Raw genomic sequence first — 57671 nt, 5'->3', positions numbered from 1 at the left:
CAAATTTTAAATCCAACCATATTTTTGGCGGCTTGCGTTATTATTTGTGCAATTATATCTGTTGCTACAGGTAGTTCTTGGACAACTTCAGCAACGGTAGGTATTGCATTAATTGGTATTGGTGAAACCTTGGGAGTATCTTTAGGGATGACTGCTGGAGCAGTACTTTCAGGAGCCTATTTTGGAGATAAAATGTCGCCACTTTCAGATACTACAAATTTAGCACCTGCTATGGCTGGTGCAGAACTATTCGATCATATCAAATATATGGCGTATACAACCATTCCATCTATTGTAGTTACGTTGGTAGTTTTTATTATTATTGGTTTAAATATTACAACCACAGGATCTGCTGATATTTCTGATAAATTAATGGCAATTGATGCGGCTTTTAATATAAGTCCTTGGTTGTTTATAGTTCCTTTAGCTGTTATTTTTTTAATTGTAAAAAAAACACCTCCATTAATTGCATTACTAATTGGTACCCTATTAGGAGCTGTTGCGGCTTTAATTGCGCAGCCTTCAATTGTTGCTAAAGTAGCTGGAGCAGATTCATTAACGTTTATTTCAGGTTATAAGGGGGTAATGAATGCAATAACTGTGGATTCAGCTGTGGAAACTACAAGTGCTGAATTAAATGATTTATTTAGTGCAGGTGGTATGCGAGGAATGTTAAATACTATTTGGCTAATTATTTGTGCTATGGTCTTTGGCGGTATTATGGATGCCATTGGAGCTTTGGCTAGAATTAGTAGTGCTATTTTAAATATGTTTGACTCCATATTTGGTTTATTTGCAAGTACTGTTTTTAGCTGTGTTACGTTAAATGCAACAGCTTCAGATCAATATTTAGCAATAGTAGTACCTGGTAAAATGTATGCAAAAGCTTATAAAGATAAAGGTTTGGCTCCTGAAAATTTAAGTAGAACCTTAGAAGATTCAGGAACTGTTACTTCAGTTCTAGTTCCTTGGAATACTTGTGGAGCTTATCAAAGTGGAGTTTTAGGTGTTCCAGTGATTGATTACGCTTTTTATGCAGTATTTAATTGGTTAAGCCCAATAACAACCTTAATTTTTGCTGCTTTCAGAATAAAAATTAAGCAATTAATTACTAAATAAAGAAGTTCCAAACCAAGCCAAATCGAACTGTTAAATCTCTATACGGATAATTAGGAGCTGAATAATAATTTCTTCCAGTAAAACTAGCATTTAAGTTTTCAACCTTTAAAAAGATTCTTGTTCTTTGCACTTGAGCATTTACAAAGAAATCTAATATAGGATAATTACCTATCTCTGTTTCGTTTTGTAAAACAAATTCGCTAATTAACGGATTGTAGGCATTTGATTTAAATGCTGTGAAATATTTAAAAGTAACTCCTGTTTGCAGGTATAAAGGTTTCTTTTTAAATAAGTAATTTGAGTAATATAAGGTGTTTCTAGTTACCAATTCTGGAACTCTAAAAAACGAATCTCCTTTTGAAACTTTTTGGTACATTACTGTATTATCTATGGTAAATTTTCTAAATGTAAAATATTGATTGACCTTTACTTTAAGATAATTTAGGGTTTCTGATGCTTGTGTCGGTTTTGAATTTTCATCAAAATAAGTGTAGTTATCAATTAAGTTGTAACTTGCAAAAACGCTTCCGTATTTATTAATTTTAAATTCGGCTCCAACATTTTTAATTTCTTCATTTTTAAAATTATTTTGCCAGTTATAATTTTTATAATCACTTTGATATAACAGTGTATTAAGCTGAGGAGTTTTTGAAGTGATTTCAGCAAATCCTTTAAAATTATAAACACTATCTTTTTTAAACATTACCGCTGCTTTTATAGAATTTCCGTTTAAATCTCCCGAAATTATTGAGGTAGCATCTGCATTTAAATGAAACTTGCCATAATGTGTTTTCCATTCCGCCCCAACAGCAACACTATTACCTTTTAATTTATCTGAAATAGTATAATCATTAAAATATAAAATACTATTATAGTGGTAGTTATAATTAAAGTAGTTTGCCTTGGCTTTTAGTTTACCTACAGCGCTTGTATTTAATTCTAAATACAATTCATTATTCATTTTTTGATAAGAGGTATGGTCTATAATAGCGTTTGTGTAGGAATCTCCAAAATAATCAGTAGAGGTTTCTTGTTTAAACCTATAATGTGTAGTTTCATACAGTAGGCTATGTCCAATTTTTACGTTAAAAAGAGGTTTTTTTATTTTTTTAACAATTTTTATTGAATCTTGTATGGTTTCAGTTTTTGTTAGCGAATCAGTTTGAGCTATAATAATATTTGTTAACGTATCTTTTTTAACTAAAGCTTCTGTTTTTAAAATTTCTTTACTTGCAATAATTGAATCTTTTTCAATTGATGGTTTAGCTACTAAAGTAGAATCTATGGTTGCTAATGAATCAATTTTTAAACCTTCTATTTCAGATTTTTCGCCTTTCTTTTTTCTTTTCTTTTTCTTGGGTTTTTCTTGATTTGAAACGATGATCAAAGATTGATCAATAAAATAGCGTTTACCTTCAAATAAATTTTCACCTTCGGTAAAGTTAACTTCAAGCCTTCCTCTATCAATATAATTTGGATCGTTATTTTCAAAATAATCAATAGATTCTTCTGTTAATCCTCCATTTTCATTGTTTAATAAGTCATGAGACGAAAAATGACCTTTTAAATAATAGTTTTTATGGATAGAATGGTAATTAAATGTAGCTCTAAAATTTCCATGACTTGCTAGAGTGTTTCTATATTTTCCTAAAGATCTTAAACCTTTGTAAGCTAAAGAAAAATTCAATTGCCGAGAAGTATTCATGGTAATTAAAGCGTCTAAAACTTGTCCTTGTTCTAAACCCGTACGGTACATTAATTCAGTAGTTGGTGTAGGTACATAATAGTATTTAATATCTTCAGCCTTATAATAATTAAATTGTTTGGCATTCATTCCAATTTGAGGAAAAATAGAATTGTTTTGAAAATTATAACCCAATTTATTATAGGTTTGTCCTTGATTGTGAAATGGTAATAATTCAAAATTATCTTTACGTAAGTAATTAAATTTAAAATCTTTATTTAAGGTTAATGTAGTATCAACAACAGTTGTATCATTGTTAATGTTAAAAATCTTATAATCTTTATAAGACGTTTCTCCACTCAATTTAATTTTAACTTCATCTTTAAATTTAGTGCTGTCACTTTTAAATAAACCATTGTTCTTGTCAGGTCTAACTATTTGTGCTGAAACACTCAAAAAAGAAAGCCCTAATAATAGTATTAAAAATAATTTTTTCATATCATACATAAAGTAGCAAAGGTAAATTATTTGAACGAAAATAATAATAGTAAATTGCAAGGATAACTTTTATTAATTTTGGTTTTTTATTTTAAGGTATGGGATTGAAAAAATATTACTTAAAAAATTCTATTGAGGTTGGTACCGATGAAGCTGGTAGAGGTTGTTTGGCTGGTCCTGTTGTTGCAGCAGCAGTTATTTTACCAACTAATTTTAAACATCCATTGTTAAACGACTCAAAACAGCTAACAGAAAAACAACGCGAATTGTTAAGACCTTTTATTGAGCAACATGCTTTAGATTTTGGCGTAGCATTTATAAATGAAAAAAAGATAGATGAAATAAATATCCTTCAGGCTTCAATTTTAGCAATGCATAAATCCATTGAAAAATTAACAACTTTACCACAACATATTATTGTTGATGGAAATAAATTTAAGCCTTATAAAAATATACCTCATCAAACGGTAGTTAAAGGTGATGCCAAATATATGAGTATTGCAGCAGCTTCTGTTTTGGCAAAAACGTATAGAGATGAGTTTATGCAAAAAATAAATCTCGAATTTCCTCAATATAGTTGGGGTAAAAATAAAGGCTATCCAACCAAAGAACATCGTAACGCAATTAGAGAGTTTGGGGTTTCAAAATACCATAGAAAATCATTCAGATTATTGCCAGAGCAGCTAAAATTAGCATTGTAATTTCTTTAAAAGTGCTATTAAAATTTTACATTTGCCTACTTTAAAAATGCAAAAATGATAAAACGAACTAGAACTTCAATAACAAAATTTATAATTCATAAAGTTGGTAACAAATTTAACAGTGCTACCAATGTTTTTTCAGAAGATGTTATCACATTTGATGAAGAAAGTTACGAATTAATGAAACCTTTTTTATTAAAACCTTTTGGAAATATTGCAGAAAGTTATCGTTTTAATCATCATGCTAATATTGAGCTGAATGAAATCAATAACTATTCTACTGAAATTTTTAAAGATGAAAGTTCTTTTGTAGAAATTTCAAAGCATATTGTAAACCATTTATTTGAACAATCTAACTCTGCACAAATTAAAACAGGAGATGTAATTATTGCTCTTTTTGAAGATGTTGAGTATAAAGATGTTGTTACACAAGCTTTAGGTATTTTTAAAATTGAAAATAAGATAGATTTTTTTCAAACATTTATGGAAAAGGGAAGTTTGGATGTTTTTGTTCAAAAAGGAATTAGTACTAAAAGACTAGATAAAGGGTGTTTAATTATCAATTCTTCAGATACTGAAGGAAGAGTTGTTTTAAGTGTAGATAATAATAATTACGATGCACAATATTGGATTAAAAATTTTTTGAATGTAAAATATGCCGATGATAACAATCAACATACACAAAATTACATTGAAATGTGTAAAGATTTCTCAGATGAAGTTATCAAAGAAGATTTTGGAGTGCACGAAAAAAGTAAGTTCTTAGCTAAAACAGTCGACTTTTTTAAAGAAAATGAAGATGTAAATATTCATGATTTTAAAGAGGAGGTTTTTGAAGAAGATGACAACCAAAAAGCATTGTTTGATGACTACAAGAAAAAGTTTGAAGAGATAAATGATGTTTTGGTAAGAAATCAATTTGCAATTTCTGATATTGTTTTAAAAAAACAAAAGCAAAAAATAAAAACGGAAATAAAATTAGATACCAATATTCAAATAAAACTAGACATTGATGCACCAGATGCTTCTAGCGAATATTTAGAAAAAGGGTATGATGAAGAGAAAAAAATGAAATTTTATAAAGTTTATTTTAATGAAGAAGATTAAATAAATTCTACCTCAAATAATTCTTTAAAGTTTTTTAAAATTTTTGTTTTCACTTCTTCTAAAGGTAATTTTTTATTCAATTCTGCCTCAATAGAAGTAACAGCTTTTCCTTTAATTCCACATGGAATTATATTGTCAAAATACCCCAAATTAGTGTTTACATTTAATGCAAAACCGTGCATTGTAACCCAACGACTAGTTCTAACTCCCATTGCACAAATTTTACGAGCAAATGGCGTTCCAACATCTAGCCAAACCCCAGTTTCTCCTTCACTTCGCTCACTTTGAATACCGTATTCAGCTAAGGTTTTAATAATAACTTCTTCTAAAAAACGCAGGTATTTATGGATATCAGTAAAAAAATTATCTAAATCTAAAATAGGGTAGCCCACAATTTGTCCAGGGCCATGATAAGTAATGTCTCCACCACGATTAATTTTATAAAATGTAGCTCCTTTTTTACTAAGTTGCTCTTCGTTTAATAACAAGTTACTCATATCGCCGCTCTTACCTAGCGTGTACACATGTGGGTGTTCCACAAATAAAAAGTAATTAGGAGTTTTATGGTTGGTATCGTTTCTCCTATTGTCAATTTTTAAATCAATTATACCTTGAAAAAGCTTTTCTTGATAGTCCCAAGTTTCTTTATAATCTTTTAAACCTAAATCTTGTAATATAACTTTTTGCATTAATTATTTGGATTGTTATTAATAATTAGGGCGGCAATAACGCCAGGGATCCATCCTAAACATGTTAAAATAAAAACAATAACAACAGAGCCACAACCTTTGTCAACTACTGCTAGAGGAGGGAAAATAATACAAAGTAATACTCTTAAACAACCCATAATTATTTTTTTTCAAAGTTCTTAAAATTATATGACGCATACAACGTTAATTTGTAACAACTAATTGTAATTAAAATGTATTTTTGTTAAATGTCTATCGAAGTTAAAAATATAACCAAGTTTTATAAAGATCAAAAAGCATTAAATAATGTTAGTTTTTCTATTAAAAGAGGTGAAATAATTGGTTTTTTAGGTCCAAATGGAGCTGGTAAATCTACTTTAATGAAAATAATAACTGGTTATATCAATTCTTTTGAAGGAGAAGTTTTAGTAAATGGATTCAATATTGTTTCGGATAAGATTAAAGCGCAAAAAAGTATTGGATATTTGCCTGAACACAATCCTCTTTATTTGGATATGTTTGTAAAAGAATACTTATTTTTTAATGCAGAAATTCATCAGGTTTCTAAAAATGAAGTGTCTAAAATTATTGAAAAAGTAGGTTTGTTTCCTGAAGCACATAAAAAAATAAATCAACTTTCTAAAGGATACAAACAGCGTGTTGGTTTAGCGGCAGCTTTATTACATAATCCAGAGGTTTTAATTTTAGATGAACCCACAACAGGTTTAGATCCTAATCAATTAATTGAAATTAGAAATTTAATTAAAGAAGTAGGTAAAAATAAAACAGTGTTGTTTTCAACTCACATTATGCAAGAAGTTGAAGCTATTTGTGATCGGGTAGTTTTATTAAATAAAGGGGAAATAGTAGCCGATAAAAAGCTTAATGAATTAAAAGAAAGTAGTCATCAAATAGTGGAAGTTTCTTTTGATTTTAAAATTGAAAAACAATTTATTGAAAAAATACCTTTTATAATAGAAGTTAACAATTTACATGATACTACTTGGCAACTAATTTTTGATACTAAAAAAGATATGGGAGCCACCATATTTGATTTTGCTCAAGAACATGGATTGAAAATTGTACAATTAAATACTCGAAATAGAAATTTAGAAAGTTTATTTAGAGAATTAACCTCTTAACTAACTCAATTTAAAAAGAACTTCCTTTTCCTCTAATTCTTTTAAAAATTGATTGGTAATTTTTACTTTGGCTGATCGGCTTCGCAAATTAACTTTAATTTTTTCTTTAAGGTCAAAGACTAAAAAATCAAGTGGAACGGTTCCTTCATTTTTTTTAATGATTTGTTGTAACCCTTCAATTCTTGTATTGTTCAACTCTTGAATATTAAGCTGTAGTAATAATTTTTTAGATTGTTTTTCCAATACATCTTGAAGAATTTTAATATCGGTAAATTTTATTCTTGGTTCTCCAATTTTGCCCTCTTTGTTTCTCCATCCTGGAGAGATATTTACTTTAATTTGTCTAAATGAATTTTCAGTTAAAAAGGGTTTAAAATTTAAATAGTCTTCTTTAAAAATTCTAAATTCAAAACTGTCATCAAAGTCTTGTACCACAAAAGAAGCCCATTCGTTGCCGTTTTGAGAAATTCGGTGTTGTACATCTGTTAAAATACCTGAAAATGTTAAATTTGATCCAACGTATTTTGATAAATCTTCTTTAAAAATACTTACTGAGCAATTGCAGAAATATTTAATTTCATTTTTAAAATCATCTAAAGGATGACCAGAAATATAAATACCAACGAGTTCTTTTTCTTTAGAAAGTTCTTCCATGACTCCCCATTTTTCTGCTTGTGGAATTTCTGGTTCTGGAAATTGAATTTCTGAAGCCTCACCAAATAGAGATACTTGTGCAGAATTTTTATTTTCTTGATATTTATTGCCATATCTAATTGCACGTTCAATAAAAGTTACGCCTTTTTCATCCAATTGATAATATTGAGCACGATGAACATTTTTAAAAGAATCAAATCCACCAGCCATAGCTAATCCATCAAATGCTTTTTTATTTGCGGCTCTTAAATCTACTCGTTTTGTTAAGTCAAAAATTGAAGTATATGAACCATTCTTTTTGCGTTCTTCAACAATAGCATCTACGGCTGCTGCACCAACTCCTTTTATGGCTCCCATACCAAAGCGTATTGCACCTTCTTTATTGACACCAAATTTGTAAAATGATTCGTTTACATCAGGTCCTAAAACAGGAATTCCAGCACGTTTACACTCTTCCATAAAGAAAGTAACTTGTTTAATGTCGTTCATATTATTAGATAATACTGACGCCATGTATTCTGCTGGGTAATGTGCTTTTAAATAAGCTGTTTGGTAAGCTATATAGGCATAGCAAGTAGAATGCGATTTATTAAAAGCATAAGCAGCAAAGGCTTCCCAATCTTTCCAAATCTTTTCTAAAACTTCTTCAGGATGGTTGTTTTTTTTACCACCTTCAATAAATTTAGGTTTTAGTTTTTCAAGCAGCGCAAATATTTTTTTACCCATAGCCTTACGCAGCATGTCTGCTTCACCTTTGGTAAAGTTTGCCAACTTTTGAGAAAGTAACATAACCTGTTCTTGATAAACGGTAATCCCATAAGTTTCCTTGAGATATTCTTCCATGTCAGGCAAATCGTAGGTAATTTCTTCTCTACCATGTTTTCTATCAATAAAGGAAGGAATATATTCCATTGGTCCAGGTCTGTACAAAGCGTTCATAGCAATTAAATCGGCAAACTCGGTTGGTTTTAACGATTTCATGTGTTTTTGCATTCCAACAGATTCGTATTGAAAAACACCAATGGTTTCACCTTTTTGAAACAGCTCGTAGGTTTTTTGATCGTCTAAAGGAAATTCATCAGGTATCAATTCTACCCCATGAATTGCTTTTACAATTTTAACGGTATCTTTAATTAGGGTTAATGTTTTTAGTCCTAAAAAATCCATTTTAAGTAAACCAGCACTTTCAACAACGTTGTTGTCGAACTGGGTAACATACATGTCTGAATCTTTAGCAGTTGCAATAGGTATTAAGTTGGTAATTTCTTCAGGAGTAATGATAACCCCACAGGCGTGAATTCCAGTATTTCTAACAGAACCTTCTAAGGCACAAGCTTGGGTTAATGTTTGACCTTCTAAATCATCGCCTTCTGCAATTCGTTTAAGTTCTTGAACATTTTCAAACTCTTCAGAGCGCAATCCTTTAATTTTGTTCTTACTTTTTTCATCTTCGCCAAAAATGTTTTGTAGTTTTACACCTGGGATTAGTTTTGCAATTCTATCGGCTTCGTGTAAAGGTAAATCTAAGGCCCTTGCGGTATCTCTTACCGAAGATTTTGCTGCCATAGTACCATAGGTAATAATTTGAGCAACTTGGCTGGCTCCGTACTTTTCTATCACAAAATCTATCACCTTTTGTCTACCTTCATCATCAAAATCAATATCAATATCGGGAAGTGATACACGATCTGGGTTTAAGAAACGCTCAAAAAGTAGGTCGTATTTAATTGGATCAATATTAGTAATCCAAAGACAGTAAGCAACAGCAGAGCCAGCTGCTGAGCCACGACCAGGTCCCACAGAAACTCCCATTTTTCGAGCTTCTAAAATAAAATCCCAAACGATTAAAAAATAACCAGGGTAACCTGTTTTTTCAATAATGGAAAGTTCAAAATCTAAACGTTCTTTAATGTCTTTATCAAAATTAGCACCATATCTTTTTTTAGCGCCTTCAAAAGTTAGGTGTTTTAAATAGGCATTTTCCCCACGAACACCTCCATCAATTTCATCTTGCGGATCAATAAATTGTTGAGGAATATCAAATTTTGGTAATAATACATCTCTAGCGAGTGTATAGGTTTCAATTTTACTAACAATTTCCTCAATATTGGTAATTGCTTCAGGAACATCAACAAACAAGTCTTTCATTTGTTGTTGATTTTTAAAGTAGTATTCACTATTTGGAAGACCAAATCGGTATCCTCTTCCTTTTCCTTTTGGGGTGGCAATTTTTTCGCCGTCTTTTACACATAATAAAATATCATGTGCTTCAGACTCATCTTTAGAAGTGTAAAAAGTATTATTGGTGGCAATTAATTTTACGTTGTGTTTTTTAGAAAATTCAATTAATACGGTATTAACATGATCTTCATTTTCTTGGTTATGGCGCATAATTTCTAAATAGAAATCATCTCCAAATTGTTCTTTCCACCACAGCAATGCTTCTTCAGCCTGATTTTCACCAACATTTAAAATCTTGCTTGGAATCTCTCCATATAAATTTCCTGAAAGTACTATTAAGTCTTCTTTGTATTGCTCAATAATTTTTTTATCAATTCTAGGTACGTAGTAAAATCCTTGAGTATGAGAAATGGAGGACATTTTAGCTAAATTATGATAGCCGTTTTTATTTTTTGCTAGGATGACTATTTGATATCCATTGTCTTTTCTAGTTTTGTCTAAATGATTTTCACAAACATTGAATTCACATCCTAAAATGGGGGTTAATAATTGTTTAGGATGTTGTCCTTCTTCTAAATCATCATTAAACTTTTTAGCAGAAGAATTGTAAGAAAGAGCTTCTTTAATAAAGTTAAAAGCGCCCATCATATTACCGCTATCAGTTAAAGCAACAGCAGGCATATGGTACTTTACAGCAGAATTTATTAAATTGCTGATGCTGGAAGTAGATTGTAAAACAGAAAATTGTGAATGACAGTGCAAATGTGAAAAGGAAGCCTCTTTAAAATCTTTTATAACATCTTTAGAATGAGATGAAAGGTCAACCTTAGTTTCTGTCTTGGTTTTTAACTTTTTACTTTCTTTTTTTAAGTTTAGATGTTTTAAGCCAATAACATTGATTGTTGTTGGATTTTTAGCATTAAAGTTTTCAAAATAATCTGAAGGAACATCTAATTCTTCTTGGGTATAAACACGCTGTCTAATCAATTCTAAAAAACAACGAGTAGTTGCTTCAACATCAGCTGTAGCATTGTGGGCTTCAGCAAAAGGTTCATTAAAAAGGTGTTCATGCAATTCGGTAAGTGTAGGTAGTTTAAATTTACCTCCTCTACCTCCAGGAATTTGACAAAGAGCAGCGGTTGTTTCTGTACAAGTGTCTAAAATTGGTAATTCTAACAGGGTAGTTTCCAATTCTTTTCTAACATATTCACAGCCCATTACGTTAAGGTCAAAATTTACATTTTGACCAACAACAAATTTTGATTTAGAGAGCGCTTTATTAAAAAGATGTAATACTTTTTCTAAACGTTCACCTTTACTTTCAGCAAGTTCAGTTGAAATTCCATGTATTTGCTCAGCATCATACGGAATATTATAATCTTCAGGTTGAATCAAAAAGTCTTGTTGCTCAATTAATTCACCATATTCATTATGCAATTGCCAAGCAATTTGAACACATCTTGGCCAATTTTCTGTATCAGTAATTGGTGCATTCCAATTTTTTGGTAAACCAGTGGTTTCTGTGTCAAATATTAAAAACATGTGCTAGAATGTTAGGTGAAAAATGAGTTTTTAAAAATAGGAATTTAATAAGATTTTATATTTGTAATCAATGATTATTTATTAACAATCAGGTTTTATTTTTAGATGTTTAACAGAATTTAAGAAAGCTAAATGATATTGAATAAAATTGAAGAATATTTTAAAATTATCGCAATAACCATAGCTTTAAATTTAAACAATAAAATCCTAACATAGGTCATACTTTATAAAAAAAAGATGTCCTAATTTTAGCAATGCAAGTTAATGCAGATAAATGATAATGGAAAAACTTGATTTAAATAGCTATAAAAACCAAGGTCAAAACACGATAAATCACGAGGGAATTATTTCTAAGATTTCTAACGGAGTTTTAACAGTTTCGTTAAAAGGAAATATAAACTGTGAGGCTTGTAATGCAAAAGCAGCCTGTGGAGTTTCAGAATCAAATTCAAAAGAAATTGAAATTGAAACTAACAACTCTTCATTTCAACTAAATGAACAAGTTGAAGTTATTTTAGCGAAGCAATTAGGCTTAAAAGCAGTTTTTTGGGCGTATGTTTTTCCTTTTGTTTTAGTACTTGTTGTGCTATTTGTTTCTTCAAACTTTTTAAAAGAATGGCAAGCAGGTTTGATAGCCCTTTTTGTTTTGGCTCCTTACTATTTTACGCTTTATGTTTTAAAAAATTTATTTAAAAAAACATTTAAAGTTTCAATTTTAAAAAATAACTACTAATGACAGATTCAGTTTTATATAGTGTTTTGTTGTTGGCTTCTTTAGGAATTGTTGCGGCAGTAGTGCTGTATGTAGTTTCTAAAAAGTTTTACGTATATGAAAATCCACTAATTGCAGATGTTGATGAAATATTGCCAGGTGCAAATTGTGCAGGTTGCGGATCACCTGGTTGTAAATCTTTTGCTGAAAAATTGGTAAATACAGAAGATATATCAGATATGTTTTGTCCAGTAGGAGGAAACGAGGTGATGAAACAAGTGGCAACTATATTAGGAAAAGAAGTAGCAGAAAAAGATCCAACAGTAGCAGTGTTACGTTGTCAAGGAAGTTGTGAAGTTCGTCCTAAAACAACCGAGTTTCAAGGGCCTAGAACTTGTGCTATTTCAGCAATGATTTATAGTGGTGAAACAGACTGTCAATATGGGTGTTTAGGAGACGGTGACTGTGTTAAGGTATGTAAGTTTGATGCTATGTATATGGATGAAACTACAGGTTTACCAGTGATCATTACCGACAAATGTACAAGTTGTGGTGCTTGTGTTGAAGAATGTCCACGCGATATTATTGAAATGAGACCACGTAATAAGCGTGATTTAAAAGTGTTTGTAGGTTGTTTGAATGAAGATAAAGGAGGAATTGCAAAAAAATCCTGTGCGGTTGCTTGTATTGGTTGTTCTAAATGTGAAGATATTTGCCCAAAAGATGCCGTAGTTATGGTGAATAATTTAGCCTACATAGATCCTGTTTTGTGTACACTATGTAGAAAATGTGTAGATGTTTGCCCTACTCACTCTATTATTGAAACAAATTTCCCTCCTAAGAAACCAAAAAAAGTGGTAGCGAAAAAAAACCTTATAAAAAAAGAAGCAACTGTTGAACCCTTAAATGTAAAAACTGATGCTTAAAACATTTCCAAAAGGAGGAATTCATCCTCCAGAAAATAAAATTACTGCAGAAAAAAGAATTAGAAGAATGACCGTTCCTAAGGTGGTTTATGTGCCAATAGCGCAACATATTGGAATTCCTTCTGAAATTATCGTAGAGAAAAAAGATAAAGTTGAAATTGGTCAGGTAATTGCAAAATCTGGTGGATTTGTTTCTTCAAATATTCATTCTCCTGTTGCAGGTATAGTGACTAAATTAGATATGATTATTGACACAAGTGGTTATAAAAAACAATGCATAGTGATTAGAACTGATGTTAAAAACGAATCTAATTTTGAAGAAAAAGACTATCCTTTAAAGTCGCAAATTGATATGGCTCCTAAAGCTATTTTACAGCGTATTTCAGATTTTGGAATTGTTGGTTTAGGAGGCGCAACTTTTCCATCTCATGTTAAATTAAATGTAAAAGAAGGTGTAAAGTTAGATTGTTTATTAATTAACGGTGTTGAATGTGAACCTTATTTAACTGCTGATCATAGATTAATGCTCGAAAAGGCAGATGAAATTGTTGTTGGTATTAAAATTTTGTTAGTTGCCTTAAATATAAATAAAGCAATTATTGGCATTGAAAATAATAAGAAAGATGCTATTAAATTATTTAAAGAACTTACCAAAAATGAATCTAATATTCAGGTAGCTGCTTTGCAAGTAAAATACCCTCAAGGTGGAGAAAAACAATTAGTGAAAGCAATTTTAGGAAGAGAAGTTCCAAAAAATGGATTGCCTTTAGATGTGGGTGTTATTGTTCATAATGTTGGAACTATTTTTGCCATTTATGAAGCCGTTCAATACAATAAACCTTTAACTGAACGTGTAGTAACAGTTACAGGTAAAAAATTAGAAAATCCTTCAAATTTTTGGGTGAAAATAGGAACTCCAATTACCGACTTAGTTACAGAGGTTGGAGGTTTGCCTGAAGGTACTCGAAAATTGGTTAATGGAGGGCCAATGATGGGGAAAGCTATTAAAAATACCGATGTACCGGTTACAAAAGGAACTTCAGGTATTTTAGTTATTTCAGAAGAGGAAGCAAGTAGAGGTGAGGCAAAAAATTGTATTCGTTGCGGCGAATGTGTTTTTGTGTGTCCTATGGGGTTGGAACCTCATTTGTTAATGAATCTTACAGAAAAAGGATTTTATGAAAAAGCTTCAAATGAAGATATTATGACCTGTATTGAATGTGGTTCGTGTAGCTATGTATGTCCTTCGCATAGACCCTTGCTAGATTATATTCGCTTTGGAAAAAACATTGTTAAAAAATTACAAACCGCTAAAAATTAAAAATGAGTACACAACCAATTATTATATCGGCTTCACCTCATGTGCATTCAGATAGAACTTCAAAAAAATTAATGTACGATGTTGTGATTGCTTTAATTCCAGCATTTTTAGTTTCGTTATATGTGTTTGGAATTCGTGCTTTTATTGTTACAGCAGTAGCCATAATTTCTTGTTTATTATTTGAGTATTTAATTCAAAAATATTTAATGAAGACTAAAGTTACTATTGGTGATGGTTCAGCTTTGTTAACAGGAATTTTATTGGCTTTTAACTTACCTTCAGGGCTTCCAATTTGGATGATAGTTATAGGTAGTTTAGTGGCAATTGGAATTGCAAAATTGTCTTTTGGAGGGCTAGGGTTTAACATTTTTAATCCAGCTTTGGTTGGGCGCGTATTTTTATTGGTTTCATTTCCAGTACAAATGACAATGTGGCCTACTGCAGTTGAAAATAATACGACTATTGCAGATGCTGTTACAGGGGCAACTCCTTTAGGGGTGATTAAAGAAGGGTTGATGTTTGGAGATACCATGTCAACCATTGCAACAAAAATCCCTTCAACAGTTGAGTTATTTTTAGGGTTAACAGGTGGTTCAATTGGTGAAATGTCTGCATTAGCATTGTTGATAGGAGGAGTGTACTTAATTGTTAGAAAAGTTATTACTTGGCATATTCCAATAACTATGTTGGTGACTATGGCAGTAATGACTGGTATTTTTTGGATGGTAAATCCTGAACAATACGCAAACCCCTTAATTCATATTTTATCAGGTGGAGCATTGCTAGGAGCATTTTTTATGGCAACAGATTTAGTTACTAGTCCTGTGACCAAAAAAGGAATGATAGTTTTTGCTATTGGTATTGCAGTTATAACTGTTGTAATTAGATTGTTTGGTGCTTATCCTGAGGGTGTTTCATTTGCAATTTTAATTATGAATGCTTTTGTGCCTTTAATTAATACCTATTTTAAACCTAGACGATTTGGTTCAAAAATTAAATCTAAAATTGTGTAATCATGAGTAAAAAGAAAGATACATTTTTAAATATGGTAGTATCCTTATTTGTAATTACCATAGTTGCAGGGTTTTCTTTGGGTTTTGTGAACGACTTAACAGTGGGGCCTAAAGCTAAAGCTAAGATTGAAAAAAAGGTGAATGCATTAAAACTAGTACTACCAACATTCGATAACAATCCGGTTGATGATATTCTATTGGTACAATCTGAATTAGCAAAAGATAGCATTGAAATGTATCCTGCATTTTATGAAAATAAATTTGTAGGAGCAGCTGTAATTGGTTCAACTGAAAAAGGGTTTAGTGGATTGATAAAAATTATGGTCGGTTTTAATGAAGGAGGAAACATTAAAAATATTGAAGTTTTAGAGCAAAAGGAAACTCCAGGCTTAGGTACCAAAATGAAAGATGAAAAGTTTTTGGCTCAATTTAGAGAAAAAAATCCTTCAAACTTTAATATAAAAGTAACCAAAGATGGTGGAGAAATTGATGCCTTAACAGGGGCTACAATTACTTCGCGTGCTTTTGGCGAAGCAGTTCAAATGGCTTATGATGAATTTGTTGACAATAAGGATTCATTAAAAAAATCAAAAAAATAAGAGTTATGGCTGAAAAAATGAATCAAACTCAAAATTTCTTAAAAGGAATTGTAAAGGAAAATCCAGTTTTTGTAATGCTCTTAGGAATGTGTCCAACATTAGGGGTTACCTCATCTGCGTTTAATGGTTTAGGAATGGGTGTTGCTACGTTATTTGTATTACTAATGTCTAATATTGTTGTTTCATTAGTAAAATCACAAATACCAAGTAAAGTTCGTATCCCAGCATTTATAATAATTATAGCTTCATTTGTAACTATTGTTGAAATGGTGTTAGAAGCATTTATACCATTTTTATATGAACAATTAGGAATTTTTATTCCATTAATTGTGGTAAACTGCTTAATATTAGGGAGAGCAGAGGCATTTGCTTCAAAAAATAACTTAATGTCTTCCATATTAGATGCATTAGGAATGGGATTAGGTTTTGTAATTGCATTGACAATGTTAGGTGCTGTGCGCGAAATTTTAGGAAGTGGGAGTTTATTTGAACTAAAATTTGTTTCTGAAAACGCCAACACTTTTATTTTGTTTATTCTGCCTCCTGGAGCATTTATAGCCCTGGCATATTTAACAGTTTTATTCAATAAAATTTCAATCAAAACTTCATAAAAATGGATTATATTATTATACTTATTGCAGCTGTTTTTGTAAATAACATTGTATTATCACAGTTTTTAGGAATTTGCCCTTTTCTTGGAGTTTCTAATAAAGTTTCAACATCTGTAGGGATGTCGGGTGCTGTATTGTTTGTAATGACCATAGCAACTATGGCAACTTACTTACTACATCAATATATTTTAGTCCCTGCTGGGTTAGACTATTTAAGAACCATTACATTTATACTAGTAATTGCAGCATTGGTGCAAATGGTTGAAATTATTTTGAAAAAAGTAAGTCCACCTTTATACCAAGCATTAGGTGTGTTTTTACCTTTAATTACCACAAACTGTGCTGTTTTAGGTGTAGCAATTTTAGCTTTAGGGTTAGAAGGTGGAAGTTTATTAAAAGCAGTATTTTTTGCAGTAGCAAATTCAATAGGTTTTGCATTAGCATTAATTGTATTTGCAAGTATTAGAGAGTATTTAGAATTGGCAAACATTCCTAAAGGAATGAAAGGTGTTCCAATAAATTTATTAGTAGCAGGATTATTATCGTTAGCTTTTTTAGGATTTACAGGTTTAGTTTAAAATATACTGAACGATAGCGTGTTATTTAAAAATATCTAACTATATTTGCAAACTCAAAATTAATAACCAAGGTCGAGAACCTTAAAAATTAAAACAAAATGCCAGTAAAAATTAGATTACAAAGACACGGTAAAAAAGGAAAACCATTTTATTGGATTGTAGCTGCAGATGCACGCTCAAAAAGAGATGGTAAATACTTAGAAAAAATTGGGACTTATAATCCTAATACAAATCCAGCTTCTATTGATTTAGATGTAGATGGTGCCGTAAAATGGTTGCAAAATGGTGCACAACCAACTGACACAGCAAAAGCAATTTTATCTTATAAAGGAGCAATGCTTAAAAATCACTTAGCAGGTGGTGTTAGAAAGGGAGCTTTAACAGAAGAGCAAGCAGAAGAAAAATTCCAAGCTTGGTTAGATGAAAAAACTGCTAAAATCAATGCTAAAAAAGAAGGCTTAACTAAAGCTGAAGCTGATGCGAAAGCAAAAGCATTAGCTGCTGAAGCTAAAATTAACGAAGAACGTGCTGCTGCTGCTAAAGAAGTAGAAGAAGCTGCAATTAAAGCTGAGGCAGATGCAAAAGCCGCTGCTAAAGCTGCAGAAGAAGTTGTTGAGGAGCAGGCTCCAGAAACAATTGATGATGCTCAAGCTGCTGCATCTGAAGAAGGAAAAGCAGAGTAACTAGTTATTTATCGATAATGCGTAAAGAAGATTGTTTTTATTTAGGCAAAATCGTAAGAAAACATAGTTTTAAAGGTGAAGTTGTTGTCAAACTAGACACTGACGAACCTGAATTGTATCAAAATTTGGAATCAGTATTTGTTGCTTTAGGCAATAATCTGGTTCCTTTTTTTATAGAAGAAAGTCTACTTCAAAAAGGAAATCAATTACGTATTAGGTTTGAAGATGTTGCTAATGAAGATGATGCGGACGCTATTATAGGTTCAGAATTATATTTGCCTTTAGAATTTCTTCCTAAGTTAAAAGGAAATAAATTCTACTTCCACGAAATTATAGGTTTTGATATAGAAGATGTTAATTATGGTTATGTTGGAGTTGTAAAAGGAGTAAATGATAGTTCTGCACAACCATTGTTTGAAATTAACTCGAATGGAGTAGATGTGTTTATTCCAATGATTGACAACTTTATTAAAAAAGTGGATAGAGAAAACAACAAGATTATTGTTGAAACTCCAGAAGGTTTAATAGATTTGTATTTAAACCAATAAAAAATAGAGAGGTGGCCGAGTGGTCGAAGGCGCACGCCTGGAAAGTGTGTATACTCCAAAAGGGTATCGAGGGTTCGAATCCCTTCCTCTCTGCGAAAATGAACACAAATTGAATCAAAACACAGCAAACCATAGGTTTTACGGGGTTTTGAATTTTAGGAGTTAACAGATATATTGATTTAAATTCATTAAATAAGTCAACAAATCGGTCAACAAATAAAAAAAGTAAATTTGTTGACCGAATTATTGCTGTAGATACTGTAAATACTGATAAAATGTATTTTTAAAAACGGTGAAACAGTACATAATTTAATGAGAATAAGGTAGGATTTGGTCAACAAATCTTATACATTTGTTACTAGGGCCAATATCCATAGTTGATTTGACTTTCGTCTTTAAAAAAAGTTAAACTTAAAAAGACGACAACTATGAAAACCCAAAACACTTTTTCAATCCTAATTTGGATTAATGCTTCACGTGCCAAAAATAACGAAGCGGATTTATTCGCAAGAATTACGGTTAATCAGAAACGAGTTAATATTAGCCTAAAAAGAAAAGTTCTTTTAGAATCTTGGGATAAATCTAAATCCAAAATTAAAGGAAACAGTCAAGAGGCTAGAGTTATCAATAATTATATTGACCAAACACAAGCTTCAATTTTCAAAGCATACCAGGAATTAGTTAATGAAAGAAAATTAATAACAGCTGAAGCTATTAAAGCTCGATTTTTAGGAACCGACCAACAATATTATTCGCTTCAAAATATTATTGATTATCATAATACTAATTTTGCTCACAAGTTAAATAAAGCCACACTTGGCCTTTATAAAACTACCCAGAGTTATTTAATGGAGTTCGTACTGAAAGAATACAAAACTTCAGATATTTACTTGAGAGACCTAAATTATTCATTTGTTGTGCAATTTGACAATTTCTTAAGAGGCTATAAACTTTCAAGAAATAAGAAAAGAATAGGTAATAATACCATCATAAAACACATTCAACGCTTAAGAAAAATGGTAACTATGGCCTTTCATATGGAATGGATAGAAAGAGACCCATTTGTTAAATATAAACCTTCATTTATTAAAAAGGAACGTGAGTTTTTATCAAAAGAAGAACTTGAAAGTATTGAAAACTATAGCACAGATATTGAACGTTTAGATTTAGTAAAGGATCTTTTTATTTTTAGCAGCTACACAGGTATTGCATATGTTGATATTATGAAGCTTAAAAAAGACAATGTGGTTTTTGGGATTGATGGTAATAAATGGATAATTACCAAAAGACAAAAAACAAATACACCAGTGAAAATACCAATACTAGACCAAGCTCAATACTTAATTGATAAATACAGAAATAATGAAAGAGCAGCTCTAAATGGTACCGTTTTTCCTGCGTTATCAAATCAAAAATTAAATAGTTATTTAAAAGAAATAGCAGATGCTTGTAAGATTAAAAAGAACCTAACATTTCATATGGCGCGCCATACATTTGCAACTACAGTAACGCTAACAAATGGCGTTCCAATTGAAACCGTTTCTAAAATTTTAGGACACACAAAAATTGCTACAACTCAAATTTATGCTAGAGTAATTGAAAGAAAAGTAAGTGATGATATGAATGCTTTAAAAGTGTTATTAAATACCAAATCAGAGCAAGGTTCAGAAGTAGTTCAGAAGAAATCTAACAGCTAACTAATTTATAGGTTTTTTTATTATTTTTAAATGCTTAAAAAAATTGAAAAACCTATATGAAAAAAACTACTATTGCCTTTAATCGGTATAAAAAATCTATTGTATTAATTGAAAAATCTAATTTAAAAGATCTAACAATTTTAAAACAAGGTATTGTACTTTCAAGAACGTGTCTAAATGAATTTAGCACACTTGTAAGGACTAAAAAATTCCCTTCAAAAAAAGAAGAAATAACATTTTTTAAATATCAAAAACCGTATGTAGAAGGGAGACTCCAGTACTTTAAATGGTTACATAATTATTTACTTGAAAAACCAATTTCTGGTAACTCAAAACAACAGAAGTACATTAGCAATGAACTTGATAGGTTAGATAGCAGAAAATGGAAACAGTTGGAATTTGTAAAGTATTATAGGTTAAAAGAAGATAAACTAGACCACCTTTATTTTTTAAGAGATATCGAACAATTAGATTTATTTATCGATAGCTCGCATCACTTTAAAGATCCGGAATTTACAACCAGTCACGATTACCTTGTATCAAAAATTATTGCACACGATTTATTAATTGCATTTTTTTCTAACGAGTTGAAAATACTTAAAAACAAGAAATCAAATGATGTAGTTATCGAAGAGGTTAAACCAGCCATTTTAAGAGATCTAAATTGGACAGGAACTAAAACGGATTTAGTTGAATTAATTTTCGCTTTAAAAGAGTCAGGTGTTTTAAGAAATGGAAGAGCAGAACTAAAAAAAATTAAAAATGTAATTGAACTACTTTTTGAAATTGAATTAGGTAATATTTATAAAGTTTTTGAGCAAATTAAAGCTAGAGAGAAAGATCAAACAAAATTTATAGATTCTTTAAAAATTGGACTCATTAATAGAATTGAATCTAATTAAAGTATTGTTGTTAAATTACTGTTTTAGTGTTGGTTATGGTTTTTATATGTTCTATAATAAATAGGACTACCTAACGACTACCTAAAATTGAAAAAAAGAGATGATTTTTTATTAAAAAATCATCTCTTTTTATTTATAAACATACCTTTTTATTGAAATTGAATCCAGTGTGATTATAAATTCTAACTTTTTTTAAAATGCAAAGTTTTTAAACTCTTGTCATTCAGTAAGTTAAAATTTTTAAAATGTTAAATTTTTTAGGTACTACCTAATGACTACCTAAAGATTCTCAATAAAACTTTTAAGCTTTGTAGCACGAAAGTCAAATCGCTATAAACAATTATTAATTTAAAAAATACTTAATCAATGCCAACACAAATTATAACAACTGATGATTTAAGAGAGTTTAAAATTGAACTATTAGATGACATTAAAAGTTTACTTCAAAAAACGACTGCTGCACCTCAAAAAAAATATTTAAAATCAGCAGAATTAATGAAAATATTGAAAGTAAGTCCGGGAACACTTCAAACTTTAAGAATTAACGGAACACTACCGTACACAAAAATTGGAGGGATCATTTTCTACGATGCAGAAGAAATTGAAAACGTAATGAAAGAAAACAGTATTCATAACAAATTTTAAGAATAACGTCATTCTGAACCTGTTCAGAATCTTACTATTTAGAGCCTATGAATTACATAAAACATCTCAACGGTATCTTTCATCAATTTTCAAAAGATACTCGTTTAAATCCAACACATATTAGCCTATATATTGCTTTATTTCAGATTTGGAATTACAATCGATTTCCAGATGAATTTTATATAAATCGAGAAGAAGTTATGAAGTTTTCTAAAATCGGTTCTAACACAACATATCATCGTTGTATTAAAGAGTTAAGTCATTGGAAATACATTATTTATAGTCCTTCTCACAATCCGTTTAAAGGCAGTAAAGTGAAGTTGTTTAATTTCAGTACAAGTGATAAGCAAGATTTGTATTTAGACTCTACCATAAATGAACAAGCGCTAGTATCTAATATAAACATTAATAAACATACTATAAACATAAATAAACCTCTCTCTCTAAAAAAGGTTTTCAATTTTTTTAAAAAAAAGGATTGGTCAGAAAAAGAAGCAGAAAAATTTTTCAATTACTACGAATCTGTAGGATGGAAAAAAGGAAACAATCCAATTGAAAATTGGCAAGCTGCAGCAGAGAGTTGGATGTTAAAAATAGACGAATTTACTATTTCAAAACAAAAAGAATCAAAAACAAATCAAAACACAGATTTACCACTTGACCATTTTCAAGACAACCTCCACACCAACCAAAACAAAAACTATAACGAACCTTTATAAGATTCTGTCATTTCTGCGTAGGCAGGAATCTCATCATTTGGAAAATAAAAACTATGAAACCACAACCACACATAAAAATCGAAGGAATATCAAAATTCCAAATAGGAGAAATAAGAAACAACACAGTCCATTACGATTTTGAAAAAATAAAAACCTACCTCAACATCAAAGGTCACATACTATTCGGTAAAAATTTCAAAATCTACAATGAAGACGAACCTCTACTTTTCAAACTATGCAATTACTTTATCCAGGATCATTATAGTTGTGCACAAATGGGAATAGACACCAATAAAGGATTATTACTATCTGGCCCAGTAGGTTGTGGAAAAACATCACTAATGAAATTACTTTTACATCTAGCGCCACACAAAACTAATTACGAACTCATTCCCTCCAGGAATATTGTTTTCAATTTCAATGCAAAAGGTTATGCTGTTTTTGAAAAATACAATCAAACTCAAAACTATTGTTTCGATGATTTAGGAGTAGAACCAACAGGTAGCCACTACGCAAAAGAGTGCAATGTATTAGGTGAAATCTTGCTCTCTCGTTACGATTTATTTATGCGTAATCCTGAACGCAGTCAGAAGGTGTTAACCCACATAACCACGAACCTCAACGCGCAAGAAATTGAAAAACGTTACGGAAACAGGGTGAGAAGCAGAATGAGAACAATGTTTAATTTAATTAGCTTTGATGAAAACTCAATTGATAAAAGAAAATAACTTTTTATTCGTCACCCTGAACTTGGTTCAGGGTCCCACCAATTATATTAGGTTGTTTGTTGTGGAATGAAAAAACAAAACCCACTTCAAGAGAAGTGGGTTAAAAAAAATTGCTATGAAAAAGATTAGGCCTATGAAAACCTAAGACTCAAATATAGTATTATCTTCCTAAAAATAAAAAAAAACATTTTTCTATTTTGTAGTATTAAACAAAATCAAACTACCTTAAAAAGTAGTTAATATAATGCGTTAACTTATTTGCAATGCCATTGCATTAAATAATTTATATATTTGCTACAATGAAATTCATAGCATTCATATTTTCAATTTATATTCTCGCACTTAATTTTGCACCTTGTGTAGATAATAGTGAAATTGATGATAATGTTAAAACAGAAATTTCACAAACTAATGGTGACGAGCATCAACATCAAGATTCAGATTTATGCTCCCCTTTTTGTATGTGTCATTGTTGTCATATTAATGTAATACAGTTTCAATTCACTTATACAAAACTTGATGTAAATAATTATTATACTCAAAATTTCTTCTACCTAAACGGTTTAGAAACAAATTATTCTACTTCTATTTTACAGCCTCCAAGGGCATAATTCAGTTTTATCTAGGATAATTATATCCAATTTTGAACCTTTAAAGGTTCTTTTCAACTCGAGTAATTCTAATTTTATTAGAAGAATTGAATCAAAAAGTTTAACTGAATTAACACCTTTTCTATGATTAATAAAATCATTGATTTTTCAATCAATAACAAATTTATAATTGGTTTGCTTACGCTTACCATTATTGGAGCAGGTATATGGAGTATGACCCAAGTACCCATCGATGCTGTTCCAGATATTACCAATAACCAAGTACAGGTTATTACACAAGCCCCAAATTTAGGTACAGAAGATATTGAACAAATTGTAACCTACCCAATTGAAGTCGCAATGAGCAACCTTCCAAATGTACAGGAAATTAGATCTATTTCTCGTTTTGGTTTATCGGTTGTTACTATTGTGTTCGACGATGATATGGGAACATATTTACCTCGACAATTAGTAGCAGAAAAACTAAACGAAGTTAAAGAACAAATTCCTGCAGGTTTTGGTGAACCATCAATGGGACCTATTTCAACTGGATTAGGAGAGATTTACCAGTATACATTAAAAGTAGCACCAGAGTTTAAAGACAAATATAGTATTGCAGACCTACGTTCTATGCAAGATTGGATTGTACAGCGACAAATGGCTATGGTAGAAGGTGTGGTTGAAGTAAATGCCATTGGTGGTAAAATTAAACAATACGAAGTGGCTGTTGATCCAAACGATTTAAACGCTATTGGTTTAACTATTACAGATGTATTTAATGCACTTGAAGCTAACAATCAAAATACAGGTGGTGCTTACATTGAAAAAAACCATCAAGCAAATTTTATTCGTGGAGAAGGCTTGGTGCGTAGTTTAGAAGACATTAAAAAAATAACAGTCAAAAACGTTAATAATATTCCAGTAACTATTGGTGATATTGCGACAGTTCAATTTGGTGCTGCAATTCGCTATGGTGCATTAACACAAGATGGAGAAGGTGAAGTTGTTGGTGGTTTAGTAATGATGCTTAAAGGCGCTAATTCCAATAATGTTATCAACAATGTAAAAGAACGAATGGCTCAAATAGAAAAGTCATTACCTGAAGGAATCATCATTCAGCCATTATTAGATCGAAGTAAATTAATTGGCGAAACAACATCTACAGTGTCAAACAACCTTGTTGAAGGAGCTTTAATTGTAATATTTGTACTTATTTTCTTATTAGGTAATTGGCGAGGTGGTTTAATAGTAGCTTCAACAATTCCATTATCATTATTATTTGCATTTATATTGATGAATGTATTTGATGTTTGGGCAAATTTAATGAGTTTGGGAGCTATTGATTTCGGGATTATTGTAGATGGTGCTGTAATTATTGTGGAGAGTACAGTATTCTTAATTACATCCCAAATATTAAAAAAGAAGAGTCTTACAGCAAAAGAACGTGACAAAGTAGCTTCTAATGCTTCTAAAAAGATGATGAATGCTGCATTTTTTGGTCAGCTCATTATTCTTATTGTTTTTCTTCCAATTTTGGCTTTACAAGGTATTGAGGGAAAAATGTTCAAACCAATGGCTATGACTTTCATTTTCGCTATGATTGGAGCGATGGTGCTTTGTCTTACCTATGTGCCAATGATGTCTGCACTAGTGTTAAGAGCTCCGAAAAACAATAAAAAATCTTATGGAGATAAATTTGTACAATGGGTAGAAGACAAATACCAACCTTTATTGGAAAGAGCATTACAAAAAGGAAAGTGGATTATAGGTAGTGCAGTTGTGCTATTCGCAATTGCAGTTTTTATATTTACAAAAATGGGTGGTGAGTTCATTCCGCAGCTTGATGAAGGTGATATTGCATTTCACGCCATATTAAAACCAGGAAGTTCACTTACAGAAACCATTGAAACAACTACAAAAATAGAGCAAATTGTAAAAGCTAAATTTCCGGAAGTTGAAAAAATAGTCAGTCGTATTGGTGTAGCTGAAATTCCAACAGACCCAATGCCAATGGATTTAGCAGATGTTTTTGTAATTCTAAAGCCTAAAAGTGAGTGGACCACAACAACTTCAAAAGATGAATTGATAGAGATGATGAAAGAAGCTGTTGAAATAGTTCCAGGTGTTAATTATGAGTTTACCCAGCCTATTGAAATGCGTTTTAATGAATTACTTGAAGGTGTGCGAGAAGATATTGCCATAAAACTCTATGGTGAAGATATTGACATTCTATCTCAAAAAGCAGAAGAAATATCTAAAATTATTGCAGGTACTGAAGGTATTGGAGATATGAAAGCGGAAGCCACAACAGGTTTACCACAAATGACTATTAATTACAATAGAAATAAATTAGCACAATACGGACTTCATATAAATACCTTAAATCAAACAGTACAATCAGCATTTGCAGGTGGTGTAGCAGGTGTTATTTTTGAAGGTGAAAAACGTTTTGATTTAGTAGTTCGTTTAAATTCTCAAAACCGAAAAGATATTTCAGATGTCCAAAACTTGTACATCAACCTACCTTCGGGAACTCAAATTCCACTGCGTGAAATAGCTGATGTAAGTTATAAAGCAGGACCAATGCAAATTAGTAGAGATAACACAAACAGAAGAACTTATGTGGGTGTAAATGTGAGAGGTCGCGATGTAAAATCATTAGTAAATGAAATAAAATCAAAATTAGATGCACAATTAGAATTACCATCTGGTTATTTCATTCGTTATGGTGGTGCTTTTGAGAATTTGGAACGTGCAAGTAACCGATTACAAACGGTTGTACCTATTGCACTATTACTAATATTTGTGTTAATTTATTTTGCATTGAAATCATTGCCACAAACTTTAATGATTTACATAGCTATTCCTATGGCAACCATTGGTGGTGTAGTAGCTTTATGGTTACGTGATATGCCATTTAGTATTTCAGCAGGTGTTGGTTTCATAGTACTATTTGGGGTTGCAGTTTTAAATGGATTGGTAATGGTTAGTGGTTTGAATGAATTAAAAGAAGAGGGTGTTACCAATCTTAAAGATAGAATTATTGAAGGTACAAAACGAAGAATCAGACCAATTATGCTAACAGCTTTTACAGATGTATTAGGCTTTTTACCTATGGCGATTTCGGCATCTGCCGGAGCAGAAGTTCAACGCCCACTAGCAACTGTTGTTATTGGTGGTTTATTAACTTCTACATTACTAACCTTATTCGTTTTACCAATTTTATACCATTGGGTAGAAAACAAATCGTTTAAATTTATTCCGAATAAAAAGTTGGTTACAGCAACAGCAGTTTTGCTTTTAATGTTTGGTTTTTCTGAACAAAGTAAAGCACAACAGATAAACAATACACTTCCTGAAATAACCTTAATGGATGCGGTAAAACTATCTAAAAGGAATTACCCATTGTTAAAGCAAAAACAGTTAGAAATCACAAAACAGGAACAATTAAAAGCTACTGCTTATGATTTAGGTACAACTGAAGTCTTTACAGGTGGTGAAGAAATTAATGGAGATGAAGGAGTCTACACAACCATTGGAATAGGCCAATCCGATATAAATATTTTTGGTGTTGGTTCAAAGAGGAAGTTACAAAAACAACGAGTACAATTAGCACAAAAAGCTTATCAACTTTCTGTATTAGAATTAGAATTAGAAGTTAAAAAGGCCTGGTCAAAATGTTATCAAATGAAGAGAAACTATAATCTTTATATGGAATTGGATTCCATTTATTCCAATTTCGAACAAGCTGTTGCGTTAAATTATGAAGTAGAAGCGATTTCAAGATTAGAATATTCAGCAGCTAAAAACCAAGCTTTTCAAATTCAAAATAAAAAAATGCAAGCATATAGTGATTATCTAATCGCTCTACAGCAATTAAATTTATGGTTGGTTTCAGATGAAATTTTTACTGTTTCTGATGAATTTGATTCTGCAATAGATTTAAACATTGAAAAGTTCAATATTGAAAACCATCCGTTGTACAGTATGTCGCAGAACATTGTAGATGAAGCAGCAGCCAATTATAAAGTTGCAAAAGCTAATAATTTACCAAAATTCAATCTTCAAGGTGGTTTACAAAAAGTAGAAGGAATTTCTGGGTTTTACAGTTATCAAGCAGGTATTTCCATTCCGTTTTTGTCTGGTACTAACAAAGCACAAATTAGAAGTACCAAAATTGATAAAGAGATAGCCGAAGCCAATGTCCTATTCAAAAAGCAAGAAGTACAATCAAAATTTGTTCAGGCTAAAGAAAATTATATCAAATGGAAAAACTCTTGGGAATTTTACAAAAACCAGGTATTGCCATTAACAAAGGAACAAAAAACAGGTGCTTTACTGGCGTACAAAGAAGGCGAAATAGAATACACTAGCTTCACACAATTAATAAAAGAAGCCATTCAATCCGAGCTAGATGCACAAACAGCTTTAATAAACTATTTAGAAAGCACATTTCAACTACAATATTTTAATCAATAAGAAAATGAAAAATAAATTATATAAAATCCTAACTGTTATAGTGTTATCCATTACTGTTTTTGCTTGCGGAAACAAAGAAAGTCATAGTGACAATGATGGTCATTCACATAGTGAAAAACCAAAAAATGAAGAAGAACACGGTGAGAACGAAGAAGTAATGCTTTCGCAGCAGCAGTATAATGCATTAAAAATGAAGATTGACACACTTTCATTACGAAATATGAGTGGAAATGTAGAGGCTAATGGTACATTAGAAGTACCCCCACAAAACGAAGCAGCAATAACTTCAGTTATTGGTGCAAATGTAGTATCTATAAAAGTAATTGAAGGTAATAAAGTTAATAAAGGCCAAGTTATGGCTTATCTATCACACCCTAATATTATAAAACTGCAGACTGATTATTTGAATGCTTTTAGCAATAGTAATTTTTTAAAGAAAAACTATGAGCGTCAACAAAAATTATATGATGCAGGTGTTGGTTCTGGTGCAAATTTTCAAAAAGCAGAAGCCGAGTATGAAGCATCAAAAGCTATGGTAAATGGATTGGAAGCTCAATTAAGAATATTAAATATCAATACAATATCGGTAAGAAATGGTACAATTGCACAAAGTATATCATTACGTAGTCCTATAGAAGGGTTTGTACAAAAGGTTGAGGTGAAAATTGGGCAATATGTAGAGCCGCAAACAGAATTATTCGAAATTGTTAATACGCTTCACGTCCACGCAGATTTGATGGTGTTTGAAAAAGATGCCTATAAAGTAAAAAAAGGTCAAAAAGTGACATTTACAGTGCAGTCTATACCAAATACAGAACTTACAGCTGAAATCTTTTCAATAAGTAAAACATTTGAAGACAACCCAAAAGCTGTACACGTTCACGCTGAAATTGAAAATAAAAGAGATAACTTAATTCCTGGTATGTACATTCAAGGTAAAATTCAGGTAAATAAAACTAAAACAAAAGCATTACCTGAAAGTGCAATTATAAAAGATGGAGATAGGTTTTATGCATTTTCAGTAGAAAAAGAAAATGACGACTGGAGTTTTAAGCCTGTTGAAGTGCTTTTAGGTGCAAAAGATGGCAATTGGATTGCAGTTCAATTTACTGAAGAATTAGATAAAACCACAAAATTTGCTTATAATAATGCTTATTACCTGATTGCTGAAATGAAAAAAGGCGAAGCAGAACACGAACATTAAATAATGAAAACAATAGAGGAATTATTAGAATCTAAAAATATACGTGTTACAGCAATGCGATTACTTATCTATAAGTTTCTTGTAGAAAAGGATGTTGCTGTAACATTAAGTGATATCGAAAATGCTTTTGAAAAGTCAGATAGAACTACATTATACAGAACTATTAAAACATTTGAAGAAAAAGGAATCGTACATCAAATAGATGATGGTACAGGTATTACAAAGTATGCATTATGTGAAAAAGGATGTAATTGTGAAATTGAAAATGATTTACACTTACATTTCCATTGTAACAATTGCAATGAAACAGTATGCCTTACAGCTCATAAAATTCCTCAAATTAAAGTGCCTGATGGTTTTGTTGCAGAAAATGTAAACTTGGTGGTAAAAGGGATTTGTGATAAATGTAGCGGTCATTAATGCACTTCCATTGCATTTGTTTTTTCAGCATATTTGCTTTGAATATGCAATTATAATTTGATGATTTTATTTATTTACTTACTAATATATTTTCTGCTAGTTTTTGTAATAAGGTCAGTTTCACTCTTTATAAAAACTAGAGTAAACCCTTTAACTTTTAACAAAACAGATGATGCACACGGTTATAATGGTAAAGTATTTACTTTGATCTCTTTTTTAGAGCTAATTATTGTAAGTATTTATGCTTTTAAATTTGATTGGTACAAATATTTACTCCCTTTTTGGTATTTAGAAAGTGTTACTTTATTAAAAACAGGCTGGGGACTCTTAATTCTTTCGCTAATTGTAGTATGGATTGCTCAATCTAATATGGCCAATTCTTGGAGAATTGGAATAGATGAAAAAAACAAGACATCGTTAGTTACCAAAGGATTGTTTTCGATTTCAAGAAACCCCATTTTCCTTGGGATTATGATTGCAAATATTGGATTGTTTTTAGTGATTCCAAACGCTTTTACATTAGTAATAATCGCATTATCAACAACAAGTATAAATACCCAAATTAGATTAGAAGAAGCATTCTTAAAACAAGAATTTGGAAATGATTATTTAGAGTATGCAAAAAAAGTAAGACGTTGGATATAAATATTTAATTTGAAGAATTTAGAATAATAATGAAAAAAAAGAAAGTCAATTTAAGAGATTTAAAGCCAAAATCTACAAAGCAGCATAGTCACAATGATGGTCATAACCACGGCATTGTAAATAGTGCTACTTTCAAAATTTATTTCCCTGCAATCGTAAGCTTTTTAATGCTTATGATCGGAATAGCTTTAGATTATTTTAATGTAGCTTTTTTCAAAGATTGGTTACGTATAAATTGGTATGGAATTGCATACTTGCCTGTTGGATTTCCCGTGGTTAAAGAAGGTTGGAAAAGCATTAAAAAAGGAGATGTATTTACAGAGTTCTTTTTAATGTCTATTGCTACAATTGGAGCATTTGTTATTGGTGAATATCCTGAAGGAGTAGCAGTAATGCTATTTTATGCAGTTGGAGAATTATTCCAAGGAGCTGCTGTTAAAAGAGCCAAAGGAAATATCAAAGCATTATTAGATGTCAGACCAAAAGAAGCTAACGTTTTTCGGAATGGTGATTATACAAGTGTTTCACCAGAAGACGTAAATATTGGCGAAAAAATTCAAATTCGTGTTGGCGAAAAAATTCCTTTAGATGGTATTTTACTATCAGTAAAGGCCTCATTAAATACCGCAGCTTTAACAGGTGAAAGTAAACCAGATACGATTACAAAAAACGCAAAAGTATATGCAGGTAGTATCAATTTAGAAAGTGTGATAGAAGTTGAGGTAACAAACAAGTTTGAAGATAGTTCAATTGCCAGAATATTAGATTTAGTTCAAAATGCTACAGCACGTAAATCGAAAACAGAATTGTTCATTAGACAATTTGCACGTATCTATACACCAATTGTAGTGTATTTAGCAATTGCTGTTACATTTCTACCTTATTTTTTTGTAGAGGAATATATTTTTAGAGATTGGTTATACAGAGCATTAATTTTCTTGGTAATTTCTTGCCCTTGTGCTTTGGTAATATCTATCCCATTGGGTTATTTCGGAGGTTTAGGTGCAGCTTCAAAAAATGGAATATTATTTAAAGGTGCTTCATTTTTAGATGCTATGACCAAAATAAATACATTGGTAATGGATAAAACAGGAACTGTTACCAAAGGTGTTTTCAAAATTAAGGAAATAAAGACTGTTGGCTGGGAAGAATCTGAATTTATGAAATTCCTAATGGCTATGGAAGGACAATCCACACACCCTATTGCAAAAGCCATAATGAAGTATAAAGAAGTTGGAAAAGATTTTAAAGCAGTAGAAGTATCTGAAGTTGCAGGAAAAGGATTAAAAGGCATTGTGAATGGTAAAATAGTTTTAGTTGGAAATAAAGCCTTAATGCATACAAATAACATTGATGTTCCAACTGAAACTGAAGCTATTGTAGAATCCATTGTTTTGGCAGCTATCGATAATAAATTCGCAGGTTATGTTGTAATTGCAGATGAATTAAAAGAAGATGCTAAAGAAACAATTACAGCATTGCATAAAGTAGGTATTAAAAATATAATGATACTTTCAGGTGATAAAGATTCTATTACCCAACAAATAGCAAATGAATTAAATATTGAAAAGGCCAGAGGTGGTTTATTGCCAGAAGATAAATTAAATGAAGTTGAAACTTTAAAGAGAAATCCTGAAAATAAAATAGCTTTTATTGGTGATGGTATTAACGATGCACCAGTTTTAGCAGCAAGTGATGTAGGTATTGCTATGGGTGGTTTGGGAAGTGATGTTGCTATTGAAACAGCAGATGTTATTATTCAAACCGACCAACCTTCAAAAGTGGTAAAAGCCATTAAAATAAGTCGTTCTACTCGTAAAATTGTATGGCAGAATATCATATTAGCTTTTGGTGTTAAAGCTATTGTTTTAATTCTAGGAGCAGGTGGTTTAGCAACAATGTGGGAAGCTGTATTTGCAGATGTAGGTGTAGCTTTATTAGCTATTTTAAATGCGGTTAGATTGCAACGAATGAAATGGAGTTAAGCGTTAAACTCCTGTTAAATTTATTTAGAATCATTATAATTTGTTACCTTTGTTACCAATATGAAACAAATTTTCCATAAAATAATGTCAATATTAATGGCTTTTGTAGTGTTATGCTCTACAATGTCATTTACTATTAATACGCATTATTGTGGAGATAAATTGGTTGATTCAGCTATATTTTCAAAAGCAGAAACTTGCGGAATGGAAATGGAATTAGCAACTTCAACTAATGAATGTTCTGTATCAAAGAAAAATTGTTGTAGTGATGAATTTGAAAAAATTGAGGGTCAAAATGAATTACAATCTTCAATAGATACTATTTCTTTTGAGCAACAAGTATTCATTACTTCATTTATTTATACGTACGTAAATCTTTTCGAAAGTATAGATAGCGAGGTATCTTTATATGATGAAGATCAATCCCCTCTCGTCTGCAGGAAAATCTACAAACTAGACGAAACATATTTAATCTGATTTTAAAACAATTGACTGTTTTATCCTATGGCTGTAAAGTTATAAGGATAATTTGTTGTATTCGGTGTTTTTAACACCATTGTCTAATTGTTTAAAATCAAACTTATGCTAAATAAAAGCATTAAATTTTTAATAGAAAATAAACTGGTAGCAGTATTATTACTAGCACTGTTTATAGGTTGGGGTATCGTAAATGCACCCTTTAATTGGAATACAGGATTTCTTCCTAGCGATCCTGTAGCAGTAGATGCAATTCCCGATATTGGTGAAAACCAACAAATAGTATTTACAAAATGGGACGGTCGTTCACCACAAGATATTGAAGACCAAATAACCTATCCATTAACAACATCATTACTTGGTATTCCAGGGGTAAAAACCATTCGTAGCTCATCTATGTTTGGCTTTTCAAGTATCTATATCATTTTTGAAGAAGATATTGAGTTTTATTGGAGTCGTAGTAGAATCCTTGAAAAATTAAATTCCTTACCAAGTAATTTATTGCCAGATGGTGTTAACCCTTCATTAGGTCCAGATGCCACAGGATTAGGGCAAATCTATTGGTATACATTAGAAGGAAGAGATGAAAACGGAAATGTAACTGGTGGTTGGGATTTACACGAATTACGTAGTATTCAAGATTACTATGTGAAGTATGCGTTATCTTCTGCAAGCGGTGTTTCTGAAGTAGCGTCAATTGGTGGCTATGTACAAGAATATCAAGTAGATGTAAATCCAGAATTAATGCGTCAATACAATATTGGTTTACATCAAATTGTAAAAGCAGTAAAAGAAAGTAACAGAGATATTGGAGCGCAAACTTTAGAAATTAACCAAGCCGAATATTTAGTTAGAGGTTTAGGCTATATTAAATCTATTGCCGATATAGAAAATGCCGTTGTAACTTCTGAAAATTTCACTTCAATAAAAATAAAAGATATTGGCAAAGTATCACTTGGTCCGGCAACACGAAGAGGGTTGTTAGACAAAGAAGGTGCTGAAGTAGTTGGTGGTGTGGTTGTAGCTCGTTATGGTGCAAACCCTATGGAAGTTATCAATAATGTAAAAGCCAAAATTGAAGAACTTAAAGGAGGCTTACCTACTAAAGAATTAGCTGATGGAACAGTTTCTCAATTAACATTGGTTCCCTTTTATGATAGAACAGAACTTATTGAAGAAACCTTACACACTTTAAACGAAGCATTAACACTAGAAATATTAATTACAATTTTAGTAATTATTGTAATGGTCTTCAATTTAAGAGCATCCATATTAATTTCAGGTTTATTACCAGTAGCTGTATTAATGGTATTTATTACAATGAAACTCTTCAATGTAGATGCAAATATTGTTGCGCTTTCGGGAATTGCAATTGCTATTGGAACTATGGTCGATGTTGGAGTAATTCTCGCTGAAAATATGATTCGGCATTTAGATGAAGAAAAACTACGTTTAAATGAAGATGGCACACCACTAACAACAAATGAAATTGTATACAATGCCACTGCAGAAGTTTCAGGAGCAATATTAACAGCAGTTCTAACTACAATTATCAGTTTTGTTCCAGTATTTACAATGATTGGTGCTGAAGGTAAATTATTTAGACCTTTAGCTTTTACAAAAACAATGGCACTTTCAGCATCGTTAGTAATCGCGTTATTTTTAATACCTCCTTTTGCGGCCTTTTTATTCAGAAAAACGGTATTAAAAAAGACAGTAAGTTATTTTATAAATATTGCCCTAATTATTGCAGGAATTTCAGCTATAATTTTGGGTTATTGGCTTGGAATCATTTTAATTGCTTTTGGAGTTACAGGGATCTTAAATTTAAAAGGAAAACTTGAACCAAAAAATGTTAATTTAATCAACATAATAATTGCGGCTGCATCAGTAGTGCTTTTATTAACTGAATATTGGAGACCTTTAGGTGTTGAAAGAAGTATTCTTATAAACTTACTATTTGTAGCAATTATTTGCTTTGGAATATTAGGTATATTCTCTGTTTTAAGAAAGTATTATGCGCAAATTTTAAAATGGGCTTTAGCTAATAAATTAGCATTCTTAATCATTCCAACTACAGTGCTTATTTCAGGTATTTATATAATGAATAACACTGGAAAAGAATTTATGCCTTCTCTTAATGAAGGTTCATTCTTACTAATGCCTACTTCAATGCCACATTCAGGTGTTGATGAAAACAAGAGAGTTTTACAACAGTTAGATATGGCAGTTGCTAGTATTCCAGAAATTGAAACAGTTGTTGGTAAAGCAGGTAGAACAGAATCAGCATTAGATCCTGCACCATTATCTATGTACGAAAATATTATTCAGTACAAATCTGAATATATGAAGAATGAAAAAGGTAAAAAACAACGATACAAAGTAAATGACAAAGGCTTATTTGAATTAAAAGATGGTCGATTAATTCATAACGAAAATATAGCTGTCAGTTCGAGCGCAGTCGAGAACAAAGCGATTATAAAATCAACTTTATTAAATGTCCAAAGCTCTCAATTAATTGAAGATAATGATGGTGAATTTTACAGAAATTGGAGACCTGAAATTAAATCTCCTAATGATATTTGGAACGAAATTGTCAAAGTTACAAAGTTGCCTGGAGTAACATCAGCACCTAAATTACAACCTATTGAAACTCGATTGGTAATGCTGCAAACAGGTATGCGCGCACCAATGGGAATTAAAGTAAAAGGACAAGATTTAAAACAAATTGAAGCTTTTGGCTTGGAATTAGAAGCTATCTTAAAACAAACTGAAGGTGTAAAAGAACAAGCCGTTTTTGCAGACAGAATTGTTGGAAAGCCTTATTTACTTATTGATATTAACAGAGAAAAAATTGCACGTTATGGTATTTCTATAGAAAATGTTCAAGAAATACTTAAAGTTGCAATTGGCGGTATGCCAATAACACAAACAGTTGAAGGAAGAGAGCGTTATTCCGTAAGGGTGCGTTATCCAAGAGAGTTAAGAGCAAACCCAACAGATTTAGAACAAATTTATGTTCCTGTAGAAAAAGGAAGTCCAGTTCCTTTAAGCGAATTGGCAACCATTCGCTATGAACAAGGTCCCCAAGTTATTAAAAGTGAAGATACTTTTTTAGTGGGTTATGTACTGTTTGATAAGTTAGATGGTTTTGCTGAAGTAGATGTTGTTGAAAATGCACAAGCCTTATTTCAACAAAAAATAGCATCGGGTGAATTAATAGTCCCTAAAGGAATTAGTTACAAGTTTACCGGAACTTATGAAAATCAAATTAGAGCTGAAAAAACACTAGCTGTGGTTGTACCATTAGCATTAGCCATTATCTTTTTGATATTGTATTTCCAGTTCAAATCAGTAACAACTTCTTTAATGGTATTTACAGGAATTACCGTAGCATTTGCAGGTGGTTTTATAATGATTTGGTTATATGGGCAAGACTGGTTTTTCAATTTCAGTTTGTTTGGTGAAAATATGCGAGAGCTATTCAATATGAAAACCATCAATTTAAGTGTGGCAGTTTGGGTAGGTTTTATTGCACTATTTGGTATTGCTACAGATGATGGTGTGGTAATGGCAACCTATTTAACACAAACTTTTGATAGAGACAAACCTACGAATAAACAAAGTATTAGAAGTTCTGCTTTAGCAGCTGCTGAAAAACGAATAAGACCTTGTTTAATGACAACAGTAACAACAATTTTAGCCTTGTTACCTATTTTAACTTCAACAGGAAAAGGTAGTGATATTATGATGCCAATGGCAATTCCAATTTTTGGTGGAATGGTTATAGACATTACTTCATACTTTATAGTTCCTGTTTTGTATAGCTGGAGAGAAGAATTAAAACTTAAAAAAACAGCATAATGAAAAATCTAAAAACAGCCTTTATTTTAAGTGTATTACTTATCACAGTTAACACAAATGCACAACAATTAGAAACGCTCTTAAAAGAGGCATTTAATAACAGTCCTACAATTCAGAAGTTTGAATTGCAATATAAAATTAAAGCAGAAAAAGCGAACGAAGTAAATACACTTCCAAATACAGAATTTGGGCTTGGATACTTTGTAAGTGAACCTGAAACAAGAACAGGAGCACAACGTTTTAAAATTTCAGCAAAACAAATGTTACCTTGGTTTGGCTCAATTACCGCTCGTGAAAATTATGCCAATTCGTTAGCTGATGCTTCGTTTGAAGATATAGTTATTGCCAAACGAAAATTAATAGTAGCTGTATCACAATCCTATTACAATTTATATGAAAATAAAGCAAAGCAACAGGTTTTGATTGAAAATATTGAACTATTAAAAAACTATGAAACAATGGCTTTAACTTCTGTTGAGGTAAATAAAGCCTCGGCAGTAGATGTATTAAGGTTACAAATGCGACAAAATGAACTAGATAAATTAAAACAATTATTGCATCAGAAATATATTGCAGAACAAACAACATTAAACAAGTTGTTGAATCGTGATAAAGCTATTGAAGTTCGTATTGAAAACAATCTTGAAATACCTGCTGATGATTCTTTTTTAAATACAAATAGTTTAGAGTTACATCCCGAATTATTAAAGTATGAAAAATTGTACAATGCGGTTGAAAAGTCAGAATTATTAAATCAAAAAGAAAGCAACCCTTTAATTGGTTTTGGATTAGACTATGTCAATGTAGAAGAAAGACCAGATATTACAATAAGCGATAATGGCAAAGATATTTTAATGCCAATGGTTTCAGTATCTATTCCAATATTTAATAAGAAATACAAATCAAAAAGTAAGCAAAACAACTTGCAGCAGCTTGAAATAAAAAACGAAAAACAAGAGCGTTATAACAAATTACAATCTTTACTTGATGCTGCTATTAATGAAAGAATTTCAGCAAAAATTAGTTACAATATTCAAGCTAAAAACTTAAAGCAAGCCGAAAATGCTGAAGATATTCTAATTAGCAATTATGAAACCGGAACTATTGATTTTAATGATGTTTTAGACATACAAGAGTTACAGCTAAAGTTTCAAATAAATCAAATAGAATCAGTTAAAAATTATTACAATCAAAGTACAATCATCAATTATTTAATTTCAAATTAAAACTTAAAAAATGAAACATATAAAATCAATACTAATAATCATATTCATATTTACAATCAACATAACATTTGCTCAATTAAAAACAGAAGAGTTTAAGGTTGAAGGTAAATGTGAAATGTGCAAAAACAGAATAGAAAAAGCAGCCAAATCAGTTAAAGGTATAAAAACAGCTAATTGGAATGTTGAAAGCAAAATGTTGAAAATTACATTTGATCTAAAAGAAAGTAGTGCCTACGAAGTAGAGCAAGCAGTTGCAAAAGTTGGACACAGCACAAAATATGTAAGTGCTTCTAAAAAAGCTTATAATTCACTACCTAGTTGTTGTAAATACGAATTGACAGATGCAAAAAAAGGATGTAATCATTGTAATTAATTAATCGTTATGAAACACACATTTCACATACACGGTATGACTTGCAACGGTTGTCGCAGTCACGTAGAAGAAACACTTTCTAAAGTAAAAGGTGTTTCAAAAGCAACAGTTGATTTAGAAAAAGCTGAAGCTACAATTGAAATGGAATCACATATTCCGTTAAAAACATTTGAAGAAGCCTTAAAATATGATGGTGGCAGGTATAGTATTCATAAACTAGGAGTTCATATACCTAAAAAAATAAAAGAAAAAGAACTTCAGAAAGGAGAAGGAAGTGGTACTTACTATTGTCCAATGCATTGTGAGGGAGATAAAGTTTATAACAAAGCTGGTGATTGCCCAGTATGCGGTATGGATTTAATTGAAGAGAAAAAAATGGTTGCTTCAAATATTCAGTTTACCTGCCCAATGCATCCAGAAATCATAAAAGACGAACCTGGATCTTGTCCAATTTGTGGTATGGATTTGATTCCATTAGAAGCGGATGTATCTGAAGAAGATAAGACTTATAAAAAGCTGCTAAATAAGTTTTGGATTGCTGTTTTATTTACAGCTCCAATTTTTTTAATAGCTATGTCTGAAATGTTAGAAAATAATCCATTGTATACAGTTTTAGAACAAAACCAATGGAATTGGATTCAATTCATATTATCAATTCCAGTAGTTTTTTTTGCTACTTGGATGTTTTTTAGACGTGCTTGGACATCAATAAAAACATTGAACCTAAATATGTTTACCCTAATTGGAATAGGTTCTGGAATAGCTTGGATTTTTAGTGTTTTTGCAATGATATTTCCTAATGTTTTCCCTGAAGATTTTAAAACTTCAGAAGGAAACGTATTTGTATACTTTGAAGCAACTACAGTTATTTTAACATTAGTATTACTAGGGCAATTGTTAGAAGCAAAAGCGCATAGCCAAACAAGTGGAGCAATAAAGGAATTATTAAAATTAGTTCCTTCCACTGCAACATTAGTAATTGATGGAATTGATAAAGTAATAGCTATTGATAAAATTGAAAAGGGTAATTTATTACGAGTTAAACCAGGTGAAAAAATCCCTGTTGATGGTAGTATTATTGAAGGCCATAGTAGTATTGATGAATCTATGATAACAGGAGAACCTATTCCTGTAGATAAAAATGTAGATGACAAAGTAAGTTCAGGTACAATCAACGGTACAAAGTCGTTTATAATGAAAGCTGAAAAAGTCGGTTCAGAGACCTTACTTTCTCAAATCATTCATATGGTAAATAACGCAAGTCGTTCTAAAGCACCTATTCAAAAGTTAGCTGATAGAATATCAAAATACTTTGTTCCAATAGTAATGATTGTTTCAGTAATAACATTTATCATTTGGGCTGTATTTGGTCCCGAACCTGCTTATGTTTTTGCATTTGTAAATGCAATAGCTGTATTAATTATTGCGTGTCCTTGTGCATTAGGATTGGCTACGCCAATGTCTGTAATGGTAGGTGTTGGTAGAGGTGCTCAATCTGGTGTATTGATTAAAAATGCGGAAGCATTAGAGAAAATGAATAAAGTAGATACACTTATTGTTGACAAGACAGGCACGATTACAGAAGGAAAACCATCAGTTGAAAAGGTAATAGCAACAGACTCTATAGATGAATCTATTTTAGTACAATACATAACATCTTTAAACCAATATAGCGAGCATCCGTTAGCAGCAGCAATCGTAAACTATGGTAAATCAAAAAACAGTTCAATTACTAAAGTAAGTGATTTTGAAGCTGTGGCAGGAAAAGGAGTTATAGGTAAAGTCGAAAATAAAAATATTGCTTTAGGTAATGATAATTTATTAAAGCAATACACAATTACTATTTCTGAAAGTTTATCGAATAAAGTTATAGTAGAACAAGAGCAAGGTAAAACAGTTTCATACATAGCAATAGATAATAAAGCAGTAGGATATGTCACAATTTTCGATGCTATTAAAACTACAAGTCAAAATGCTATTAAAGAATTACAAAATAATGGCGTTGACGTAATAATGCTAACAGGTGACAATAAGAATACTGCAAAATCTGTAGCTAAACAACTAAACCTAAAACACTTTAAAGCAGAATGTCTTCCACAAGACAAATTAAATGAAATAAAAATGCTTCAAAATAAAGGGAAAATAGTTGCAATGGCAGGAGATGGTATTAATGATGCACCTGCTTTAGCACAATCTGATGTTGGAATTGCAATGGATAAAGGTACTGATGTTGCTATTGAAAGTGCATCAATAACATTAGTAAAAGGCGATTTACAAGGTATTGTAAAAGCTAAAAAATTAAGTCACGCTGTTGTAAAAAATATAAAACAGAACCTGTTTTTTGCATTTATATATAATGTTTTAGGTGTTCCTATTGCAGCAGGTATTTTATATCCATTTTTTGGATTATTACTATCACCAATGATTGCAGCTTTAGCTATGAGTTTTAGCTCGGTCTCGGTAATTGTAAACGCATTAAGATTAAGAAATATTAAAATTTAAAAAAATGAAAAAATATTTAATTTATATTGGCATATTAGCTGTTGGACTTCTTCTGGGAAAGTTCCTGTTCAATGATTCTTCAAAAAATAAAACAGAACATAATCATACTAGCACAACAGAAACAAATCAAATGTGGACGTGTTCAATGCATCCACAAATAATGCAACCAGAAGCAGGTGACTGTCCTATCTGTGGTATGGATTTAATTCCTGCCGAAGCAGGTGCTGATGGTTTGTCTGCAGATCAATTCAAGTTAACAAAAAATGCAATGGCATTAGCCAACATTCAAACAACAAAAGTTGGTAAGCATTTAGCTGAAGATAATGTGCTTAAATTATCTGGTAAAATTGCAGTAAATGAAGAAGTTAATTCAGTTCAAGTCAGTTATTTTTCAGGAAGAATAGAAAAACTAAATGTAAATTTTACTGGTGAAGAAATTCGTAAAGGACAATTATTAGCAACTATCTATTCACCTGAATTATATGCTGCTCAACAAGAATTATTAACTGCAATTTCATTAAAAGAATCTCAACCAGAATTGTACAATGCCGTTCGTAACAAATTAAAATTCTGGAAACTATCAGATAATCAAATAAACCAAATTGAAGCCTCTGGAAAAGCAAAAGAATTTTTCCCTGTGTATGCAACAGTTTCAGGTACCGTATCTGAAAAATTGGTTGAACAAGGTTCAGCAATAAAACAAGGACAACCTTTGCTGAAAATATCAAACTTAAGTACAGTTTGGGCAAATTTCGATGTGTATGAAAACCAGATAGGCTTATTTAAAATAGGTGAAGAAATTACGATAACTTCTAACGCATACCCTAATAAAGAGTTTAAAGGAAAAGTAAGTTTTATTGACCCCGTTTTAAATACTAAAACCCGTACGGTAACTTTAAGAGTTGTATTAAAAAATAAAAACAATGAATTTAAGCCAGGAATGTTTGTTGAAGGTAAAGTAAATAATGCCACATCAAATACAAATGATATACTAATGATACCTGCATCGGCAGTTCTTTGGACTGGTGAAAGGTCTATAGTTTATGTAAAAACCAATCCTAACGAACCTGTTTTTGAAATGAAAGAAATTGTTTTAGGGAACCAAATTGGAACAAATTATCAAGTTTTAAAAGGTCTAAATAATGGTGATGAAATAGTATCAAATGGTACGTTTACCATAGATGCTGCTGCCCAACTACAAGGTAAAAAAAGTATGATGAATAAAACTGGCGGAACTACAATGACAGGTCACGAAGGGCATCTTGGTATGGAAAATAACATTTCAGATGCTACAGAACATTATGAAATTAATAAACGATTAGAAGCTCCAAAAGAATTTCAAAATCAATTAAAAACAGTGTATGAGAACTATATCATTCTTAAAGATGCATTGGTAGAAGACAATTCAAAAGAAGCTACAAACAGTGCCAAAAAGTTAATTTCAAGCATTCATAAAATAAATATGAAATTACTAAAAGGCGAAGCACATAAGCATTGGATGACTGTAGAAAAAGAAATTAAATCTTCAACAATCGCTATTTCAAATACTGATGATATAAAAGTTCAAAGAGACCATTTTAAGCATTTATCTTCTCATTTAACCAAGGCAATTCAACTATTTGGAATAAACGAAATAGTATATGTAGAATTTTGTCCAATGGCAGATAACAATAACGGTGCATATTGGTTAAGCAAAGAAGAAAAAGTTCTTAACCCTTATTTTGGAGATGCAATGCTTAAATGTGGTGAAGTAAAACAAGTAATAGAATAAATTAAAACAATTATTAATATTTTAAATTTTAAAACAATGAAAAAAGTAATTTTAAGTATAACTGTAGTAGCTTTATTCGTAGCTACAAGCTGCAAAACAGAAACAAAAAAAGATAAAGAGCCTGTAAAAACAGAAGCCAAAAAAGAAATGGCAATGGAAGTTTACCAATGTCCTATGGATTGTGAAAAAGGCAAAACATACGATGAGAAAGGAAATTGTCCAGTTTGTAAAATGGATTTAAAAAAGGTAGAGAAACACGCTAAACATAATGATGAAGATCATTCAGGTCATAATCATTAGAAACTATAAAAAGAGTCCTCAAAAGGGGCTCTTTTTCATAAAATAATAAACACCCCATCTACAGCAGTATTTTTTTAATCTTTACGTCATTCTGAACTTGTTTTGAATCTCATCTTTAAAAGTTAGTCAAGTTCACAACAAACCAAAAATACAGCTTCCAATTCCGCACAGTAAGAGCTTGAAAAAAGCACTTACTTTTTGCCTTTGCGCTTTTCAAATCCGTTTCCATAAGTAACAATAGAACAAAATAGAAACATTCGTGCAGGTAATAAGGTGTTCGCAATACGCACCATTTTGTTACATAAAATATATCTGCAAGGTAAATCCAGAAAAGTACGTCATTCTGAACTTGTTTCAGAATCTCATCACTATAAGTATAGATATAGTTTTAAAACCTTGCATATACCATAAATAGCACTAATTCGTCCACAGTCCTCATTTAGCACTAGTTCATTTATTTTACTTCACACATTCCACGCATCACTCACGCATAGCTATCTTTTACCCCTAAAACCCAATAAGGTATAAATGCATTTTTATTAGGGGTAAACCGCTATTACACTATTTTCGCTCGCCTGCTGCTCACTTCGGGCTAATCAGGTTGTCACAGTTTTTGAAGGCATCCATTTTGCATATAAAATAAACCGCCTGTCCTCACGAATGTGGGTATCTTATAAATGTATTCTTCAATTTTATTTGATTCTGCATCGATAGGTATTTAGCGGATTTATTACATATTGCAAACGCGCACAAGAGCAAAGTATTCCATTAAATTTATAGGATTAATAATTATTTAGTATTTAAAATACACTCACAAAAACGACCTATTAAAATAGCTGTAGAAATACAAGTTATCGAAACGTATGAGTAATCCAAAGAGCGAAGCGGCCTGGAGTCGAAAGTGAGGTAGCGTAGTATTCAAAGCTATTTTAAGAAGTCTTGATTTTTTGTTTCGTTTTGCATCAAGGCAAAATGAATATGACTAACAATTAATATCACTACATAAATTGCACTTGTTTTTCCAACCGCTTCAAAAACTCCGCCAACCTTGCGTGTTCCACGTAGTCGTAGCACGTACTTATGCCGATGGCAACGTACTCTTGCTCCAACACCCTCGTTCAACTCGCTGCGGCTCGCTTTAATGCTTCGCGATTACCTGCTAAAAGAAACTTAAAAACATTATATAAAACGATACTACAAATAACATAATTACAAATTATCTAAATTCTTCAACATTTATTCAATGTAGTTAAAAACATATTTTTGATTCCAATCAATAGCAGTTAGTTTTTTAAAAAACAACTTCAAAATATCTCTTACATAAAACAAGTATTTAGGTTCAAAGTAAAAATAAAAAACATAGCAAATATCGGTTGTTACCATCTCCAGCCGCTTTCTGCCTTTCAAGGTCAAGCCCGTTGGGTTTTGAAAAAAACCTCCACCTCACAATATTTTTAGTAATGATTTCAACTATCAATTTAGGTAGTGTTTTTTACAAAAAACCTTGACAGTCATATCCACACAACCTAGCTGTGGCTATCTTTTTTCTTTTGTTTTCTGAAAAAATTATGTGCGCGAAGCGCATAATTTTAAATGGAGAACTATGTCAACTTATGAAATCAAGACACACCAGGAAGGAAGAACCTACAACAAACCACACTTTTTTATTTTAAACAAAGGTTTAAATAGTGGTAGGCCAATGGAGCAACCTTGCCCAAACTGTTTTGTAATCACAACCGCTTCAGAAGAAACTCGGGAGTCTTTGTATTACCTATGTTTATCACTTAAAACAGGTCAATTCTTTGGCTACTATTTAAAAGGTAGTGTTATTCCGTTTATCTGTATTTCAGATGCAAAAACGGTAATAAATACAGCCTTACAAAATTACGAGCTGCAGCAATGGGAACTAAAAGTTGAAAAGCTTAAAAAAATTACAGCCTTTGAGCAAAATCTAGAATTGCAATTGCAAGCGATTTCAAAATTAAAAATTGCCTTGTTGAGGTCTTGAATTTTTTCTTGTCATTCCTGCGTAGGCAGGAATTCAAACCAACAACAAAAAACCAATAACTAGAATGATGAAACTAATAATTGCAGGAACCAGAACCTTCAACGACTACAAAAAACTATGCACCGAATGTGACAACATTCTCCAAGATCAAAACAATATTGAAATTGTTTCTGGAGCCTATTACAGAGGAGCCGATAAACTTGGAGAACAATACGCAAAAGAAAGAGGATATAAAATAATAAGATTTCCTGCAGACTGGAATAAATACGGAAGAGCTGCAGGACCAAAGAGAAACCAACAAATGGCAAATTATGCTGACGCATTAATTGCCTTTTGGGATGGAAAAAGTAGAGGCACAAAAAATATGATTGATTTATCGAAACAATTGGGTTTATACTTGAAAATTAGTTGTTATTAATAAGCATTTTAAAATAACCCATATTAATAATCAATTTAAATAAACGGATTCTATTGTTATATAATTTCATTTACTGTAATTTAGTAGAAAAATAATTGCTAACTATATCATATTAATTTAATAAAATAGGTAGCCTAGATGTATATCTGGTTTTAACCTAATAACTAATGGAATTAATTTGTATTAACAAGTTCTATTCTATTTGAAAAAAAACTATGAGTACAACAAAAATACCTGATAAAATTATAAAACTTCTTCTGATAAAATCGGGAGGAAGATGTCAATATAAAGGTTGTAATATTTCATTATATCAGGACTTGGTAACAAAACGATTTTTCAATAAAGCATATTTAGCACATATTGTTGCAGATTCTCCAGATGGACCAAGAGGAGATATAATTCGGTCAACCTTACTTGCAAAAGAATTATCGAATATAATGTTGCTTTGCGATACACACCATAGACTCATTGACAGAATAGAAGTTGATGAACATCCAGAGTCACTTTTGTTAGAAATGAAAAAAGAACAAGAAGAACGAATTGAACGAATAACAGCTATAAACCCAAATAACCAAAGTCATATAATTACATACAAAGCAAATGTAGGAGAACATACTCCTGTTTTAATATATGAAACTGTAGTAGAATACCTTCTGCCTGAACACTATCCTGCACAATCTAAAACAATTGATTTAGGTCTGACAGATAGTCCCATTAGAGATAAAGATGAGGAATTTTGGATAACTGAAGTAAAGGTTTTAATTGAAAACTTCAATCAGCGTTTAGTAAATTCAATTAGACAACAAAATATTAAACATATATCATTATTCGCATTTGCTCCAATGCCTTTACTTGTCAAATTAGGAACTTTAATCAATGACATACAGAATGTTGAGATTTATCAACCAATCCGTAATCCAAAGACTTGGAAATTATCCAATGATTCAATTGATACGATTTATAAAATAATCAAACCAAAATCTATTAATCCGATAGTTGCTTTAAACATTTCATTAAGTGCAACAATCAACAACGAAAGAATTACAAAATTACTAGGTGATGATTGTTCAATTTATACATTAACAATTGATAAGCCATTTAATGATTACTTGCAATCCAAAATACAACTTCAAGATTTTAGTATTGCTATGAGGCATCTTTTTGATGAAATCAAATCAAATTATACTTCAAAAACTGAATTACACATATTCCCTGCTATGCCTATAGCTATAGCAATTGAATTAGGGAGAATTTGGATGCCAAAAGCAGATATGCCTTTAACAATATATGATGAAAACAAAACTTTTGATGGTTTTAATAAAACAATAAAAATATGCTAACAATAGAACAAAAAAAACAATTCAATGATATTTTCGAAGAATTAAGTAATAATCTTGATATTTCGGAAACTCAACATAATAATGCTGTTAAAAGTTATCAAGCGGTTGGAAATTGGTTATCACAAGAGGGTACTGTATTGGCTAAATATAAACCTCAAATATTAACACAAGGTTCTTTTTTATTAGGCACAGTAATTCAACCAATAAATGATACTGATGATATTGATATTGACCTTGTTTGTGAACTAACAGGGAAAAATGCAGATTGGTCGCAAAAAGACTTAAAAAGAATAGTTGGAGCAAGATTAAAGCAAAATGATGTTTATAAGGAAATGCTCGACAAAGAAGGTCGTAGATGTTGGACTTTAGAATACAGAAAAGAATCTGATAACCTAAAGGAAAAGTATCATATGGATATCCTTCCTTCAATTATTAGTGAAGGCTATTCAATGATATTAGAAAAAGCATTTTCGCATACAGATATTAGCAATGTTGACAATTTAGCAATAAGGATTACGGACAATGAGTCTGATAATTATGATTTTGACTCAAATACAGAAAATTGGTTAAAAAGTAATCCTTTTGGTTATGGTAAATGGTTTTTTAATAGAGCCGAAATTTCTATCAAAAAAATGTTTTCTCTAAATGAATCTATAAAACCTGCTCCAGAATATCAACAGAATAAACTCCCATTACAAAGAGCAGTACAGATATTAAAAAGACATAGAGATATAATGTTTAATGGTGATGAGGATAAACCAATATCAATTATTATAACTACGCTATCAGGTAAATCATATAACCAAGAAGAAAACTTGATTGATGCAATTAAAAATATAATTAATAAAATGCATCTCCATATCGAAGAGAGATATAATAATGATTTAAACAAAACAATAAAATACATCCCAAATCCAGTAAATGAAGAAGAGAATTTTGCTGACAAATGGATTCAATATCCACAAAGAGAAAAGAATTTTTATTTATGGTTGGATAAAGTTAAAGCTGATTTTTCAAATATTTTATCTAAAAGTCAAGGATTACAGTTTATCAATGAATCGATGCAAAATCCTTTTGGAGAAAAATTGACCACTAAAACTTTTAGTAGTTATGGCGAAAGACAAAGAATTAATAGAGAAAATGGAAATCTAAAAGTATCTTCTATTACAGGAACAATAGGTGCTGTTGGCACTAAAATTAAAAATCATAATTTTTACGGTGCAGAAGAGAAAGAATAAAAGAGTATCACTAATTATACAAGAAGGTAAATTGAAATCTGTTTATGCAAATAGTAAAATAAGTAGAAATAGAGAAAATAGTTTAAAATGGGTTGGCGTTATAAAACCAACTCCATTGAGTCAAGAATATGAGGTTAAATTAGTTTATCGTATTAATAAAGGAGTTGACGTTTATATTACAAATCCTAAAGAATTAATGTTATACAATGGTAAAAAAGAATTGCCACACGTCTACTCAACAAAAAAGCAAAAACTGTGCTTATATTTCCCAAAGTATAGAGAATGGACTGTTGAGCAGTTATATACTGACTCTATTATACCTTGGACTTCTGAATGGTTAATGCATTATGAATTATGGTTAATTACAGGGTTTTGGAATGGAGGAGGAAAGCATCCGCCTAAAAATAAAGAAAAGGATAAAACAGAAAAAGAATAAAAAACTGCATACAACAATATTTAAAAAAGCCTGGTTAAAAAAATAACTAGGCTTTTTTATTTATTAGAAAATAATCGCTTCAAAAAATAAGAAACAAAAAAACTAACCACTGCACCAATAACAGCCATAACAACGGTAAAAATTACATCGTTTATGCTAATGTTTAGTGCAGTGGATAGCAAAGTCCCACCAATAACCCCAGACTTTATTTGAATATTGTTTTCCAATTCAATTTCTAAATTTAAGAGTTAGTCAATTTTAGAATCTAGATCCTTTTCTTTCTTTTTATCAGAAACAACAGCTTGGCTTACAGCCGTAGCAACTGTTCCGGCAACTGTTAAGTATGTTGCAACTGTAACTACTGCAGCTGGCAATGAAATTGGAGCAGCAATAATAACACCACCTGCGGTGGCCAATGCAATTCCAATGTTTCTTAATTTTCTAAAAAATGGAGGAGTCGGTTTTTTATATCGTTCTTTAAGTTTCATAAGTTATGATTTAATAGTTAATATTACTTTTTCTTTTCGCTCAAATGCTTGGTAGCATAGCGATACAATTTTTTTAAATAATAGTTTTGAAGTAGTTCCTTTTCCAATACCAGATAAATAGGTAACCGGAGCAATACAACCACGTAATTCTTTTAAAGCATCATTTGCTGGATGAATTAATATTAAGCTTCTATTAATTACATTTTCAAGGATTAAATGATGTTTAAACTTTTCAGAAAATCGAGGTTTTAATACGTAAGTTCCTTCTGGAATACACGAAACAGATTTTTGGTTTTTTCTCCAGGGCAATTCAATGGTAAATCCTAGAAATTTAGAATTCAAGAAAAGGACACTATTCGTGCCCTTTTCAAAATAGGTTCTATGTAAAACCAATTCCATTATACCGTATCAATTTTTACAACTGATAAAGCATTGTAGGTTCCGTTTTTCAACGAATACATTTGTCCGTTTACCTCTTGATAAAATTCAATTCCCAATACAATAAATACAGGGTGTGTTGAATTTGCTGGAGCAGTAACAGTTAAAGCAATAGCAGCTGTGTTAGCACTGTCATAAGGTAAAATAGCAGTTTCATCATTTTCAAAAGAAGAAACTTCATTTTCAAAATCAAGTTCAGCAGCTCCTGTAACTACTTTAAAATGTGTTGTTCCAGAAGGTGCAGCAATTCTTATTGCAGGAGCAAAAGCAGCCAAGTCAACAGAGATATCCCCACTTACTCTGTCGTAAGTTGTTGAAAATGGAGCAAACAACGTAGAACCAAGTTTACCATTCAAATTAAATTCGAATCCTTCCAAAGAACTCAAAACACCATCTTGAATAGTTCTCAATCCACGAGCGTTAGTCGTATCTGTTTTAACTACTTTTAATAAGTCAGTAGTTAATCTACTAACCACTCTTTTGTCTTTTGCATTTTGCAAAAGAATACGAATTGCATTACGTAGAACTTTACCACCTTTACCTGCTCTTCCAAATTCAGAACCATTTTCACGAGTTCTTTGAAACGCAGGATCATTTGCAATTCTAGATTTGTCAACACCACCTTTTTCGCGAGCAAGGTGTCCATCACTCGTTTTGTAAAAGGAAATTCCACCAATGGTTCCTTTTAATTTAATAATACCGGTTTGTTTAGCCATAATGTTATAAATTTTAAATTCTCAACAAATGAAGCTATCTTTATAAAGGAATTAAAAAACCGAAATCCATCCATTCCGAAAACATCCTTTTTATAACAAATAAGGGTGTATAGGTAAAGTATAAATACTAGTAGGATAAAGTATAGATAGAGTATTAAAATGAAGATAGTAAGAGCTTGTATTTACCCAAAAGACATTCAATGCATCACTGGACGTAGTGAACGCTATGGAAGAAAATTATTGAATACAATCAAATTACATTTCGGAAAACAAAAACATCAATTCATTACTTCAGAAGAATTTGCAGAATATAGTGGTATTAAGCTTGAAATTGTAAACGATTATTTGAGAAAAGTATCATAGTATTTGACATTGTTTGGTGCTATTTGTAGTATTAAAATCGTATATTTGTTAGTGAGATTGAGAGTTAAAACCAATCAATGGATATCAATGGTTAGGTCAACAAATCGGTCAACAAAAATTTAATGGAGTAGGGAAGTCCTTATAAATAAAGAGAAATCTCCAAAGGTTCGAATCCCTTCCTCTCTGCTGAAAAAATAAGTTTGCTCAACACTAATGTGTTGAGCTTTTTTGTTTATAATTTTGATTTAAAAAGTATTAAAAAAGTTAATCTAACTACCAATTTAGACATAAATTTCCTCCTTTTTTAAGACTATATTTTCTTTTTTTGTGTAAAGTAGACTTAACAATTTTTAAGTTATTAAGGAAAAGATAAATTTAAGATGGTTACATACGATGCTATTGTAATTGGTACAGGAATCTCAGGTGGATGGGCCGCAAAAGAACTTTGTGAACAAGGACTTAAAACTTTGGTGCTAGAGAGAGGAAGAATGGTAAATCATATCACGGATTATACGACAGCCAATATGGATCCTTGGGATTTTAAGTATCAAGGTTTAAGCAATGCAAGTGAGCTTGAGAAGCAGCAAAAACAAAGGAGAACAGGTTTTGTTACTCATCCAAGTATCAAACACTGGTTTGTAAATGACCTAAAACATCCTTATAATGAAGATAAGAGATTTGATTGGATTAGAGGTTATCATGTTGGGGGACGTTCTATAACATGGGGAAGACAGTGTTTAAGATTAAGTGATTTAGATTTTGAAGCTAACAAAAAAGATGGTATTGCTATTGATTGGCCTATTAGGTATAAAGATATTGCACCTTGGTATGATAAAGTTGAAGAATTTATTGGAGTTTGTGGAGAAAATTTAGGTTTACCTCATTTCCCTGACGGAATTCTCTCACCACCAATGGATTTAAATTGTGTTGAAAATGAATTTAAACATAAGATAATTGAAAATTATAAGGATAGACAACTTACCATAGGTCGTTTTGCAAACCTTACAGGTGATAAAGTACATTTAGGCAGAAGTAATTGCTTGTATAGAAATAGGTGTATGAGAGGCTGTCCTTTTGGAGCTTACTTTAGCAGTAATTCGTCAACACTTCCAGCAGCTCAAAAAACTGGAAATATGACACTGAGGCCAAATTCAATTGTTTCAAAAATTATTTATAACGATAAAAACGGTGTGGCTGATGGAGTTGAAGTGATTGACGCTGAAACCCTAGAAAAAATTGTTTTTAGGGCTAAAGTAATTTTTTGCTGTGCTTCTACGGTTGCCACTACCTCAATTTTATTGAATTCTAAATCTGAAAGATATCCAAATGGTTTGGGTAATGATAGTGGCGAATTAGGTCATAATTTAATGGATCATCATTTTAAAGTTGGTGCTACTGCTATTGTTGAAGGTTTTGATGATAAATATTATAAAGGAAGAAGACCAGCGAGTTTTCATATTCCTAGATTTAGAAATTTATCTGGAAATAAATCTGATCATAAATTTATAAGAGGATATGGATTTCAAGGTAGTGCAAGCAGAAAAAATTGGACTCGAGCTATAAATGAACTTAGTTTTGGAGAAGAATTAAAGGAAGAGTTATTTAAGCCAGGGCCATGGAAGATTGGAATGAGTGGCTTTGGTGAATGTTTGCCTTATCATGAAAATAAAATGTACTTAAATTATGATAAGCTTGATCAATGGGGGTTACCAACGGTAATTTTTGATTGTGAATTTAAAGAAAATGAAAGGGAAATGAGAAAAGATATGCAACAAGAGGCTATAAAAATGTTTCAATTGGCGGGGTTTAAAAATGTAGAAGGTTTTGATGAACCTTGTTATCCTGGACTTGCAATTCATGAAATGGGAACAGCAAGAATGGGAAATGATTCAAAAACTTCAGTGTTGAATAAAAACAATCAAATTCATGGGGTGCCTAATGTTTATGTTACAGATGGTTCTTGTATGACTTCCTCAGCTTATCAAAATCCATCGCTTACCTATATGGCTTTAACTGCTAGAGCAGCTAACCATGCGGTAAAGCAATTAAAAATTAACAAATAAATGAACAGGAGAGATTTACTTAAAACAACCCCTTTTTGGTTAGGCTCTGTTATTGCAACTCCTGCTATAATGCAACTATTAACTTCATGTAGTCAAAAAGAGAACTTATCTTGGAAGCCACTTCTTTTAGATAACAAACAGGCTTTTGTTCTTGAAAATATTGTAGATATTATTGTGCCAGCTTCTAAAACTATAGGTGCTTTAGATGTAAATATTCCTCAATTTATTGATTTAATTTTAAAAGATGTTTTTTTTGAAAACGAACAACAAATTTTTTTAAAGGGTGCGCAATATTTTAAAACTAAGTTTGAAGCGATGTTTAAAAAAGAAGTTGAAAATGGAAGTCGAGAAGATTTTTTACATTTAATTTCTATATTTTTTAAAATTTCTGCAGATCAACAACGTCAAATATTTGAATTATTAAACAAAGCAGAAGACAAGGTTAAAAATAAAGAGTTATACTGCATTTATAAATATTTAACTTTTATTAGGCACTATACACTTTTTGGCTATTATACTTCTGAAAGTGTTGGAAAAGAAATACTACACTATGATCCTATTCCAGGTTCTTATCTATCTTGTGTGCCACTTTCAGATATTGGAAACGTATCGTCTATTTAAAAATAAAAAACTTGTTTTTAGGCATAGGTATCTAATTTATATTTTTTAAGATAATTTTCTGAACCTGTTTGGAGTGCTTCTTTTTTAAAAGTATTTGGCGTTTTTCCAAAGTGTTTTTTAAAACATTTTGAAAAGTATTTTGGATCATTAAATCCTGAGATATAAGCAGCTTCAGAGATACTATAACCATATTTTGCAATAACTATAGCAGCTTTTTTTAAACGTAGTAAGCGTACGAGGTCTACCAATCCTTCGCCAGTTAATGCTTGACATTTTCTATAAAGAACTGAGTAGCTTACATTTAATGCTTCAGCTAATTCTTCCATTTTAAAATTGGGATTTTCAATTTTAGAATTAATAGCCGCAATTAAATTTTCTAAAAAAATATCATCGTTTGATTTATCTATATTAATCTCTGGATTACTAATTACTTCTTTTTTAAAGTTAGAAATAATGTGTTCGGTAGATTTTATGATGTTGTTAATTTTTAATAATAGCTCATTTGTATTAAAAGGTTTATTAATAAATTCAATAGCTCCAGATTTTAAACCTAATATTTTTGATTTGGTAGAATTTTTGGCAGTTAATAAAACTATAGGAATGTGTTTTGTGAGTTTATCTTTTTGAAGCAACGTGCACATTTCAATTCCGTCCAATTCAGGCATCATAATATCACTTAAAATAATGTCTGGATGATTACTTTTTGCATAATAATAGCCTTCTTTTCCATTTTCAGCTAAAATAACGTTATAAATAGGAGAAAATAAATCTTTTAAAAGATGTTGTAATTCAAAATTATCTTCTACAATTAAAATTGTTTTATGGTGTTTTAAGTTGTTTGGTTTTTCTGTGTTTTGAACCTCTTCTTCAATAGCTTTTATATTGTAAGTGTTAGTTTCTTCAGTAACAATACGTTCTTCTTCTAAATAAGCATCTTTAGTAATAGGTAAAGTAACGGTAAAAGTGGTGCCTTCAATTGTAGATGAATTTACTTCAATTTTCCCTCTATGTAAGTCAATTAGCTCTTTTGTTAAAGCCAGTCCAATACCAGTACCTTTGTTTTTTTTACCTGCTTTTGATTGATAAAAAAGCGTAAAAATATTTTTCATTTCTTCCTTTGAAATGCCTGGTCCAGAATCGGACACAGCAATTTTTATGGAGTTTTTATTATTTATTGGTAAGGCAATAAGTTGTATGTTGCCTTCTTTAGGTGTAAACTTAAATGCGTTGGCTAATAAGTTATAAATAATATGTTCAAACTTGTCTTTATCGTACCAAACTTCTGATATATTTTTTGGGCAATTAATAGTAAAGTCTATATGTTTTAGCCTTGCTTGTTCTTTAAAAGAAAGAGCAATGTCATTTATTTCCTTGCATAAATTGTTTTTGGTTACAAATAATCTAATTTTATCTAACTCTTTATTTCTAACAGTGGTAAGTTCAAAAACTATTCTTGATAAACGTTTTACGTTATTAGAAATAATTTGAAGACGTTGTTTTAGTAAAAGGTTTCCATTTTCTTCTGCACGCATTAACATATTATCTATAGGGCTTGATATAAGAGTAAGAGGAGTTTGAATTTCGTGCGACATTTTAGCAAAAAAGTTCATTTTTAATGCATGTAATTCTTTTTCTTTATTATAACTAATTGTTTCAGAAATTAATTTTTTCTTTAAATCGTACCATTTTTTTATTAGTAAACCTATGAATGCTAAAATTAAAAAATAGAAGAAATATGCAATAGGTTTATTCCATAAAGGTTGAGTAATTCTGATATCAATTTTTTTTGGAGGAATGTTCCATACACCATTTTTAGAGCTTGCTTTTACTTCAAAAGTATAATTTCCAGAGGGAATATTGGTATAGGTAGCTAGCTGTTCTTTTTTGGCAGTTATCCATTCATCATTAAACCCTAACAATCTATAAGCATAGTTGTAATTTGGATTTAAAACATTATCAATAGCAGAAAACCTAAAAGAGAATGAAGATTGGTTAGGTTGCAGTTTTATTTTTTTTAAGTAAGCTATGTTTGAGGTAATTTGTTTTGGAATTAAAGAATCTGCAGGTTGATTTAAAATTTCTAAAGAATGAATATACAGTTTTGCTTTAGATTCTTTTTTTGAAATTTCATTGGGTTTAAAACTATTTAAGCCATTTATTCCGCCAAAATAAAGAATTCCTTCATCATCTTTAAAAGCACTTCTTGGTAAAAAGAAATTATCTTGAAGACCATCAATTCCTAAATATTTATTCACTATAGAATCTTTAATGTTAAAGTGTAAAATACCATTTGAAGAACTTAACCAAAGATTATTTTCATTTTCGGCAAGTACAGATCTTAAATCAATATTTTTAAAAGAAGGACAATTTTGAAAAGATTCGTACTTGTTTTTTGTTGGGTCATATTTAAATAGTTTACCATGTGAATTTATCAACCAAATAAATCCTAAACTATCTAATTCCATAAATTTTATTCCTGGAATATCATTGCTATATTCTTTTTCATTATAATAACTTACATAAGCAAAACTTGAGTTTTTAATATCTGATACATTTTCATCAAATCTAAAAAGACCACCTTTAAAGTATCCAATCCATATGGTTCCTTTTTTATCTTCAATAAAACTTTCAGCGATACTTCCTTTTAATCCTTTAGTATTATTATCAAAAGAGGCCAGTAATTTTAAATTACTTGAATATATAGTTAATGAAAGGTTAGATGCAACCCATATTCTTCCTTTAGAGTCTTTAAAAACGCTTCTTACATCTGAAGCTTTTTGTAATAGTGAGTTTTTTATAGGAATGTTATTAAATGTTTTATTTTTTGAGTTGTAGTGCCATAACCCATTTTTATAGGTGCCAATCCACATATTTGATATATCATCCTCAATAATTGACTGAATATAAAATCCTTTTTTTTGTTGATTACTTGTAAAGTATTGTTTTTTAGAACTTACACCGTTTACTGTTTTAATCTCTGTTAAACCAGTGCCATCAGTACCTGCCCATAAAGTACCATTTTTACTTTTGTATATTGATAAAACTCTTGATGGTGTATTATTAGCAGAACCCTCATAATAATTAATTTTATTATTAACTTCTGGTAAAATATTTAAACCCCCATAATTTGTGGCTACCCAAATATTCTCGTGAGCATCTTCATAAATATCAATTACAGTGTTACTACTTAAGGAAAATTTATTATTATTTTGGTGTGTATATAATTGAATGGTTCCTTTTTGAGAATGAATTCGATACAATCCTCCACCATCAGTACCTGCCCAAATATAGCCCTTACTATCACAGTAAAGTGTAATAAACATTTCATTTTTTATTTTATAAATAGGCTTTTTAAAAAGAGCGTCCTGAACAAATTTTTTCTCATTTATATCATAAACAAATAGTCCAAATGTTTCTGTTCCTATCCATAATTTATTGGATAAATCTACAGTAATATATAAGTTTCCTGGATAGTCTGAAAATGGCCCATTAAGGATACTTAATTTATTCTCTTTATTAGAATAATGAAAAATTTTCCCTTTTTCAGTACTTATAAATAAGTCATTTGATTCAGTTTCAACAATTTGTAATATTTCTAAAACATTATAAGCAATATTAGGTATTGAAGTTATTTTATGAAGTTTATTATCAGTGTAATTATACTTGTAGATGTCTCCTTTTTTTGTTCCTAGAACAACCGACTTTTTAGTTGTATGTATTACCTGAACTGGTTTTCCTTTTATAGCATCTATTTGTTTGTAATTTCCTAAAGTATCACAAATAGCTGCCAATCCATTTTTAGTGGTAATCCAAATATTGTTTTTAAAATCTTTAGTAATATCATTTATATAATCATCAGATTCTTTTTGTTCAAATATTTCATTAATACTTGTGTAAAAATAATTATTACCGTCATATTTTGCATATCCTGAAGAATAGTTCAACCAAATATAGCCATTTTGGTCTTGGATAATTTCACTAATATAAAGAGCTCTTTTATTTTGAGTTGGTGATAAGTGAATAAAATTATAGTGCTCCTGACCTATAAAATTTAAACTATTTAGTAATAGATAAATAGTAGTAAATAATAATTTGAAGGAGCGTTTTTCGTTCTTAAAACTCTTTAAAATAGGTTTTGTCATTTAATCCAAATTTAATTTAGCAACCTGCTAAAGCACTTAATTTTAATTTATTACGGGATAAATATATGAACATTTGTTTTTATAAGCATGTAAAATTGATGATTTATCCTCTTTAAAAGTGTAAAAATTAATCATAAAAGAGGATAAATTTTACATAAAAGACTTTTTATTAAAAATCACTACTTGTTAGCTAAAAATATCTACTTGTTTTAAAAATCTAATCATCACTTTTGAGAAACTAAAATTGAGTTTTCTAACCAAAGAGATGTCGATAATAAACTTAATAAACTGATAATTTTTATATTACAATGAAATCAAGAAGAAACTTTATAAAAAATACAGCAATTGCTGGAGCTGGACTTACCCTGCTACCAAACATGTCATTTGGATTAAATTCCAATGTATTTGGAAAAGATCAAAAAATCAGAGTAGGGATGATTGGAGTAGGCTTACGTGGCACCAATCATTTAAATAATGTCTTGTTAAGAAATGATGTATTGGTCACAGCCATTTGTGATATTGATCCCAATAGAATTTCCATTGCATTAGACCGAATAGAAAAAGC

General features: G+C 30.8%; 48 protein-coding genes and 1 tRNA gene (1 of these 49 running past the window's edge). 41 read left to right on the top strand and 8 right to left on the bottom strand.

Annotation, left to right across the window (positions count from 1 at the left end):
• On the top strand, positions 1–1119 hold the 3' portion of the coding sequence (gene nhaC / locus ACFQZW_RS11870) for a Na+/H+ antiporter NhaC (RefSeq protein WP_298265570.1). The gene continues 369 nt to the left of window position 1, outside the view; only the last 1119 of its 1488 coding nucleotides appear in the window; the start codon falls outside the window, past its left edge; the stop codon is at positions 1117–1119.
• On the opposite strand, the gene ACFQZW_RS11865 is transcribed toward nhaC, so the two are convergent.
• Positions 1112–3301: a putative porin gene (locus ACFQZW_RS11865; RefSeq protein ID WP_298265572.1), complete on the bottom strand. Its 2190-nt coding sequence runs from the start codon at positions 3299–3301 to the stop codon at positions 1112–1114. The genes nhaC and ACFQZW_RS11865 overlap by 8 nt on opposite strands.
• A gap of 98 nt (positions 3302–3399) precedes the next feature.
• Here ACFQZW_RS11865 and ACFQZW_RS11860 point away from each other — a divergent pair, with 98 nt between their 5' ends.
• Together ACFQZW_RS11860 and ACFQZW_RS11855 are read left to right on the top strand one after the other, a co-directional pair.
• Positions 3400–4002 carry a ribonuclease HII gene (locus ACFQZW_RS11860; protein ID WP_298265574.1) on the top strand — a complete coding sequence of 201 codons (603 nt, stop codon included), beginning with the start codon at positions 3400–3402 and terminating at the stop codon, positions 4000–4002.
• A gap of 54 nt (positions 4003–4056) precedes the next feature.
• The gene (locus ACFQZW_RS11855; protein WP_386783225.1) at positions 4057–5109 is read left to right on the top strand and encodes a nucleoid-associated protein; all 1053 of its coding nucleotides are present in this window, start codon (positions 4057–4059) and stop codon (positions 5107–5109) included.
• Here ACFQZW_RS11855 and lipB read toward each other — a convergent pair.
• Complete coding sequence (gene lipB / locus ACFQZW_RS11850) at positions 5106–5798, bottom strand: lipoyl(octanoyl) transferase LipB (protein ID WP_298265578.1); 693 nt, start codon at positions 5796–5798, stop codon at positions 5106–5108. The genes ACFQZW_RS11855 and lipB overlap by 4 nt on opposite strands.
• On the bottom strand, positions 5798–5956 hold the full coding sequence (locus tag ACFQZW_RS11845) for a YqaE/Pmp3 family membrane protein (RefSeq protein WP_298265580.1): 159 nt from the start codon (positions 5954–5956) through the stop codon (positions 5798–5800). Before ACFQZW_RS11845 ends, lipB begins: the two co-directional genes overlap by 1 nt.
• A gap of 90 nt (positions 5957–6046) precedes the next feature.
• Between ACFQZW_RS11845 and gldA the strand changes: the two genes are divergently transcribed.
• Positions 6047–6940: a gliding motility-associated ABC transporter ATP-binding subunit GldA gene (gldA, locus tag ACFQZW_RS11840; RefSeq protein WP_386783222.1), complete on the top strand. Its 894-nt coding sequence runs from the start codon at positions 6047–6049 to the stop codon at positions 6938–6940.
• On the opposite strand, the gene dnaE is transcribed toward gldA, so the two are convergent.
• Positions 6941–11317 (bottom strand): DNA polymerase III subunit alpha, encoded by a 4377-nt coding sequence (gene dnaE / locus ACFQZW_RS11835; RefSeq protein ID WP_386783220.1) that lies wholly within the window; start codon positions 11315–11317, stop codon positions 6941–6943.
• A 280-nt stretch (positions 11318–11597) separates the two neighbouring features.
• Between dnaE and ACFQZW_RS11830 the strand changes: the two genes are divergently transcribed.
• The 33 genes from ACFQZW_RS11830 to ACFQZW_RS11670 all read left to right on the top strand — a co-directional run bounded on the left by ACFQZW_RS11830 (position 11598) and on the right by ACFQZW_RS11670 (position 48275).
• Positions 11598–12050 carry a SoxR reducing system RseC family protein gene (locus ACFQZW_RS11830; protein WP_298265586.1) on the top strand — a complete coding sequence of 151 codons (453 nt, stop codon included), beginning with the start codon at positions 11598–11600 and terminating at the stop codon, positions 12048–12050.
• Positions 12050–12955, top strand: a complete 906-nt coding sequence (locus ACFQZW_RS11825) for a Fe-S cluster domain-containing protein (protein WP_386783217.1) — start codon at positions 12050–12052, stop codon at positions 12953–12955. The genes ACFQZW_RS11830 and ACFQZW_RS11825 overlap by 1 nt, the downstream gene beginning before the upstream one ends.
• Positions 12948–14276: an electron transport complex subunit RsxC gene (gene rsxC, locus ACFQZW_RS11820; protein ID WP_298265590.1), complete on the top strand. Its 1329-nt coding sequence runs from the start codon at positions 12948–12950 to the stop codon at positions 14274–14276. The genes ACFQZW_RS11825 and rsxC overlap by 8 nt, the downstream gene beginning before the upstream one ends.
• Before the next feature lie 2 nt (positions 14277–14278).
• A complete protein-coding gene (locus ACFQZW_RS11815; protein ID WP_298265592.1) occupies positions 14279–15289 on the top strand; it encodes an RnfABCDGE type electron transport complex subunit D in 1011 nt (336 codons plus the stop codon).
• A gap of 2 nt (positions 15290–15291) precedes the next feature.
• Positions 15292–15888, top strand: coding sequence for an RnfABCDGE type electron transport complex subunit G (locus ACFQZW_RS11810; RefSeq protein ID WP_298288709.1), 597 nt, complete (start codon positions 15292–15294; stop codon positions 15886–15888).
• 5 nt (positions 15889–15893) lie between these two features.
• Complete coding sequence (locus tag ACFQZW_RS11805) at positions 15894–16499, top strand: RnfABCDGE type electron transport complex subunit E (protein WP_298265596.1); 606 nt, start codon at positions 15894–15896, stop codon at positions 16497–16499.
• A gap of 2 nt (positions 16500–16501) precedes the next feature.
• Positions 16502–17077 carry an electron transport complex protein RnfA gene (locus tag ACFQZW_RS11800; protein ID WP_298265598.1) on the top strand — a complete coding sequence of 192 codons (576 nt, stop codon included), beginning with the start codon at positions 16502–16504 and terminating at the stop codon, positions 17075–17077.
• A 98-nt stretch (positions 17078–17175) separates the two neighbouring features.
• Complete coding sequence (locus ACFQZW_RS11795) at positions 17176–17760, top strand: 30S ribosomal protein S16 (protein WP_298288713.1); 585 nt, start codon at positions 17176–17178, stop codon at positions 17758–17760.
• A 17-nt stretch (positions 17761–17777) separates the two neighbouring features.
• A complete protein-coding gene (rimM, locus tag ACFQZW_RS11790) occupies positions 17778–18308 on the top strand; it encodes a ribosome maturation factor RimM (RefSeq protein WP_298265602.1) in 531 nt (176 codons plus the stop codon).
• A 5-nt stretch (positions 18309–18313) separates the two neighbouring features.
• A tRNA-Ser gene (locus tag ACFQZW_RS11785) sits at positions 18314–18401 on the top strand.
• A 335-nt stretch (positions 18402–18736) separates the two neighbouring features.
• The gene (locus ACFQZW_RS11780; RefSeq protein ID WP_090119991.1) at positions 18737–20005 is read left to right on the top strand and encodes a site-specific integrase; all 1269 of its coding nucleotides are present in this window, start codon (positions 18737–18739) and stop codon (positions 20003–20005) included.
• A gap of 56 nt (positions 20006–20061) precedes the next feature.
• Positions 20062–20907 (top strand): RteC domain-containing protein, encoded by an 846-nt coding sequence (locus tag ACFQZW_RS11775; protein WP_090119993.1) that lies wholly within the window; start codon positions 20062–20064, stop codon positions 20905–20907.
• A 366-nt stretch (positions 20908–21273) separates the two neighbouring features.
• Complete coding sequence (locus ACFQZW_RS11770; protein ID WP_090119995.1) at positions 21274–21552, top strand: helix-turn-helix domain-containing protein; 279 nt, start codon at positions 21274–21276, stop codon at positions 21550–21552.
• A gap of 47 nt (positions 21553–21599) precedes the next feature.
• Complete coding sequence (locus ACFQZW_RS11765; RefSeq protein ID WP_090119998.1) at positions 21600–22271, top strand: hypothetical protein; 672 nt, start codon at positions 21600–21602, stop codon at positions 22269–22271.
• A gap of 53 nt (positions 22272–22324) precedes the next feature.
• Positions 22325–22999: an ATPase gene (locus ACFQZW_RS11760; protein ID WP_298265610.1), complete on the top strand. Its 675-nt coding sequence runs from the start codon at positions 22325–22327 to the stop codon at positions 22997–22999.
• A 299-nt stretch (positions 23000–23298) separates the two neighbouring features.
• Positions 23299–23610, top strand: coding sequence for a DUF6660 family protein (locus tag ACFQZW_RS11755; protein ID WP_298265612.1), 312 nt, complete (start codon positions 23299–23301; stop codon positions 23608–23610).
• 123 nt (positions 23611–23733) lie between these two features.
• On the top strand, positions 23734–28068 hold the full coding sequence (locus ACFQZW_RS11750; RefSeq protein ID WP_386783208.1) for a CusA/CzcA family heavy metal efflux RND transporter: 4335 nt from the start codon (positions 23734–23736) through the stop codon (positions 28066–28068).
• A gap of 4 nt (positions 28069–28072) precedes the next feature.
• A complete protein-coding gene (locus ACFQZW_RS11745) occupies positions 28073–29272 on the top strand; it encodes an efflux RND transporter periplasmic adaptor subunit (protein WP_090120007.1) in 1200 nt (399 codons plus the stop codon).
• A gap of 3 nt (positions 29273–29275) precedes the next feature.
• Positions 29276–29692 (top strand): Fur family transcriptional regulator, encoded by a 417-nt coding sequence (locus ACFQZW_RS11740; RefSeq protein WP_090120009.1) that lies wholly within the window; start codon positions 29276–29278, stop codon positions 29690–29692.
• Between the two features lie 60 nt (positions 29693–29752).
• Entirely contained in the window at positions 29753–30337 is a 585-nt protein-coding gene (locus tag ACFQZW_RS11735; RefSeq protein WP_090120011.1) for a methyltransferase family protein, read from the top strand.
• A gap of 29 nt (positions 30338–30366) precedes the next feature.
• Positions 30367–32322: a heavy metal translocating P-type ATPase gene (locus ACFQZW_RS11730; RefSeq protein WP_386783204.1), complete on the top strand. Its 1956-nt coding sequence runs from the start codon at positions 30367–30369 to the stop codon at positions 32320–32322.
• Between the two features lie 60 nt (positions 32323–32382).
• Complete coding sequence (locus ACFQZW_RS11725) at positions 32383–32799, top strand: HYC_CC_PP family protein (protein ID WP_090120016.1); 417 nt, start codon at positions 32383–32385, stop codon at positions 32797–32799.
• A gap of 105 nt (positions 32800–32904) precedes the next feature.
• Complete coding sequence (locus tag ACFQZW_RS11720) at positions 32905–36663, top strand: efflux RND transporter permease subunit (protein ID WP_090120019.1); 3759 nt, start codon at positions 32905–32907, stop codon at positions 36661–36663.
• Positions 36663–37889 (top strand): TolC family protein, encoded by a 1227-nt coding sequence (locus tag ACFQZW_RS11715; protein WP_090120021.1) that lies wholly within the window; start codon positions 36663–36665, stop codon positions 37887–37889. Before ACFQZW_RS11720 ends, ACFQZW_RS11715 begins: the two co-directional genes overlap by 1 nt.
• 10 nt (positions 37890–37899) lie before the next feature.
• Positions 37900–38262, top strand: a complete 363-nt coding sequence (locus ACFQZW_RS11710; RefSeq protein ID WP_090120023.1) for a heavy-metal-associated domain-containing protein — start codon at positions 37900–37902, stop codon at positions 38260–38262.
• A 9-nt stretch (positions 38263–38271) separates the two neighbouring features.
• A complete protein-coding gene (locus tag ACFQZW_RS11705; protein WP_298288728.1) occupies positions 38272–40764 on the top strand; it encodes a heavy metal translocating P-type ATPase in 2493 nt (830 codons plus the stop codon).
• Between the two features lie 4 nt (positions 40765–40768).
• Positions 40769–42535, top strand: a complete 1767-nt coding sequence (locus ACFQZW_RS11700) for an efflux RND transporter periplasmic adaptor subunit (RefSeq protein WP_298265634.1) — start codon at positions 40769–40771, stop codon at positions 42533–42535.
• A 36-nt stretch (positions 42536–42571) separates the two neighbouring features.
• Entirely contained in the window at positions 42572–42835 is a 264-nt protein-coding gene (locus tag ACFQZW_RS11695; protein WP_090120026.1) for a heavy metal-binding domain-containing protein, read from the top strand.
• 1603 nt (positions 42836–44438) lie between these two features.
• Positions 44439–44843: a DUF6943 family protein gene (locus ACFQZW_RS11690; protein WP_090120369.1), complete on the top strand. Its 405-nt coding sequence runs from the start codon at positions 44439–44441 to the stop codon at positions 44841–44843.
• A gap of 64 nt (positions 44844–44907) precedes the next feature.
• Positions 44908–45261: a DUF2493 domain-containing protein gene (locus ACFQZW_RS11685; protein WP_175454741.1), complete on the top strand. Its 354-nt coding sequence runs from the start codon at positions 44908–44910 to the stop codon at positions 45259–45261.
• Between the two features lie 215 nt (positions 45262–45476).
• Positions 45477–46601: an SAVED domain-containing protein gene (locus ACFQZW_RS11680; protein WP_386783196.1), complete on the top strand. Its 1125-nt coding sequence runs from the start codon at positions 45477–45479 to the stop codon at positions 46599–46601.
• Positions 46595–47839, top strand: coding sequence for a nucleotidyltransferase domain-containing protein (locus ACFQZW_RS11675; protein WP_090120028.1), 1245 nt, complete (start codon positions 46595–46597; stop codon positions 47837–47839). The genes ACFQZW_RS11680 and ACFQZW_RS11675 overlap by 7 nt, the downstream gene beginning before the upstream one ends.
• On the top strand, positions 47820–48275 hold the full coding sequence (locus ACFQZW_RS11670; RefSeq protein WP_386783194.1) for a hypothetical protein: 456 nt from the start codon (positions 47820–47822) through the stop codon (positions 48273–48275). Before ACFQZW_RS11675 ends, ACFQZW_RS11670 begins: the two co-directional genes overlap by 20 nt.
• Positions 48276–48523: 248 nt before the next feature.
• Here ACFQZW_RS11670 and ACFQZW_RS11665 read toward each other — a convergent pair whose 3' ends face one another.
• From ACFQZW_RS11665 to ACFQZW_RS11655, 3 genes are read right to left on the bottom strand one after another with little or no spacing between them, the layout of a single operon-like run.
• Positions 48524–48763 (bottom strand): hypothetical protein, encoded by a 240-nt coding sequence (locus ACFQZW_RS11665; RefSeq protein ID WP_090120029.1) that lies wholly within the window; start codon positions 48761–48763, stop codon positions 48524–48526.
• Positions 48764–48766: 3 nt separating this feature from the next.
• Positions 48767–49162: a DUF5675 family protein gene (locus tag ACFQZW_RS11660; protein ID WP_090120030.1), complete on the bottom strand. Its 396-nt coding sequence runs from the start codon at positions 49160–49162 to the stop codon at positions 48767–48769.
• On the bottom strand, positions 49162–49917 hold the full coding sequence (locus ACFQZW_RS11655; RefSeq protein ID WP_090120031.1) for a hypothetical protein: 756 nt from the start codon (positions 49915–49917) through the stop codon (positions 49162–49164). The genes ACFQZW_RS11660 and ACFQZW_RS11655 overlap by 1 nt, the downstream gene beginning before the upstream one ends.
• A gap of 159 nt (positions 49918–50076) precedes the next feature.
• On the opposite strand from ACFQZW_RS11655, the gene ACFQZW_RS11650 reads away from it, so the two are divergent.
• From ACFQZW_RS11650 to ACFQZW_RS11640, 3 genes are all read left to right on the top strand, one after another.
• Complete coding sequence (locus ACFQZW_RS11650) at positions 50077–50280, top strand: hypothetical protein (RefSeq protein WP_090120032.1); 204 nt, start codon at positions 50077–50079, stop codon at positions 50278–50280.
• 380 nt (positions 50281–50660) lie between these two features.
• Complete coding sequence (locus tag ACFQZW_RS11645; RefSeq protein ID WP_386783190.1) at positions 50661–52343, top strand: GMC oxidoreductase; 1683 nt, start codon at positions 50661–50663, stop codon at positions 52341–52343.
• Positions 52344–52964: a gluconate 2-dehydrogenase subunit 3 family protein gene (locus ACFQZW_RS11640; RefSeq protein WP_386783188.1), complete on the top strand. Its 621-nt coding sequence runs from the start codon at positions 52344–52346 to the stop codon at positions 52962–52964.
• Between the two features lie 17 nt (positions 52965–52981).
• Here ACFQZW_RS11640 and ACFQZW_RS11635 read toward each other — a convergent pair whose 3' ends face one another.
• The gene (locus ACFQZW_RS11635) at positions 52982–57106 is read right to left on the bottom strand and encodes a hybrid sensor histidine kinase/response regulator transcription factor (RefSeq protein ID WP_298288740.1); all 4125 of its coding nucleotides are present in this window, start codon (positions 57104–57106) and stop codon (positions 52982–52984) included.
• A gap of 308 nt (positions 57107–57414) precedes the next feature.
• Here ACFQZW_RS11635 and ACFQZW_RS11630 point away from each other — a divergent pair.
• Positions 57415–57671: twin-arginine translocation signal domain-containing protein (locus ACFQZW_RS11630; RefSeq protein WP_386783185.1), on the top strand; the 257-nt coding region annotated here is incomplete at its 3' end.

This window comes from Lutibacter aestuarii, assembly GCF_042676885.1.
Taxonomy (GTDB): Bacteria; Bacteroidota; Bacteroidia; order Flavobacteriales; family Flavobacteriaceae; genus Lutibacter; species Lutibacter aestuarii.
The sequence above is the reverse complement of the archived record's forward strand: the minus strand, read 5'-3'. Positions and strand labels throughout refer to the sequence as shown.

Excerpts from the sequence above, each read along its gene's own strand:
- ACFQZW_RS11865 (WP_298265572.1), bottom strand. The coding sequence starts at position 3,301 with ATGAAAAAATTATTTTTAATACTATTATTAGGGCTTTCTTTTTTGAGT.
- ACFQZW_RS11860 (WP_298265574.1), top strand. The coding sequence starts at position 3,400 with ATGGGATTGAAAAAATATTACTTAAAAAATTCTATTGAGGTTGGTACC.
- ACFQZW_RS11855 (WP_386783225.1), top strand. The coding sequence starts at position 4,057 with ATGATAAAACGAACTAGAACTTCAATAACAAAATTTATAATTCATAAA.
- lipB (WP_298265578.1), bottom strand. The coding sequence starts at position 5,798 with ATGCAAAAAGTTATATTACAAGATTTAGGTTTAAAAGATTATAAAGAA.
- ACFQZW_RS11845 (WP_298265580.1), bottom strand. The coding sequence starts at position 5,956 with ATGGGTTGTTTAAGAGTATTACTTTGTATTATTTTCCCTCCTCTAGCA.
- gldA (WP_386783222.1), top strand. The coding sequence starts at position 6,047 with ATGTCTATCGAAGTTAAAAATATAACCAAGTTTTATAAAGATCAAAAA.
- dnaE (WP_386783220.1), bottom strand. The coding sequence starts at position 11,317 with ATGTTTTTAATATTTGACACAGAAACCACTGGTTTACCAAAAAATTGG.
- ACFQZW_RS11830 (WP_298265586.1), top strand. The coding sequence starts at position 11,598 with ATGGAAAAACTTGATTTAAATAGCTATAAAAACCAAGGTCAAAACACG.
- ACFQZW_RS11825 (WP_386783217.1), top strand. The coding sequence starts at position 12,050 with ATGACAGATTCAGTTTTATATAGTGTTTTGTTGTTGGCTTCTTTAGGA.
- rsxC (WP_298265590.1), top strand. The coding sequence starts at position 12,948 with ATGCTTAAAACATTTCCAAAAGGAGGAATTCATCCTCCAGAAAATAAA.
- ACFQZW_RS11815 (WP_298265592.1), top strand. The coding sequence starts at position 14,279 with ATGAGTACACAACCAATTATTATATCGGCTTCACCTCATGTGCATTCA.
- ACFQZW_RS11810 (WP_298288709.1), top strand. The coding sequence starts at position 15,292 with ATGAGTAAAAAGAAAGATACATTTTTAAATATGGTAGTATCCTTATTT.
- ACFQZW_RS11805 (WP_298265596.1), top strand. The coding sequence starts at position 15,894 with ATGGCTGAAAAAATGAATCAAACTCAAAATTTCTTAAAAGGAATTGTA.
- ACFQZW_RS11800 (WP_298265598.1), top strand. The coding sequence starts at position 16,502 with ATGGATTATATTATTATACTTATTGCAGCTGTTTTTGTAAATAACATT.
- ACFQZW_RS11795 (WP_298288713.1), top strand. The coding sequence starts at position 17,176 with ATGCCAGTAAAAATTAGATTACAAAGACACGGTAAAAAAGGAAAACCA.
- rimM (WP_298265602.1), top strand. The coding sequence starts at position 17,778 with ATGCGTAAAGAAGATTGTTTTTATTTAGGCAAAATCGTAAGAAAACAT.
- ACFQZW_RS11780 (WP_090119991.1), top strand. The coding sequence starts at position 18,737 with ATGAAAACCCAAAACACTTTTTCAATCCTAATTTGGATTAATGCTTCA.
- ACFQZW_RS11775 (WP_090119993.1), top strand. The coding sequence starts at position 20,062 with ATGAAAAAAACTACTATTGCCTTTAATCGGTATAAAAAATCTATTGTA.
- ACFQZW_RS11770 (WP_090119995.1), top strand. The coding sequence starts at position 21,274 with ATGCCAACACAAATTATAACAACTGATGATTTAAGAGAGTTTAAAATT.
- ACFQZW_RS11765 (WP_090119998.1), top strand. The coding sequence starts at position 21,600 with ATGAATTACATAAAACATCTCAACGGTATCTTTCATCAATTTTCAAAA.
- ACFQZW_RS11760 (WP_298265610.1), top strand. The coding sequence starts at position 22,325 with ATGAAACCACAACCACACATAAAAATCGAAGGAATATCAAAATTCCAA.
- ACFQZW_RS11755 (WP_298265612.1), top strand. The coding sequence starts at position 23,299 with ATGAAATTCATAGCATTCATATTTTCAATTTATATTCTCGCACTTAAT.
- ACFQZW_RS11750 (WP_386783208.1), top strand. The coding sequence starts at position 23,734 with ATGATTAATAAAATCATTGATTTTTCAATCAATAACAAATTTATAATT.
- ACFQZW_RS11745 (WP_090120007.1), top strand. The coding sequence starts at position 28,073 with ATGAAAAATAAATTATATAAAATCCTAACTGTTATAGTGTTATCCATT.
- ACFQZW_RS11740 (WP_090120009.1), top strand. The coding sequence starts at position 29,276 with ATGAAAACAATAGAGGAATTATTAGAATCTAAAAATATACGTGTTACA.
- ACFQZW_RS11735 (WP_090120011.1), top strand. The coding sequence starts at position 29,753 with ATGATTTTATTTATTTACTTACTAATATATTTTCTGCTAGTTTTTGTA.
- ACFQZW_RS11730 (WP_386783204.1), top strand. The coding sequence starts at position 30,367 with ATGAAAAAAAAGAAAGTCAATTTAAGAGATTTAAAGCCAAAATCTACA.
- ACFQZW_RS11725 (WP_090120016.1), top strand. The coding sequence starts at position 32,383 with ATGAAACAAATTTTCCATAAAATAATGTCAATATTAATGGCTTTTGTA.
- ACFQZW_RS11720 (WP_090120019.1), top strand. The coding sequence starts at position 32,905 with ATGCTAAATAAAAGCATTAAATTTTTAATAGAAAATAAACTGGTAGCA.
- ACFQZW_RS11715 (WP_090120021.1), top strand. The coding sequence starts at position 36,663 with ATGAAAAATCTAAAAACAGCCTTTATTTTAAGTGTATTACTTATCACA.
- ACFQZW_RS11710 (WP_090120023.1), top strand. The coding sequence starts at position 37,900 with ATGAAACATATAAAATCAATACTAATAATCATATTCATATTTACAATC.
- ACFQZW_RS11705 (WP_298288728.1), top strand. The coding sequence starts at position 38,272 with ATGAAACACACATTTCACATACACGGTATGACTTGCAACGGTTGTCGC.
- ACFQZW_RS11700 (WP_298265634.1), top strand. The coding sequence starts at position 40,769 with ATGAAAAAATATTTAATTTATATTGGCATATTAGCTGTTGGACTTCTT.
- ACFQZW_RS11695 (WP_090120026.1), top strand. The coding sequence starts at position 42,572 with ATGAAAAAAGTAATTTTAAGTATAACTGTAGTAGCTTTATTCGTAGCT.
- ACFQZW_RS11690 (WP_090120369.1), top strand. The coding sequence starts at position 44,439 with ATGTCAACTTATGAAATCAAGACACACCAGGAAGGAAGAACCTACAAC.
- ACFQZW_RS11685 (WP_175454741.1), top strand. The coding sequence starts at position 44,908 with ATGATGAAACTAATAATTGCAGGAACCAGAACCTTCAACGACTACAAA.
- ACFQZW_RS11680 (WP_386783196.1), top strand. The coding sequence starts at position 45,477 with ATGAGTACAACAAAAATACCTGATAAAATTATAAAACTTCTTCTGATA.
- ACFQZW_RS11675 (WP_090120028.1), top strand. The coding sequence starts at position 46,595 with ATGCTAACAATAGAACAAAAAAAACAATTCAATGATATTTTCGAAGAA.
- ACFQZW_RS11665 (WP_090120029.1), bottom strand. The coding sequence starts at position 48,763 with ATGAAACTTAAAGAACGATATAAAAAACCGACTCCTCCATTTTTTAGA.
- ACFQZW_RS11660 (WP_090120030.1), bottom strand. The coding sequence starts at position 49,162 with ATGGAATTGGTTTTACATAGAACCTATTTTGAAAAGGGCACGAATAGT.
- ACFQZW_RS11655 (WP_090120031.1), bottom strand. The coding sequence starts at position 49,917 with ATGGCTAAACAAACCGGTATTATTAAATTAAAAGGAACCATTGGTGGA.
- ACFQZW_RS11650 (WP_090120032.1), top strand. The coding sequence starts at position 50,077 with ATGAAGATAGTAAGAGCTTGTATTTACCCAAAAGACATTCAATGCATC.
- ACFQZW_RS11645 (WP_386783190.1), top strand. The coding sequence starts at position 50,661 with ATGGTTACATACGATGCTATTGTAATTGGTACAGGAATCTCAGGTGGA.
- ACFQZW_RS11640 (WP_386783188.1), top strand. The coding sequence starts at position 52,344 with ATGAACAGGAGAGATTTACTTAAAACAACCCCTTTTTGGTTAGGCTCT.
- ACFQZW_RS11635 (WP_298288740.1), bottom strand. The coding sequence starts at position 57,106 with ATGACAAAACCTATTTTAAAGAGTTTTAAGAACGAAAAACGCTCCTTC.